Origin of the sequence: Microbacterium sp. BG28 (genome assembly GCF_034044005.1) — a bacterium.
Classification (GTDB): Bacteria; Actinomycetota; Actinomycetes; order Actinomycetales; family Microbacteriaceae; genus Microbacterium.
On the sequence record NZ_JAXCHA010000001.1, the window covers coordinates 1 to 55,095 of the forward strand.

Annotated in this window: 63 protein-coding genes and 1 tRNA gene (1 of these 64 only partly in view); 21 read left to right on the forward strand and 43 right to left on the reverse strand. The window is 69.2% G+C overall.

Going from position 1 to position 55,095, the window contains the following annotated elements; all coding sequences use genetic code 11:
• The first annotated feature begins 50 nt into the window (after positions 1–50).
• On the forward strand, positions 51–1,370 hold the full coding sequence (locus tag SK224_RS00005) for a DUF4032 domain-containing protein (RefSeq protein WP_137417669.1): 1,320 nt from the start codon (positions 51–53) through the stop codon (positions 1,368–1,370).
• Between the two features lie 37 nt (positions 1,371–1,407).
• Here SK224_RS00005 and SK224_RS00010 read toward each other — a convergent pair whose 3' ends face one another.
• From SK224_RS00010 to cysS, 3 genes are read right to left on the reverse strand one after another with little or no spacing between them, the layout of a single operon-like run.
• Positions 1,408–2,049, reverse strand: coding sequence for an NAD(P)-dependent oxidoreductase (locus tag SK224_RS00010; RefSeq protein ID WP_320432816.1), 642 nt, complete (start codon positions 2,047–2,049; stop codon positions 1,408–1,410).
• Between the two features lie 23 nt (positions 2,050–2,072).
• Positions 2,073–3,056 (reverse strand): 23S rRNA (guanosine(2251)-2'-O)-methyltransferase RlmB, encoded by a 984-nt coding sequence (gene rlmB / locus SK224_RS00015; RefSeq protein ID WP_137417671.1) that lies wholly within the window; start codon positions 3,054–3,056, stop codon positions 2,073–2,075.
• A complete protein-coding gene (gene cysS, locus SK224_RS00020) occupies positions 3,049–4,452 on the reverse strand; it encodes a cysteine--tRNA ligase (protein WP_320432817.1) in 1,404 nt (467 codons plus the stop codon). The genes rlmB and cysS overlap by 8 nt, the downstream gene beginning before the upstream one ends.
• A gap of 63 nt (positions 4,453–4,515) precedes the next feature.
• On the opposite strand from cysS, the gene SK224_RS00025 reads away from it, so the two are divergent.
• A complete protein-coding gene (locus SK224_RS00025; RefSeq protein ID WP_320432818.1) occupies positions 4,516–5,433 on the forward strand; it encodes a DMT family transporter in 918 nt (305 codons plus the stop codon).
• Positions 5,430–5,894, forward strand: a complete 465-nt coding sequence (locus SK224_RS00030; protein WP_320432819.1) for a GNAT family N-acetyltransferase — start codon at positions 5,430–5,432, stop codon at positions 5,892–5,894. The genes SK224_RS00025 and SK224_RS00030 overlap by 4 nt, the downstream gene beginning before the upstream one ends.
• Positions 5,895–5,898: 4 nt before the next feature.
• Here the strand turns inward: SK224_RS00030 and ispD are convergent, their stop codons facing one another.
• Positions 5,899–7,098, reverse strand: a complete 1,200-nt coding sequence (ispD, locus tag SK224_RS00035; protein WP_320432820.1) for a 2-C-methyl-D-erythritol 4-phosphate cytidylyltransferase — start codon at positions 7,096–7,098, stop codon at positions 5,899–5,901.
• A 14-nt stretch (positions 7,099–7,112) separates the two neighbouring features.
• The gene (locus tag SK224_RS00040; protein WP_320432821.1) at positions 7,113–7,595 is read right to left on the reverse strand and encodes a CarD family transcriptional regulator; all 483 of its coding nucleotides are present in this window, start codon (positions 7,593–7,595) and stop codon (positions 7,113–7,115) included.
• Between the two features lie 295 nt (positions 7,596–7,890).
• Between SK224_RS00040 and SK224_RS00045 the strand changes: the two genes are divergently transcribed.
• Positions 7,891–8,361, forward strand: a complete 471-nt coding sequence (locus SK224_RS00045) for a DNA modification methylase (RefSeq protein WP_320432822.1) — start codon at positions 7,891–7,893, stop codon at positions 8,359–8,361.
• Between the two features lie 57 nt (positions 8,362–8,418).
• Here SK224_RS00045 and SK224_RS00050 read toward each other — a convergent pair whose 3' ends face one another.
• Positions 8,419–9,102 (reverse strand): response regulator transcription factor, encoded by a 684-nt coding sequence (locus tag SK224_RS00050; RefSeq protein WP_320432823.1) that lies wholly within the window; start codon positions 9,100–9,102, stop codon positions 8,419–8,421.
• Entirely contained in the window at positions 9,099–10,328 is a 1,230-nt protein-coding gene (locus SK224_RS00055) for a sensor histidine kinase (protein ID WP_320432824.1), read from the reverse strand. The genes SK224_RS00050 and SK224_RS00055 overlap by 4 nt, the downstream gene beginning before the upstream one ends.
• A 168-nt stretch (positions 10,329–10,496) precedes the next feature.
• Here SK224_RS00055 and phoU point away from each other — a divergent pair, with 168 nt between their 5' ends.
• Positions 10,497–11,165 carry a phosphate signaling complex protein PhoU gene (gene phoU, locus SK224_RS00060; RefSeq protein WP_320432825.1) on the forward strand — a complete coding sequence of 223 codons (669 nt, stop codon included), beginning with the start codon at positions 10,497–10,499 and terminating at the stop codon, positions 11,163–11,165.
• A 61-nt stretch (positions 11,166–11,226) separates the two neighbouring features.
• Here phoU and SK224_RS00065 read toward each other — a convergent pair whose 3' ends face one another.
• Positions 11,227–11,973 (reverse strand): phosphoglyceromutase, encoded by a 747-nt coding sequence (locus SK224_RS00065; RefSeq protein WP_274285940.1) that lies wholly within the window; start codon positions 11,971–11,973, stop codon positions 11,227–11,229.
• Positions 11,974–12,013: 40 nt separating this feature from the next.
• Here SK224_RS00065 and SK224_RS00070 point away from each other — a divergent pair, with 40 nt between their 5' ends.
• Entirely contained in the window at positions 12,014–12,829 is an 816-nt protein-coding gene (locus SK224_RS00070; RefSeq protein ID WP_320432826.1) for a class I SAM-dependent methyltransferase, read from the forward strand.
• A gap of 11 nt (positions 12,830–12,840) precedes the next feature.
• Here SK224_RS00070 and SK224_RS00075 read toward each other — a convergent pair whose 3' ends face one another.
• The 4 genes from SK224_RS00075 to SK224_RS00090 form a co-directional block, all read right to left on the reverse strand.
• Entirely contained in the window at positions 12,841–13,959 is a 1,119-nt protein-coding gene (locus SK224_RS00075) for an FUSC family protein (RefSeq protein ID WP_320432827.1), read from the reverse strand.
• On the reverse strand, positions 13,956–15,044 hold the full coding sequence (locus SK224_RS00080; RefSeq protein WP_320432828.1) for a YgfZ/GcvT domain-containing protein: 1,089 nt from the start codon (positions 15,042–15,044) through the stop codon (positions 13,956–13,958). Before SK224_RS00080 ends, SK224_RS00075 begins: the two co-directional genes overlap by 4 nt.
• On the reverse strand, positions 15,044–15,643 hold the full coding sequence (locus SK224_RS00085; RefSeq protein ID WP_320432829.1) for an FABP family protein: 600 nt from the start codon (positions 15,641–15,643) through the stop codon (positions 15,044–15,046). The genes SK224_RS00080 and SK224_RS00085 overlap by 1 nt, the downstream gene beginning before the upstream one ends.
• 160 nt (positions 15,644–15,803) lie before the next feature.
• Positions 15,804–16,100: a hypothetical protein gene (locus SK224_RS00090; RefSeq protein ID WP_320432830.1), complete on the reverse strand. Its 297-nt coding sequence runs from the start codon at positions 16,098–16,100 to the stop codon at positions 15,804–15,806.
• A 116-nt stretch (positions 16,101–16,216) separates the two neighbouring features.
• On the opposite strand from SK224_RS00090, the gene SK224_RS00095 reads away from it, so the two are divergent.
• Genes SK224_RS00095 through SK224_RS00110 form a run of 4 tightly spaced genes read left to right on the forward strand, consistent with a single transcriptional unit; the run spans position 16,217 to position 20,570 of the window.
• Positions 16,217–16,912 (forward strand): response regulator transcription factor, encoded by a 696-nt coding sequence (locus SK224_RS00095; protein ID WP_320432831.1) that lies wholly within the window; start codon positions 16,217–16,219, stop codon positions 16,910–16,912.
• A 49-nt stretch (positions 16,913–16,961) separates the two neighbouring features.
• A complete protein-coding gene (locus SK224_RS00100) occupies positions 16,962–19,127 on the forward strand; it encodes an RNA degradosome polyphosphate kinase (RefSeq protein ID WP_320432832.1) in 2,166 nt (721 codons plus the stop codon).
• Entirely contained in the window at positions 19,124–20,062 is a 939-nt protein-coding gene (locus SK224_RS00105; RefSeq protein ID WP_320432833.1) for an NUDIX hydrolase, read from the forward strand. The genes SK224_RS00100 and SK224_RS00105 overlap by 4 nt, the downstream gene beginning before the upstream one ends.
• A gap of 1 nt (position 20,063) precedes the next feature.
• Complete coding sequence (locus SK224_RS00110; RefSeq protein WP_320432834.1) at positions 20,064–20,570, forward strand: hypothetical protein; 507 nt, start codon at positions 20,064–20,066, stop codon at positions 20,568–20,570.
• Here the strand turns inward: SK224_RS00110 and SK224_RS00115 are convergent.
• The gene (locus SK224_RS00115; protein ID WP_320432835.1) at positions 20,521–21,798 is read right to left on the reverse strand and encodes a M1 family metallopeptidase; all 1,278 of its coding nucleotides are present in this window, start codon (positions 21,796–21,798) and stop codon (positions 20,521–20,523) included. The two genes, SK224_RS00110 and SK224_RS00115, sit on opposite strands and share 50 nt — an antisense overlap.
• Positions 21,795–25,727, reverse strand: coding sequence for a Pls/PosA family non-ribosomal peptide synthetase (locus SK224_RS00120; RefSeq protein ID WP_320432836.1), 3,933 nt, complete (start codon positions 25,725–25,727; stop codon positions 21,795–21,797). The genes SK224_RS00115 and SK224_RS00120 overlap by 4 nt, the downstream gene beginning before the upstream one ends.
• A 181-nt stretch (positions 25,728–25,908) precedes the next feature.
• Between SK224_RS00120 and pstS the strand changes: the two genes are divergently transcribed.
• The 4 genes from pstS to pstB all read left to right on the forward strand — a co-directional run bounded on the left by pstS (position 25,909) and on the right by pstB (position 29,942).
• Positions 25,909–27,021, forward strand: a complete 1,113-nt coding sequence (pstS, locus tag SK224_RS00125) for a phosphate ABC transporter substrate-binding protein PstS (protein WP_309736712.1) — start codon at positions 25,909–25,911, stop codon at positions 27,019–27,021.
• A gap of 76 nt (positions 27,022–27,097) precedes the next feature.
• Entirely contained in the window at positions 27,098–28,045 is a 948-nt protein-coding gene (gene pstC / locus SK224_RS00130; RefSeq protein ID WP_137417693.1) for a phosphate ABC transporter permease subunit PstC, read from the forward strand.
• Position 28,046: 1 nt separating this feature from the next.
• Positions 28,047–29,138 (forward strand): phosphate ABC transporter permease PstA, encoded by a 1,092-nt coding sequence (pstA, locus tag SK224_RS00135; protein ID WP_320432837.1) that lies wholly within the window; start codon positions 28,047–28,049, stop codon positions 29,136–29,138.
• Between the two features lie 24 nt (positions 29,139–29,162).
• Positions 29,163–29,942 (forward strand): phosphate ABC transporter ATP-binding protein PstB, encoded by a 780-nt coding sequence (gene pstB / locus SK224_RS00140; protein WP_137417695.1) that lies wholly within the window; start codon positions 29,163–29,165, stop codon positions 29,940–29,942.
• 59 nt (positions 29,943–30,001) lie between these two features.
• Here pstB and SK224_RS00145 read toward each other — a convergent pair whose 3' ends face one another.
• Positions 30,002–30,886 (reverse strand): aminodeoxychorismate lyase, encoded by an 885-nt coding sequence (locus SK224_RS00145; protein ID WP_320432838.1) that lies wholly within the window; start codon positions 30,884–30,886, stop codon positions 30,002–30,004.
• 198 nt (positions 30,887–31,084) lie between these two features.
• On the opposite strand from SK224_RS00145, the gene SK224_RS00150 reads away from it, so the two are divergent.
• Positions 31,085–31,480, forward strand: a complete 396-nt coding sequence (locus tag SK224_RS00150) for a hypothetical protein (RefSeq protein WP_320432839.1) — start codon at positions 31,085–31,087, stop codon at positions 31,478–31,480.
• A 72-nt stretch (positions 31,481–31,552) separates the two neighbouring features.
• Here the strand turns inward: SK224_RS00150 and SK224_RS00155 are convergent, their stop codons facing one another.
• The 3 genes from SK224_RS00155 to SK224_RS00165 all read right to left on the reverse strand — a co-directional run bounded on the left by SK224_RS00155 (position 31,553) and on the right by SK224_RS00165 (position 33,766).
• The gene (locus SK224_RS00155; protein WP_320432840.1) at positions 31,553–31,969 is read right to left on the reverse strand and encodes a GntR family transcriptional regulator; all 417 of its coding nucleotides are present in this window, start codon (positions 31,967–31,969) and stop codon (positions 31,553–31,555) included.
• The gene (locus SK224_RS00160; protein ID WP_320432841.1) at positions 31,966–33,015 is read right to left on the reverse strand and encodes a hypothetical protein; all 1,050 of its coding nucleotides are present in this window, start codon (positions 33,013–33,015) and stop codon (positions 31,966–31,968) included. The genes SK224_RS00155 and SK224_RS00160 overlap by 4 nt, the downstream gene beginning before the upstream one ends.
• A gap of 145 nt (positions 33,016–33,160) precedes the next feature.
• Positions 33,161–33,766, reverse strand: a complete 606-nt coding sequence (locus SK224_RS00165; protein ID WP_320432842.1) for a GNAT family N-acetyltransferase — start codon at positions 33,764–33,766, stop codon at positions 33,161–33,163.
• 220 nt (positions 33,767–33,986) lie between these two features.
• Between SK224_RS00165 and SK224_RS00170 the strand changes: the two genes are divergently transcribed.
• Positions 33,987–34,181, forward strand: coding sequence for a hypothetical protein (locus SK224_RS00170; protein WP_320432843.1), 195 nt, complete (start codon positions 33,987–33,989; stop codon positions 34,179–34,181).
• Positions 34,182–34,277: 96 nt separating this feature from the next.
• The gene (locus SK224_RS00175; protein WP_320432844.1) at positions 34,278–35,147 is read left to right on the forward strand and encodes a tyrosine-type recombinase/integrase; all 870 of its coding nucleotides are present in this window, start codon (positions 34,278–34,280) and stop codon (positions 35,145–35,147) included.
• Between the two features lie 3 nt (positions 35,148–35,150).
• On the opposite strand, the gene SK224_RS00180 is transcribed toward SK224_RS00175, so the two are convergent.
• The 22 genes from SK224_RS00180 to SK224_RS00285 all read right to left on the reverse strand — a co-directional run bounded on the left by SK224_RS00180 (position 35,151) and on the right by SK224_RS00285 (position 50,332).
• Positions 35,151–35,351, reverse strand: a complete 201-nt coding sequence (locus tag SK224_RS00180; protein ID WP_320432845.1) for a hypothetical protein — start codon at positions 35,349–35,351, stop codon at positions 35,151–35,153.
• Positions 35,352–35,399: 48 nt separating this feature from the next.
• Positions 35,400–35,747 carry a hypothetical protein gene (locus SK224_RS00185; RefSeq protein WP_320432846.1) on the reverse strand — a complete coding sequence of 116 codons (348 nt, stop codon included), beginning with the start codon at positions 35,745–35,747 and terminating at the stop codon, positions 35,400–35,402.
• Between the two features lie 41 nt (positions 35,748–35,788).
• On the reverse strand, positions 35,789–36,451 hold the full coding sequence (locus SK224_RS00190; protein ID WP_320432847.1) for a M23 family metallopeptidase: 663 nt from the start codon (positions 36,449–36,451) through the stop codon (positions 35,789–35,791).
• Positions 36,448–37,296 (reverse strand): tail fiber domain-containing protein, encoded by an 849-nt coding sequence (locus SK224_RS00195; protein WP_320432848.1) that lies wholly within the window; start codon positions 37,294–37,296, stop codon positions 36,448–36,450. The genes SK224_RS00190 and SK224_RS00195 overlap by 4 nt, the downstream gene beginning before the upstream one ends.
• A gap of 17 nt (positions 37,297–37,313) precedes the next feature.
• Entirely contained in the window at positions 37,314–38,963 is a 1,650-nt protein-coding gene (locus SK224_RS00200) for a hypothetical protein (protein WP_320432849.1), read from the reverse strand.
• Entirely contained in the window at positions 38,960–39,316 is a 357-nt protein-coding gene (locus SK224_RS00205; RefSeq protein WP_320432850.1) for a hypothetical protein, read from the reverse strand. The genes SK224_RS00200 and SK224_RS00205 overlap by 4 nt, the downstream gene beginning before the upstream one ends.
• Complete coding sequence (locus SK224_RS00210) at positions 39,307–40,521, reverse strand: hypothetical protein (RefSeq protein WP_320432851.1); 1,215 nt, start codon at positions 40,519–40,521, stop codon at positions 39,307–39,309. The genes SK224_RS00205 and SK224_RS00210 overlap by 10 nt, the downstream gene beginning before the upstream one ends.
• 1 nt (position 40,522) lies before the next feature.
• On the reverse strand, positions 40,523–41,008 hold the full coding sequence (locus SK224_RS00215; RefSeq protein WP_320432852.1) for a hypothetical protein: 486 nt from the start codon (positions 41,006–41,008) through the stop codon (positions 40,523–40,525).
• A gap of 5 nt (positions 41,009–41,013) precedes the next feature.
• Positions 41,014–41,409 (reverse strand): hypothetical protein, encoded by a 396-nt coding sequence (locus SK224_RS00220; protein ID WP_320432853.1) that lies wholly within the window; start codon positions 41,407–41,409, stop codon positions 41,014–41,016.
• A 5-nt stretch (positions 41,410–41,414) separates the two neighbouring features.
• On the reverse strand, positions 41,415–41,795 hold the full coding sequence (locus SK224_RS00225; RefSeq protein ID WP_320432854.1) for a hypothetical protein: 381 nt from the start codon (positions 41,793–41,795) through the stop codon (positions 41,415–41,417).
• Positions 41,785–42,129: a hypothetical protein gene (locus SK224_RS00230; RefSeq protein WP_320432855.1), complete on the reverse strand. Its 345-nt coding sequence runs from the start codon at positions 42,127–42,129 to the stop codon at positions 41,785–41,787. Before SK224_RS00230 ends, SK224_RS00225 begins: the two co-directional genes overlap by 11 nt.
• 20 nt (positions 42,130–42,149) lie before the next feature.
• Positions 42,150–42,434, reverse strand: a complete 285-nt coding sequence (locus tag SK224_RS00235; RefSeq protein ID WP_320432856.1) for a hypothetical protein — start codon at positions 42,432–42,434, stop codon at positions 42,150–42,152.
• Positions 42,435–42,470: 36 nt separating this feature from the next.
• A complete protein-coding gene (locus tag SK224_RS00240) occupies positions 42,471–44,348 on the reverse strand; it encodes a hypothetical protein (protein ID WP_320432857.1) in 1,878 nt (625 codons plus the stop codon).
• Positions 44,349–44,353: 5 nt separating this feature from the next.
• On the reverse strand, positions 44,354–45,421 hold the full coding sequence (locus SK224_RS00245) for a hypothetical protein (protein WP_320432858.1): 1,068 nt from the start codon (positions 45,419–45,421) through the stop codon (positions 44,354–44,356).
• A gap of 37 nt (positions 45,422–45,458) precedes the next feature.
• Positions 45,459–45,683, reverse strand: coding sequence for a hypothetical protein (locus SK224_RS00250; protein WP_320432859.1), 225 nt, complete (start codon positions 45,681–45,683; stop codon positions 45,459–45,461).
• Positions 45,680–47,293: a hypothetical protein gene (locus SK224_RS00255; RefSeq protein WP_320432860.1), complete on the reverse strand. Its 1,614-nt coding sequence runs from the start codon at positions 47,291–47,293 to the stop codon at positions 45,680–45,682. Before SK224_RS00255 ends, SK224_RS00250 begins: the two co-directional genes overlap by 4 nt.
• Positions 47,294–47,389: 96 nt before the next feature.
• Complete coding sequence (locus tag SK224_RS00260) at positions 47,390–47,683, reverse strand: hypothetical protein (RefSeq protein WP_320432861.1); 294 nt, start codon at positions 47,681–47,683, stop codon at positions 47,390–47,392.
• Positions 47,680–47,835: a hypothetical protein gene (locus tag SK224_RS00265; RefSeq protein ID WP_320432862.1), complete on the reverse strand. Its 156-nt coding sequence runs from the start codon at positions 47,833–47,835 to the stop codon at positions 47,680–47,682. The genes SK224_RS00260 and SK224_RS00265 overlap by 4 nt, the downstream gene beginning before the upstream one ends.
• Positions 47,836–48,082: 247 nt before the next feature.
• Complete coding sequence (locus SK224_RS00270; RefSeq protein ID WP_320432863.1) at positions 48,083–49,411, reverse strand: phage/plasmid primase, P4 family; 1,329 nt, start codon at positions 49,409–49,411, stop codon at positions 48,083–48,085.
• 95 nt (positions 49,412–49,506) lie between these two features.
• Positions 49,507–49,779 carry a hypothetical protein gene (locus tag SK224_RS00275; protein ID WP_320432864.1) on the reverse strand — a complete coding sequence of 91 codons (273 nt, stop codon included), beginning with the start codon at positions 49,777–49,779 and terminating at the stop codon, positions 49,507–49,509.
• The gene (locus SK224_RS00280; protein ID WP_320432865.1) at positions 49,779–50,144 is read right to left on the reverse strand and encodes a hypothetical protein; all 366 of its coding nucleotides are present in this window, start codon (positions 50,142–50,144) and stop codon (positions 49,779–49,781) included. Before SK224_RS00280 ends, SK224_RS00275 begins: the two co-directional genes overlap by 1 nt.
• Positions 50,141–50,332, reverse strand: coding sequence for a helix-turn-helix domain-containing protein (locus SK224_RS00285; protein ID WP_320432866.1), 192 nt, complete (start codon positions 50,330–50,332; stop codon positions 50,141–50,143). Before SK224_RS00285 ends, SK224_RS00280 begins: the two co-directional genes overlap by 4 nt.
• A gap of 122 nt (positions 50,333–50,454) precedes the next feature.
• Here SK224_RS00285 and SK224_RS16750 point away from each other — a divergent pair, with 122 nt between their 5' ends.
• The gene (locus tag SK224_RS16750) at positions 50,455–50,757 is read left to right on the forward strand and encodes a helix-turn-helix domain-containing protein (protein ID WP_413816755.1); all 303 of its coding nucleotides are present in this window, start codon (positions 50,455–50,457) and stop codon (positions 50,755–50,757) included.
• Here the strand turns inward: SK224_RS16750 and SK224_RS00290 are convergent.
• A tRNA-Lys gene (locus SK224_RS00290) sits at positions 50,719–50,791 on the reverse strand. The two genes, SK224_RS16750 and SK224_RS00290, sit on opposite strands and share 39 nt — an antisense overlap.
• Before the next feature lie 89 nt (positions 50,792–50,880).
• On the opposite strand from SK224_RS00290, the gene SK224_RS00295 reads away from it, so the two are divergent.
• From SK224_RS00295 to SK224_RS00305, 3 genes are all read left to right on the forward strand, one after another.
• Positions 50,881–51,519 (forward strand): DNA-directed RNA polymerase subunit beta, encoded by a 639-nt coding sequence (locus tag SK224_RS00295; RefSeq protein WP_320432867.1) that lies wholly within the window; start codon positions 50,881–50,883, stop codon positions 51,517–51,519.
• 190 nt (positions 51,520–51,709) lie between these two features.
• Positions 51,710–52,261, forward strand: a complete 552-nt coding sequence (locus tag SK224_RS00300; protein ID WP_320432868.1) for an XRE family transcriptional regulator — start codon at positions 51,710–51,712, stop codon at positions 52,259–52,261.
• Positions 52,251–52,742 (forward strand): YbaK/EbsC family protein, encoded by a 492-nt coding sequence (locus tag SK224_RS00305; protein WP_320432869.1) that lies wholly within the window; start codon positions 52,251–52,253, stop codon positions 52,740–52,742. Before SK224_RS00300 ends, SK224_RS00305 begins: the two co-directional genes overlap by 11 nt.
• Positions 52,743–52,761: 19 nt before the next feature.
• Here SK224_RS00305 and SK224_RS00310 read toward each other — a convergent pair whose 3' ends face one another.
• Positions 52,762–54,870 (reverse strand): heavy metal translocating P-type ATPase, encoded by a 2,109-nt coding sequence (locus SK224_RS00310; RefSeq protein WP_413816744.1) that lies wholly within the window; start codon positions 54,868–54,870, stop codon positions 52,762–52,764.
• A gap of 133 nt (positions 54,871–55,003) precedes the next feature.
• Positions 55,004–55,095 carry the 3' portion of an Ig-like domain-containing protein gene (locus tag SK224_RS00315; protein ID WP_320432870.1) on the reverse strand. It continues 4,060 nt past the right edge of the window, so only the last 92 of its 4,152 coding nucleotides appear in the window; its start codon lies beyond the right edge, outside the window; it ends in the stop codon at positions 55,004–55,006.

A 55,095-nucleotide genomic window follows, 5' to 3' on the forward strand; every position in this document is an offset into this window, starting at 1 on the left:
CCCCCCCCCCCCCCCCCCCCCCCCCCCCGCGACATATGTGGAGGGAACCCATGGCGGACTCGCTGACCATCACGGCCAGTGCGATCGATCCCGCGCTGCTGACACTGCCGTGGAGCACGCCGCTCGCCGACTGGTCAAGCAACGACATCGTGCAGCTCCCCAAGGGCCTCTCACGCCACCTGGTGCGCTTCTCGACCCTCAGCGGCAAGGTCATCGCCGTCAAGGAGACCACCGGCGAGATGGCGCGACGCGAGTACGACATGCTCGGCAACCTCGCCCGCCTGGATGTTCCGTGCGTCGATCGTTTCGCCGTCATCGACGGGCGGACGGATGCGGCCGGCCACCCGCTGCCGGCGGCCCTCGTGACCGCCCACCTCAAGTTCTCCCTGCCCTACCGCGCCCTGTTCACCCAGGTGCTGCGCCCGAACACCGCCTCGCGTCTCGTCGACGCGCTCGCCGTCCTGCTCGTGCGTCTGCACAACGTGGGGTTCTTCTGGGGCGATGTCTCGCTCTCCAACACCCTCTTCCGACGGGATGCGGGCGCCTTCGCCGCATATCTCGTGGACGCCGAGACGGGCGAGCTCCACGAAGGCGGCCTGACGCGCGGTCAGCGCGAGCACGACCTGGATGTGGCGCGAACGAACATCGCGGGCGAGATCATGGACCTCGCCGCCGGAGGCCGACTGGCCGGCGACGTCGACGCGCTCGACATCGCGGATGGCATCGTCTCCTCGTACCGCTCGCTCTGGGCGGCGCTGACCGACAAAGAGAGCTTCTCGGCAGCGGAGTCATGGCGGATCACGGAGCGCGTGCAGCGGCTGAACGCGCTCGGGTTCGACATCGGAGAGATGTCGATCGACACCGCGACAGACGGCGCGCTCGTCTCCATCCAGCCCAAGGTCGTCGACGCCGGGCACCACCAGCGGCGCCTGCTGCGTCTCACCGGTCTCGACGTCGAGGAGAACCAGGCGCGGCGTCTGCTCAACGACCTCGACGAGTTCCGCGCGCGCATCTCCCGCGTGGGCTCCGACGAGGAGATGGTCGCGCACGAGTGGCTCACGCGGAAGTTCGAGCCGGTCGTCAAGGCGATCCCCTTCGATCTGCGCTCCAAGCTGGAGCCCGCGGAGGTCTACCACCAGGTGCTGGAACACAGCTGGTACATGTCGCAGGCGCGGGGCCGCTCCGTGCCGCTCGCGGAGGTGCTCACGAGCTACATCGACGACGTCCTGCGCCACCGCCGCGACGAAGCCACCGTGGTGGGTCCGCCCACCGAGGCGACCTCGATCATCCCCGTGCTGCGCGACGACTACGTGCCACGTGACGCCGACGACGATGAAGACGAGGCGATCGACTGGCGCGACCTGGTCTGATCACGGACCGCAGCTCACCGCATCCGCCCGCGTCGGCTCAGTAGCCGACCGTGAAACGCTCCCGCGAGTGACGCGGCGTCTCGATCTCGTCGAGCACGGCGACGGCGAGATCGGCGCCGGAGATGAACGAGTCGCCGTTGTCATCGACGACGAGCACGTCGCCGCCGTCACGATACGAACCCGTGCGCTCCCCCGGCGCCCACGCGCCGAATCCGCCCGCGGGATGGATGTAGAACCAGTCGCGGTCCCCCGCGCGCGTCTGCAGGTCTTCGAGGATGCCGATGGCCTCGAGCGCTTCGGGCTTGTACTCATCCGCGAAACCCTCGGTGTCGACGAGGCGCGGGCCGCCCTCGGCGACGAGACTGCCGCCCGCACCGCCGATGACGCCGATCCGCACGTCCTCGGGCAGCACCGACAGCAGCTGCTCGATCGCCGGGCGGAGTGCGCCCAGCATGTCGCCGCGCGCGGCAACGGCCGACACGACCACATCGACGCCGATCAGCTCGTTCACGAGGGTGGGGACATCCAGCAGCGTGGCTTCGACATACACCGCGCCCTCGACCCGTTCGGCGGCCACGGTGCGCGCCACCGAGAGCACGGTGTGCCCGCGCCGGACCGCCTCCGCGACGATGTGGCTACCGGCGTAGCCGGTTCCTCCGAGTACGGCGATGCGCGACATGGCTGCTCCTTCGATCGGGGTTCTCAGGCCGACCGTAGCGTGGCGACCTGGTAGAGCGCGACGGATGCGGCGATCCCCGCGTTCAGGGACTCGGTCGCCGCGGAGATCGGAATCGACACGATCTGGTCGCACGTCTCGGTCACCAGGCGCGAGAGCCCCTTGCCCTCAGAGCCGACGACGATCACGACCGGACGGTCTGCCAGCTGCAGGGCCGGAAGCGCCACATCGCCGCCACCGTCGAGGCCGAGCACGAAGACGCCCTGCTTCTTGAACTCCTTGAGCGTCGTCGTGAGGTTGGCCGCCATCGCGACGGGAAGGCGCGCTGCTGCTCCCGCGCTCGTCTTCCATGCGGCGGAGTTGACGCCGGCGCTGCGACGCTGCGGAATGATGAGGCCCTGTCCGCCAAACGCTGCCGTGGAGCGGATGATGGCACCCAGGTTGCGGGGGTCCGTCACACCGTCGAGTGCCACGATCAACGGCAGCTCGTCGCGGTCGATGATCTGCTCGAGCAGGTCCTGCGGGTGCGCGTACTCGTACGGGGGAACCTTCAGGGCAACGCCCTGGTGCACGCCGTCGAAGCCTGCCATGCGGTCCAGCTCCTGCCGCGTGACCTCCAGCACGGGGATCTCACGGTGTGTCGCGATCGAGAGCATCTCCTTGACGCGGTCGTCCATCTCGACGCGCTGCGCGATGTAGAAGGCGGTCGCGGGGATGCGAGCGCGCAGCGCCTCGAGCACGGAGTTGCGACCGGTGACCGTCTCGGTGTCATCGTTCTGCTTCGAGCGCGGCGTGCGGTTCTGACCCGCGATGCGCGGAGCGGCCTTGCCGCCGGCCGCGACGAAGCGCTCCTGCGCGGCCTTGCGCTTGCCCGCGGGGTGCCAGGCGCGGTCCTCCGCCTTGGGGGTCGGACCGCGGCCCTCGAGCGAGCGGCGGTTCTTGCCGCCGGTGCCCTTGGTAGGGCCCTTCTTCTTGCCGCGTCCGGCGGACGGGTTTCCCGGCTTAGCCACGTTTCACACTCCAATGGGTCCCGTCGGGACCGTCTTCGAGGACGATGCCGGCGGCCGCGATCGCATCGCGCACCCGGTCGGCGCTCGCCCAGTCCTTGTCTGCCCGCGCCTGGGCGCGTTGGTCGATCATGACGCGCACGAGAGCGTCGAGAGCTCCCGCTTCGGGGCCGCGTGCGCTGGTCTGCCACCGCTCGTCGAGCGGGTTGATGCCGAGGATGTCGGTCATGGCGACGACCTCGGCCGCGCGGCCGCGCGCGTTCTCCGAGTCTCCCTCATCCAGTGCCGCGTTTCCTGCACGCACCGTCTCGTGCAGCACGCCGAGAGCCTGCGGCACGCCGAGGTCGTCATCCAGCGCGACGGCGAACGCTTCGGGAACCACGGCGCTCTCCGGCGCCGCACCCACGCGTTCGACCCGGTCGAGGAAGGTGCGGATGCGATCGAGTGCCGCCTCCGCCTCGTCGAAGGCCTTGCCGGAGACATCGAGGCTCGAGCGGTAGTGGGCTGCGGCGAGCGCGTAGCGCACGACGAGCGGGTCGCGCTCGGTGAGCACATCGGCGGCCAGAGTGAAGTTGCCGAGCGACTTCGACATCTTCTGGCCGTCGACGGTGACGAGCCCGTTGTGCACCCAGTACTGGGCGAACGCATCGCCCGCCGCCGTGGATTGCGCGAGCTCGTTCTCGTGATGGGGGAAGCGCAGGTCGAGACCGCCGCCGTGGATGTCGAAGCGGGGCCCGAGGTACCGGCGCGACATCGCCGAGCATTCGATGTGCCATCCCGGGCGTCCCTCGCCCCACGGCGACGCCCACCGCGCATCCGCCGGCTCGCCGTGCTTGGCGCCCTTCCACAGCGCGAAGTCGTGCGGATCGCGCTTGCCGCGAGGGTCTGCATCCGCCGCCGCTTCCATCGCGTCGACGTCCTGGTGCGTGAGGGCGCCGTAGGCGGACCACGACCGTACGTCGAAGTACACGTCGCCGGATCCGTCGGGCGCAGAGTACGCGTGGCCGCGCTCGATGAGCAGCGCGATGAGCTCGATCATCTGCGGAATGGATGCGGTGGCTCGCGGCTCGTACGTCGGCGCAAGGATGCCGACCGCGGCATAGGCCTGGCTGAACGCGAGCTCCATCCGGTAGGCGAGCGCCCACCACGGCTCGGTGGACGTCGCGTTCGCAAGCACCTTGTCATCGATGTCGGTGACGTTGCGCACGAACGTCACCCGGCCGAACCGGTATGCGAGCCAGCGGCGCAGCAGATCGAAGCTCAGCGCCGCGCGCACATGACCGATGTGCGGGCCGGACTGCACCGTCGGACCGCAGACGTACATCGTGACGTTGCCGTCCTCCAGGGGCGCGAAGTCGCGCAGCGCCTGCGCCTGGGTGTCGTAGAGCCGGACCGTCACTCCACCAGCCTACCGGCGGGGCTGTGTCACCACCCCGACACATGACGGCGGTAGAAAGGGAGGATGCTGCCCGTGTTCGCCGTCCTCGCTGCAGCCGTGCTGTTCGGCACCACGGGCACCTCGCAGGCGCTGGGTCCCGACGGGACGACGCCCCTCGGCGTCGGCGCGGTGCGCCTGCTCATCGGCGGCTCGGCGCTGGCGGTGATCGGTTTCGCCCTCGCCCGCCGGCACCGACGCACGACGGCGGCCACTCTTCCCCCGCTGACGGCGCGCGCCCTCGTCCTCATGGCGCTGACCGGCATCTGCCTTGCGGCGTACCAGCCGCTGTTCTTCCTGGGCACGGCCCGCGGCGGCGTCGCGGTGGGCACCGTCATCGCGCTCGGATCCGCGCCGGTCATGGCGGGACTCATCGAATGGGCGATCACCCGACGCCTCCCCCGGCTCACGTGGCTCGCGGCAACGGCGCTCGCCACGATCGGGGTCGCGCTGCTGGCCTTCGCCGGCGGCGGATCCGGTTCGGCGGACCCCCTCGGCGTGCTCGGGTCGCTGGGCGCGGGCGCGGCATTCGCCGTCTTCGCCAACGCACAGCGCCGGTTGATGTCGACCGGGTGGGATCCCTTCACCGTCGCCGGCGCGATGGGTGCCGGGTCGGCGGTGAGCGCCCTCTTCATGCTCCCGTTCGCATCGTTCGGTTGGCTCACCGAACCCCGCGGCATCGCCGTCGCTCTCTGGCTGGGGATCGCGACGATCGCGGTCGCATACACGCTGTTCACCTGGGGTCTGCAGCGCCTCACCGCCGCGACGGCCGCGACGTTGACGCTCGCCGAACCCATCACCGCCACCCTGCTCGGGCTCGTCGTGCTCGGAGAGCACCTGGGCGCCGCATCCGTGATCGGCATCGCCGTGCTCACCGTCGGTCTCGTCGTGCTGGCCTGGGGCTCCCGCCGTCGAGATCCCGAACCGTTCCCCCTCGAAGGATGACCATGCTCCACTACCGCCTCGACGACCCGACCCGCGGCGCAGCGCACGACCTCGTGGCCTCACACCTCGCGGCCATGCACGCCGGCACGCCCGCCGAGAGCATGCACGCGCTGGACGCCACGGGGCTGAGCAGCACCGACGTCACCTTCTGGTCCGCGTGGTCCGACGGCGAACTCGCGGGCATCGGCGCTCTCAAACGCTGGGGCGACGACCGCGGCGAGTTGAAGTCCATGCGGGTCGCCGACGCCTTCCGCGGAACAGGCGTCGGTCGCGGCATCCTTCGCCACATCCTCGGCGAAGCGGCGACGATGGGCCTGACGAGCGTGTGGCTCGAGACCGGAAGCACACCGGAGTTCGTACCCGCGGTGCGCCTCTACGAGAGCGAGGGGTTCGTCCGATGCGGGCCGTTCGCCGAGTACCGCGACGATCCGCTGTCGCTTTACTTCACGCGCGCGGTCTGATCGGTCACTGCGCCGGAAGCAGCATCGCGACGGCGACCGCGAAGACGCCCTCGCCACGCCCCTCGAAGCCGAGGCCGTCGGTCGTCGTGGCCGAGACGGATACGGGGGCGCCCAGCGCTTCGCTCAGCGCAGCCTCCGCTTCGGGACGCCGAGGGGCGAACCGCGGACGTGTGGTCTGCACCTGCACCGACACGTTGCCGATCACCCACCCCGCCTCGCCCACCAGGGCGCGGGTGCGAGCGAGGAACGCGTCTGCGTGCGCGTTCGCGTACTCGGGGCGGTCGACGCCGAAGTGCGTCCCGATGTCGCCGAGACCCGCCGCCGCCAGCACCGCGTCGACGACGGCGTGAGCGACCGCATCCCCGTCCGAGTGTCCGGACAGCGCCGGCTCATCCGGCCACCGCAGTCCCGCGAGCCACAACTCCCCGTCTCCGGCGAACGCGTGCACATCGGTGCCGACGCCGACGCGCGGTGCAGGCCCCGGCCCCTGAAGGCGTACCGGGTGCTCGGCCGCCGGCGCCAGAAGTGCACGTGCGCGTTCGAGGTCGGCGGGATGCGTGATCTTGAAACCGAGCGCATCACCCGCGACGGCCGCGATACGGTGACCAGCCGCGGCGACGAGCGCCGCATCATCCGTGAACTCGGAGTCGGCGACGGCGTAAGCCGCACTCAGGACGTCGCGTCGGAATCCCTGCGGGGTCTGCGCCGCCCCCAACTCGGAGCGATCGACCACGCCGACGATCTCGTCACCGTCGACACGCTTGATCGTGTCGACCACGGGGAGAACGGGAACAGCCCCCCACCCGGTCCGTTCGACGGCCTCCACGATGCGGGTGAAGACCTCGGGGGGTGTCAGCGCGCGGGCCGCATCGTGTACGAGCACGATCTCGATGTCGCCCCAGAGCGCGGCGAGGCCCGCGGCGACCGACTTCTGACGGGTGTCTCCCCCGCCGACGACGCTCACCCGTTCACGGGCATCTCCGGCGGCGGCGAGCGCCTCCGTCAGAGCCTCACCCGTGCGGTCAGCGGGGGCGACGACGACCACCTGGACGTCGAGCCCGCTGCGGAAGACACCGTCGAGGGCATGACGCAGCATCGTGTGCGCATCGATTCCCACGAACGCCTTGGGGACATCTTCACCGAGACGAGTACCGGACCCGCCGGCGACGACCACGACCGCGATGCGCGGCACGGGCTGAGGCACGAAGGCGCCTTTCGTCAGCTGGCGAGGACCTCGTCGAGCAGGATGCTGGCCTTCTCTTCGTCCGTCTTCTCGGCGAGCGCGAGCTCGGACACGAGGATCTGCTTGGCCTTGGCAAGCATGCGCTTCTCACCCGCGGACAGACCACGGTCCTGATCGCGGCGCCACAGGTCGCGCACGACCTCGCTGACCTTGATCACATCACCCGAAGCGAGCTTCTCGAGGTTCGCCTTGTAACGGCGCGACCAGTTGGTCGGCTCCTCGGTGAAGGGAGCACGCAGGACCTCGAAGACGCGTTCGAGACCGTCCTTGCCGATCACGTCGCGCACACCCACGAGGTCGACGTTGTCGGCCGGAACCTCGATGACCAGATCGCCTTGGGTGACGTTGAGCTTCAAGTACTTCTTGGTCTCGCCCTTGATGACGCGTTCCTTGACCTCGATGATGGTCGCGGCACCGTGGTGCGGATAGACGACCGTTTCGCCAACCTCAAAAAGCATGGAGTTATGTCCTTTCGGCAACGACCAGGATACCACAGGGCCGAATGCGCTAGGGTTCGCGCCCTCACACCCCACCTCTGATCCCCGCGCGTACGCCACCGCGCGGTACCGCGCGCGTATACGACCGCGTGCGACCCCCGCGGTGACCTCGTCGCCCGACGTGCGCATGCCGCGGACCGGCGGGCTGTGCCGGCGAACAGGGATGGACGCACGAGAACCGAGTCGTGCGCGGAACGGGATGGGCGGGCGGGACCCCGTAGAATGCTGGAGAAGCCGTCTGCAACCGGGAGGAACCGTGAAAACGCGCCTGATCGCGTCCGTCGTCGTGGCGGCCGCTGTCGCACTGGGAACGAGCGGCTGCGCCATGCTCTCGCCGCAGAGCACGACCATTCAGTACTCCCCCGCCGACGGGCTCAATGTGCCGGCTTCGAGCGGACCGCTCGCCGTGCGCAACGCGCTGATCGTCGCCAACGACGAGGGCACCGAGGGCAACTTCGTCGCCGCGATCGTGAACGAGAGCGACTCCTCGCAGGTGCTGAACCTCGAGGTGGGCGAGAATGCCGTCAAGCTGACCGTGCGCGTCCCCGCCGGCGACACGGTGAGCCTCGGCACCGAGGACACCGACCCGCTGCTCGTCGAAGACCTCGACGCCCGCCCCGGCTCGACCGTGCCGATCTTCTTCCAGTCCGGCGACGGCGAAGGGGCCCGCGTGGAGATCCCCGTCCTCAACGGCGACCTCGACTACCTGGCGCCGCTCGTTCCCTGAGCGAAGCGCACACGGAAGGGCGGGGCACCATCTGGTGCCCCGCCCTTCGCCGTCGGTTCAGGCCTCGAACCGGTACCCGAGTCCGCGAACGGTCACGAGCATGACCGGATCGCTCGGGTTCTCCTCGATGCGCGACCGGATGCGCTTGATGTGCACGTCGAGGGTCTTCGTGTCGCCGAAGTAGTCGGTGCCCCACACGCGATCGATGAGCTGACCCCGGGTCAGCACTCGACCGGCGTTGCGCATCAGGACCTCGAGGAGCTCGAACTCCTTGAGCGGCATGTTGATCTCCTCGCCGCCCACGGTCACGGTGTGGCGGTCGATGTCGAGCGTCACCCTTCCACCCTGGAGGACGCGCTCGTCGAGGTCAGCCTCCACCTGGGCGAAGCGGCGCAGCACCGCCCGCATCCGCGCCAGGAGTTCGCGCGCCGAGTACGGCTTCGTGACGTAGTCATCGGCGCCGAGCTCCAGCCCCACGACGATGTCGACCTCGCTGTCCTTCGCGGTCAGCATGATGATCGGGACGGACGAGACGTTGCGGATCTGACGGCACACCTCGGTGCCGGGCATGCCGGGCAGCATGAGGTCGAGCAGCACGATGTCGGCTCCGCGCTCACGGAAGGCTGAGAGCGCGACGGCGCCGTCTTCGGCGATCTCGACCTCGAACCCCTCCCTGCGAAGCAGGTAGGCGAGCGGGTCGGCGAGGTCGGGCTCGTCCTCGACGATCAGGACGCGGGTCATTCGGTGACTCCGTTCGGGTTCGGTGCCGCGGCCGGAGACGCGGCGGGGGTCTTCTTGGTCTTCTTGGGGCGACGCCGGCGGGGCGTCGCTGCCTCGAGGTCGTCGGGCGGCATCGCGATCGGGAGCTGGATGGTGAAGGTCGAGCCGCGTCCGACGCGCGACCACACGCGCACCTCGCCGCCGTGGCGCTGCACCGCGTGCTTCACGATCGACAGCCCCAACCCCGTACCGCCGGTGCGGCGCGAGCGCGCCTGGTCCGAACGGAAGAAGCGCTCGAACACACGCTGCTGATCGGCCTCGGAGATACCGATGCCCCGGTCGGTGACCGCGATCTCCACGGAGTTGTGCACCTGTTTCACACCGATGCCCACGCTCGACCCACTGGGCGAGTACGCGATCGCGTTGGCCACGAGGTTGCCGAGCGCCTCTGTGAGGATCTGCGTGTCGCCGCGCACGTACAGACCCCGTGTGCCGCCGCGGACGACCGTGACCCCGGACGAGCCGGCGGCAAGCGCGTGCGCCTCGATCGCGGCGGTGACGACGGAGTCCACCGACACGTCGCCGACCTCAGCGAGTTCGTCGGCGGACTGCAGCCGGGAGAGGTTCATGACGCGAGACGTGAGCGACGCCAGTCGCTGCGCCTCGGCGCTCAGGCGGCCGGCGAAGATGCGCACTTGCGCGGGATCATCCGCCGCCGACTCGATGGCCTCCGCGAGCAGGCTCACCGCGCCCACGGGCGTCTTCAATTCGTGCGAGGTGTTCGCGACGAAATCGCGGCGCATCTGCTCGACGCGTTCACGCTCGGTGATGTCTCGGATGACGATGAGAACGAGCTTCGGCGAGATGGTCGTCGCGCGGGCCGAGACGAGACGGGGCTCCGCGGGAGAGGAAGAGCGGCGCAGCGTCAGACTCGCCGTGCTGATCCCTCCCGAGCGCACCGCGCGGGCGAGCTCACGGATGCGATCGTCGGGCACGACCTCGTCGACGTGGATGCCGAACGCCTCGGCGGATGCGGATGCGGCGCGCACGGTTCCCGAGCCGTCCACCACGAGCGCGCTGTCGTCCATCGCGGCCAGGACGTCCGGAACGCCCTCCGGAACGGCCGTCGAGTTGCGCGCCTCGACGCGGGCCCGCGCGCGCATCGCACCGATGATCAGGAGGGTGATCGACGCCCCGAGGACGACGCCCATGACCAGGGCCAGCAGCGCGAGCTGCGACGAGTTCATGGCTCCAGCGTAAATGGATGCTGAACCCGCACCCTGTCCCAGGCGGGTTCCATGGCCGTGCCGCAGGTAACATTCACTCCCGCGGCACCGTTCGTTAACCTTCGACGGCGAGAATCGCCCGGGCCCGTCCCGTGCCGCCCACGATCACCCCAGGAAGGTGCCTGTTTCATGCGCGAGGTTTTCCAGCAGTCCCTCGACGAGGTCCGTGTCCGGCTCGTCGAGATCTCCGAGCTCGTCACCGAGGCCATTGAGAAGGCGACGAGGGCGTTCGGCACGAGCGACGTCGCGCTCGCCGAAGAGGTCATCGACAACGACTCGGTGATCGACGACAAGGCGATCGAGCTCGACGAGTTGGCCATCGACATCCTGGCGCGTCAGCAGCCCGTCGCGAGCGACCTGCGCACGGTCGTCTCGGCCCTGCGCATCAGTGCATCGCTCGAGCGGATGGGCGACATCGCCGAGCACATCGCGCAGCTGACCCGCATGCGCTTCCCCGACCGTGCCATCCCGAAGGGCCTGAAGGGCACCTTCACGAAGATGGGCGAGATCGACGTCGACGTGGCACGCAAGCTCACCGAGCTGCTGCGCACGCGCGACCTGGACCTGGCCGAGCAGCTGCGCAATGAGGACGACAAGCTCGACGAGCTGCACGTCAGCGTTTTCGAGAAGGTGCTCAGCGAGTCGTGGCAGGGCGAGGCGGCCGCGACGGTCGACGCGACGCTGGCCAGCCGCTACCACGAGCGTTTCGGCGACCACGCGGTCTCGGTCGCGAAGAAGATCGTCTACCTCGCGACGGGCGACTGGGCCCCGCAGCCCGAGACCGAGCCTCAGATCTGACGCGGCGCACACACGGGAAGGGCCCGGATGCATCACGCATCCGGGCCCTTCCCGTGTCGGCTTACTTGCCCTGGTTGGCGACCGCGGCAGCGCCGGCTGCGGCTGCTTCGGGGTCGAGGTACTCGCCCTTGCCCAGCGCCTGCAGGTTCTCGTCGAGGCGGTACACCAGCGGGATACCCGTGGGGATGTTGAGCTCGGCGATGTCGTCGTCGCTGATGCCCTCGAGGTGCTTCACCAGACCGCGCAGAGAGTTGCCGTGGGCGGCCACGAGCACCGTCTTGCCTGCGGTGAGGTCGGGGACGATGGACTCGCTCCAGTAGGGCAGGAGTCGGTCGATCACGAGCTTCAGCGACTCGGTGCGCGGCACCTCGCCGTCGATCCCGGCGTAGCGCGGGTCGTTCACCTGGCTGAACTCGGATGCGTCGTCGAGCGGCGGCGGCGGAACGTCGAACGAACGACGCCAGAGCATGAACTGCTCCTGGCCGAACTCGGCGAGGGTCTCGGCCTTGTCCTTGCCCTGCAGCGCGCCGTAGTGGCGCTCGTTGAGGCGCCAGGTGCGCTTGACGGGGATCCACAGGCGGTCGGCGGCGTCGAGCGCGAGGTTCGCGGTCTGGATCGCGCGGCTCAGCAGCGAGGTGTGGACGACGTCGGGCAGCAGCCCCGCCTCGGCGAGCAGCTCGCCGCCGCGGGCGGCCTCGGCCTTGCCCTGGTCGGTCAGGCGCACGTCGACCCATCCGGTGAAGAGGTTGAGCTCGTTCCACTGGCTTTGGCCGTGGCGCAGCAGGATCAGGGTGTGAGGGGTGGTCATGAGCCCATGATATCGACCGCGACGCTGGCATCATGGGGCCATGAGTCCTACGCCTTCGGGTCGCATCACCCGGGGCACGACGGGCACGAACCGTCTCCGCCGCGTGGACAGGTGGATCGCCCGCCACCGCTCGCTCGGGACCGCGGAGCCGGAACCGCTCGTGGTGGATCTCGGCTTCGGCGCGAGCGGCGTCACCGCGCTGGAGCTCGAGGCTCGGCTGCACCGCATCCGTCCGGATGTGCGCGTGCACGGTCTCGAGATCGATCCGGCACGCGTGGCCCGTGCTCGCGCACAGCTCGAGCGCGTGCGCGAGGGGGCGACGGTCTTCCGTGCCGACGCGCGGGTCTCGTTCGCCCGCGGCGGCTTCGAGATTCCGCTGCCGGACCGGCCGCGCATCATCCGCGCGTTCAACGTGCTCCGTCAGTACGACGAGGACGAGGTTCCGGCGGCGTGGGAGCGCATGACGTCACGCTTGGATGCGGGCGGGATCCTCGTCGAGGGGACGTGCGACGAGCTCGGTCGGATCAGCACGTGGGTCGAGATCGGACCCGACGCCCTCCCGCGCACCTTGACGATCTCGTTGCGGCTGACAGGTCTGGAGCTGCCCTCCATCGCGGCCGAACGTCTGCCGAAGGCCTTGATCCACCGCAATGTGCCGGGCGAAGGCGTGCATGAACTGCTGCGCGCGCTGGATGCGGAGTGGACGCGCGCGGCACCCCTGGCGACGTTCTCCCCCGCGCAGCGGTGGCAGGCGGCGCTCGCGGCACTGGCGGCCGGCGGCTGGCCCCTCCTGCAGCGCTCGCGCTGGCGGTTGGGCGAGCTGACGGTGCCGTGGGAGCGCGTCGCGCCCCGCTGAGAGACGCTGTCTCAGATGCGGGGCATGGCGGCCCGCGCCTCGTCTTCGCTGAGACCGGTCGCCACGAGCAGATCGACCGCGAACGGGCGCAGGGCGGAGATGACGCTGTGCTCACCGGCGGACGCATCCGGCGCCAGCTGCGCCGGATCCAGATGGCGCGCGACGGCCCGCGCGGCCTCGCGCGCGGGGATCTGCTGCGCGATGTCGTCGAGCGACTCCCCCACGAGCGCGAGGGCCCTCGCCAGCGACCTCAGCAGGTCGGCGGGGATGGGGCGGGGCACGCCGTCGTCGATGAGGTAGCCGGATCGACGCGCCACGACGCGGAGGTTGCGCACCGCGAGGTCCGTGGCCATCATGACGCGGCGGTATCTGTCGAGCTCCGCGCGACGCCTGCGCAGGAACGGGGAGATCCGCGCGACCGCGACGGCCGAGTCGAGCGACTCCTGCCAGGCCCGCACGAGCGGATCGAGCGCTCGCGCCTTCTCCAGTGCACGCTCCGCCCGCGAGCGGTCCCCGTCCTCGAGCGCGCGGATGAGGGTCGCGGTCGCGTCATCGATCGCGGCGAAGAGGGCCCTCGCCTCACGCAGCACCTCCGCGCGGGGATTCCGGGGCACGAGGGCTGTCACCAGGAGCGCGGCGACGCCGCCGACCGCACCGTCCGCCAGCCGACTCCACGACGCCTCCGTCGGCGCCATCGGGAACAGCAGGACGATGAGCCCCTGGATCGCCGCGGCGATGGCGAAGCCGGGCTGCGGCGACAGCGCCCTGGCGACGAACACGACGACCGCGAGGGTGATGCCCAGCTGCCACCAGCCGGGGCCCACCAGGCGCAACAGGATCTCGGAGATGACGATGCCCAAGAGCATCCCGCCCACCGTCTCGGCCACGCGCCGTGGCCGCGCGTCGCGCACGAGGCCCAGGCTCGACACCGCCACCGTTCCGGCGAGCACGGGGGCCGAGTGCCCCAGCACGAACAGCGAGAAGACGTAGGCACCCATCGCCGCCACCGTCAGCTGGGCGATGGCGGGCAGATCCGTCACGGCACGGGACAGCGCCGGTCTCGGATCGAAGCGCTCTCGCAGCCGCGTCGACACGCTCGTGGTGTCGGCGCCGCCCGGGGGCACGGTCACCGCCGGCGCGAGAGTCGGGGCAAGCGTGGCACGCCGGCGCTGGCACCCGCATCCGGCGGCACGACAGTGGTGACGGATGCGGCGACATCGCCGTCCGCGGTGCGCACGACGACGTCGGTGTCGGTGTCGGCCGTGCGTTTGACCACGGCCAGAGCGATCGGCCCGTCCTCGTAGTGACGGCTGGCCGACGTGATGCGGCCGATCTCGACGTCGCCGACGGCGACCACATCGCCGCGCACCGGCAGGGATTCGGTGCTCCCGTCGAGGTGCAGGCTGACCAGACGGCGCGGCGGGTGACCGAGGTTGTGCACCTTCGCCACCGTCTCCTGCCCGCGGTAGCAGCCCTTGTCGAGATGCACGGCGGTGCGCAGCCAGTCGAGCTCGTGCGGGATCGTCCGCTCGTCGACCTCGTCGGCGAAGCGGGGGCGCCAGGCGGCGACGCGAAGCGCCTCGACAGCGAGCTCGCCGGCGAAGCCGATTTCGCCCGCGGCGGCCAGCTGCGCCAGCCGCGAAGCCTCGGCGGGATCCACGAGCGCCTCGTTCCAGCTGCGCTGGGCGCCGGGGTGCTCCTCGATGGGACCATACGCGGCGCCGCCGACGGCGACACCCGGCCACGGGTCGCGCCACACGAGGGGCGTCTCGGTGACGGCGAGGGGGCGGATGAGGGCGAGCCCCGCATCCGTCGCGCCTACGACCGCGACCTCGGTCGAGGCGTCACGGAGCTCGACCCGCAGGCGGAAGCGCATGCGGCCTAGCCAGGTCGCGAGCGCGGGCGCGTCATCCGCGTCCACGATGAGCCAGGTCGTCTCGCCGTCGTCCAGCACGGCCGCCGCGTGCTCGACACGTCCCTGTGGATCGAGCACCAGGAGCTCGGTCGACACACCGGGCTCCAGCTGGGCGAGTGCCTGGGTCGTGATCGAATCGAGCCAGCTCAACCGGTCGACGCCCGTCACGGCGATGACACCGCGTCCCGCGCGCGGCGCGACGGCCGTGCCGCGCACCAGCGCACGCTGTTCGCGCATCGGATCGCCGACGTGCAGCAGCACATCGCCGTCGGTGATCGCGCCCGCGGGCGAAGCGATCATCAGTCCACCTTCGCCAGGCGGGCGGATGCGTGCGAGCCGAGCTCGGATCCGAGGGCGGCGATGTCCCAGGCCCAGAGCAGATGTCCGTCGACCAGGCCGTACAGCCGGGTCGCCGCCGTGTACGCCTTGGTTCCGGGCGCAGCGATGACCGCATCCGTCGCGATGTCGATGCGCGGGCCGCGGATCTGGCCGAGGTAGAGCTCGCTGACACCGTCGGCGTGCACGATGTTCGCGGCGATCTCGAAGCCTCCCTCAGCGGTACGCAGCGCCTCGACGTCATCGGCCGTGCGCGCCGGCTCATCAGAGACCGCCGGGAGCAGTCCCGGGCCGGGATCCCCGGGCCCCTGCGGTCGCACGATGCGCCAGAAGCCGACCTCGGAAACGAGCAGACGCCGCGACTCACCCTCGCCGAGCCAGGCGGTGGCGGAGTAGTTGACGGCGTCGCCGCCGTCGTGGCTGAAGCTCACGCGGTGCGTGAACTCACCGGTGAAGTGGTGATCGCCTGCCTCGTAATCGATCACGCCGGTCCCCTCCCAGACTCCAAGGAGCCACGAGAGGGGAGCGAGGTCGGCGGGCAGATCGGTGGGGAGCTCGATCATCGCCCGCTCCGTCAGCGCTGGCCGCGGTAGAGGTTCCAGACCACGGCGCCCGAGACGAAGGCGATGGCGAGGGAGGCGAGCACGAGCAGGCCCACGAAGAACATTTCGAGCGCGACCAGGTCCATGCGCCCATGGTAGCCCGTCAGCGAGGGCGATGGGCTCAGCGCGAACCGGCGATGAGCGCGGAGAGCGCGACGGCCACGCTGATCACTCCGAGCACGAGCAGGGCACCGAGACTGCTCAGCGCTACGCGCTGGATGAAGCGCTGCACCCGCCCGTACGCCAGCTGGATGACGAAGGCGAGGATGACGGATGCGGCGAGCGCCAGCGTCATCCACGTCGCGTGCCACGGCGACGGGACGAACAGCGCGACGGCGATGCCTGCGACGGCCGCGAACGCCCAGACGGCCACGATGCCGCCGAGGGGCCGACGTGGCGCCAGTTCCGGTGTCGTCATACGATCATTCTCACGCATGGGAGCGCGCGCTGCACGTCGTGCGTCCCGGTGAGATCTGCGTGCCTCGCGGCTGCGCATAAGATGAGCACGACGCGGACCCCGCCCGGAGGGTGACTTTGGCACAGCTTCTCGTTCTGAGTTCCGCCGGTGGCGCGCCCGCGCTCCCGGCGCTGGAGCTGTTGAGCCATCGTGTCCGCCAGATCCCCGCCGAGCCTGCGCAGCTGGTGAACGCCCCCAACGCGGACGTCGTCTTCGTCGATGCGCGTCACGATCTGGTGGGCGCCAAGTCGCTGTGCAAGATCCTGACGACCACGGGACTCGACGCGCCTCTCGTGCTCATCGTCACCGAGGGCGGGCTCACGGCGGTGTCCACCGATTGGGGCGTCGACGACGTGATCCTGGTCGGGGCGGGCCCTGCGGAGGTCGATGCCCGCATCCGGCTCGCCGTCGGGCGTATGTCGAAGGAGCAGGTCTCTACCCGCATCCAGACCTCCGGCATCACGATCGACGAATCCTCGTACTCCGCCAAGGTTCACGGCAAGCCGCTGGATCTGACCTACAAGGAGTTCCAGCTGCTGCACTTCTTCGCGACGCATCCGTCTCGGGTGTTCACGCGGGAGCAGCTGCTCAGCGAGGTCTGGGGCTACGACTACTTCGGCGGCACCCGCACGGTCGACGTGCACGTGCGACGCCTGCGCGCCAAGCTCGGCGACCTCGAGCAGCTGATCGGGACAGTGCGCAACGTCGGCTACCGCTTCAACGTGTACGAAGAGGACCAGATCCCGGCTGCCGGGGAGCGCGCCGGATCCTGACCCTCGCGGAGTTCACACTCGTGTCACCTCTGGCTGCAAGGATGTGGGAATGATCTCCGACGTGATGCTCGATGCGGGCCTGGGCGATGCCGACGATGACGACTTCGACGTCACCGACGGCGGTGACACGGAACTGCCCGACGCGCGGTACCTCGATCGCGAGCTGAGCTGGCTGGCGTTCAACCAGCGCGTGCTGGAGCTCGCGGAGGACCCGACCGTGCCGACGCTCGAGCGCGCGAACTTCCTTGCCATCTTCGGCAGCAACCTCGACGAGTTCTTCATGGTGCGCGTCGCGGGACTCAAGCGCCGCATCATCACGGGCCTCGCGGTGCCGTCGAACATCGGCCGCGCGGCGCAAGACGTCCTCACCGACATCTCCGGCGAAGCTCACGCCCTCCAGCTGCGTCACGCCGAGGCCTGGCAGCAGCTCGTCCGGCCCGCACTGGCGGGTTCCGGCATCGAGGTGATCGGCTGGGGCGACCTCGACGAAGACGACCGCGCGCGTCTGTCCGACTATTTCCAGTCGCAGGTGTTCCCGGTGCTCATGCCGCTCGCGGTCGACCCCGCTCATCCCTTCCCCTACATCTCCGGCCTGTCGCTGAATCTGGCCATCCGCATCCGCAACGCCAAGACCGGCCGACAGGAGTTCGCGCGCCTGAAGGTGCCGCCGATGCTCCCGCGCTTCGTCGAGGTCTCGCGCGACGGCGAGCGCGTGCGCTACCTTGCGCTCGAAGACCTGATCGCCAACCACCTCTCCGACCTGTTCCCGGGCATGGAGATCCTCGACCACCACGCGTTCCGCCTCACGCGCAACGAAGACATGGTGATCGAAGAGGACGAGACCGAGAACCTCATCCAGGCGCTCGAGGCCGAGCTCATGCGCCGCCGTTTCGGGCCGCCGATCCGCCTCGAGATCACCGACGACATGGACGAGCTCACCCTCGACCTGCTGATCAAGGAACTCGACATCACCGAGCAGGAGGTCTACCGCCTCCCCGGGCCGCTGGATCTGCGGGGGCTCTTCGACCTCTCGCGCATCGACCGTCCCGACCTGCACTACCCCCCGCACGTTCCCACGACAGCGCTGGCGTTCCAGCCGGGCGACAACAACGAGCGCGCCGACATCTTCGCCGCCATCCGCAAGGGCGACGTGCTGGTGCACCACCCCTACGAGTCCTTCGCCACCAGCGTGCAGGCCTTCCTCGAGCAGGCGGCGAAAGACCCGCACGTACTGGCGATCAAGCAGACCCTGTATCGCACCTCGGGTGACAGCCCCATCGTGCAGGCGCTGATCGACGCCGCCGAGGCGGGCAAGCAGGTGCTGGCTCTCGTCGAGGTCAAGGCGCGCTTCGACGAGGCGAACAACATCGTCTGGGCCCGCAAGCTCGAGAAGGCCGGCGTGCACGTCGTCTACGGCCTCGTCGGGCTGAAGACGCACTGCAAGCTCGCCCTCGTGATCCGCGAGGAGAACGGCGTGCTGCGCAGCTATTGCCACGTCGGCACCGGCAACTACAACCCGAAGACCAGCCGCATCTACGAGGACTTCGGCCTGTTCACTGCGAGCGACGAGGTCGGCCGCGACCTCACCCGCCTGTTCAACGAACTGAGCGGGTACGCGATCGAGAAGAAGTTCAAGCGTCTGCTCGTCGCCCCGCTGCACCTGCGCAAGGGGCTCGTCCGTCTCATCGAACGCGAACGCAAGCACGCCCTCGACGGCAAGAGCTCCGGCATCCGCATCAAGGTCAACTCGATGGTCGACGAGCAGATCATCGATGCGCTCTATCGGGCGAGCCGGGCCGGGGTACCGGTCGAGGTCTGGGTCCGCGGCATCTGCAGCATCCGGCCCGGCGTCGAAGGGCTGAGCGAGAACATCACGGTGCGCTCGATCCTCGGCCGCTACCTCGAGCACTCGCGGATCTTCGCGTTCGACAACGACGGCGATCCCGAGACGTTCATCGGCTCCGCAGACATGATGCACCGCAACCTCGACCGCCGCGTCGAGGCGCTCGTGCGCATCACGGCGCCCGCGCAGGTCGCCGAGCTGAGCGATCTGTTCTCGCTCGCGATGAGCGACAGCACGAGCTCCTGGTGGCTCGAGGCGGACGGCACGTGGACGCGGCATTCGACCGACGCCGAGGGCAAGGCCCTGGTCGACATGCAGGACAAGACGATGTTCCAGGTGCAGCGCCGCCGTCGTTCGAGGGCGGTGCGATGACGCACACCGCCGTCTATGCCGCGGGCGGAATCGTCTGGCGCCGGGTCGAGGACAAGCTGAAGATCCTCCTCATCCACCGCACCCGGTACCGCGATGTCACCCTTCCGAAGGGAAAGGTCGACCCGGGCGAGGCGCTGGTGGAGACGGCCGTTCGTGAGATCTTCGAAGAGACCGGGATCGCCGTCTCCCTCGGGCTCCCGGTCGGGGTCTCCCGCTACACGCTGCCGAGCCGGCGCGAGAAGATCGTGCACTACTGGTCAGCCGAGGCCACCGACGCCGCCATCCGCGCGTCGGCGTTCGTGCCGAACAAGGAGATCGCCGCCATCGAGTGGGTGAGCCCGAGAAAGGCCCTCACCTACCTCAGCTACCCCGTCGACGTGGAGATCGTGGAGAACTTCCTCCGATTCGTCGACGACGGCGTGCTGGAGACGTTCCCGATCGTCGTGCTGCGCCACGCGAAAGCCACGCCGCGTGACGAGTGGTCGGGCTCCGACACGTCCCGCCCCCTCACCGCGCGCGGGCGCAAGCAGGCCGAGGCGATCGTCGGGCCGCTCAGCTCGTTCGGCATCCGTCGGATCGTGTCGTCGGATGCGGTCCGCTGCACCGAGACGGTGGCGCCCCTGGCCGCAGCCCTCGGACGGTCAGTCAAGACGAGCGAGCTCATCAGCCAGGACGCCTGGGAAGAGGGACGTTCCGACGCCCGCACCGTCGTCGGCAAGCGGGTGCGCTCGCGTAAGCCGGCCGTGGTGTGCAGCCACGGGCCCGTTCTGCCCGACATCCTGCACGAGCTGGCCCTCGCGACCGGCACGCTGCGCGGCTCGTATCTCGGCAGCGCGTCCGCGCTGGAGGTCGGCGGCTTCTCGGTGGTACACCTGTCGCGGACGAACCCGGGTTCGGGCATCGCCGCGATCGAGACGCACCTTCCGAAGGTCTGACATGCCGGGCGCGGTCCGCGTGCTCTGGACGACGCGGGACGGCGCCGATCGTCGAACGGCTGCCGCGAGACTCGTCCGCGACGCGACCGGGCGCACGCTGCGTCACGGGCCGTGCCCCAGGTGCGGCGGCGACCACGGGCGTCCTCGCCTCGAGGGAGGCGGATCCGTCTCCCTCGCCTATGCGGGCGATCTCGTGGTTACGGCGCTGGCCGAGCACGGCGACATCGGCGTCGATGTCGAGCAGGGCGCCGCGTCCGCGCCGGCGCGGCTCGACCGGCTCGCTCCCGGCTCGATGCTGCGGGACTGGACGAGGTTCGAGGCGGCGACCAAGGCGGTCGGGGCGGATCTCCGCGACGGTATCCAACTGCCCGTGGTCATCGAGGACGAGGATTGGGTGGCGGTCGTCGCCGGTCGCGTGGTGCACGGACGCGAGGTCGACGCTCCCGCCGGGTTCGTGATCAGCGTCGCGCGAGCCGGGGCAGCGGAGCCCGGTCGATCCACGAGCTGAGCACTGCCGCCGAGCCGTCGTCGAGCAGGGCGCGGAAGTCGTCGGTGACCACCAGGCCGTGCCGGTGGGCGACGGTCCACGAGCGCAGCAGCTCGAAGAACGCCGTATCGCCCAGGTGCAGCCTCAGGGCCTGCAGCGCGAGCGCGCCGCGTTTGTAGACCCGGTCATCGAACAGCAGAGCCGCCCCCGGATCAGCGATCACCAGGTCCTGCGGCTCGGCCGCGAGTTGCCGCAGATGGGCACGCGCGCAGGAGTCGGCATCCGGTCCGCCCGATGCTTCCGACCACAGCCACTCGGCGTAGCAGGCGAAGCCCTCGTTGAGCCAGATGTCCTGCCACCGCGCGATACCCACGCTGTTGCCGAACCACTGGTGGGCGAGCTCGTGCGCCACGAGTCGCTCGCTCGCCGCATCCAGATGATTCGCGCCGAACACCGCCATACCCTGTGACTCAAGCGGGATCTCGAGGTCGTCCGCGGTCACCACCACGCGGTACTGGCTCTGCGGGTACGGCCCGAACCGCTCAGCGAACGCCGCCAGCATCCGCGGGAGATCGGCGAAGGCCGCGGTGGCCGGAGCCCGCAGCGCTGCCGGAGCCCAGAGCTCCACCGGCACGGGGGCGTCGATCTCGGCACGCCCGTATCGGCCGATCTGCACCGCCGCCAGATACGTCGCGGTGGGAACGTCGCAGACGTACTCCGCGATCCGGCGGCGTCCCTGCACCTGATCTCGGATGCGGGCGCCCACCGCGACGGCGGTGTACTCGCGGTCGGTGGCGATCCTCATCCGCATCCGGGCGCGATTGTCGGGACGATCGTTGCAGGGGAACCAGGTCGACGCGCCTGTCGGCTGGTTCGCCACGAGGGCTCCGTCGGTCAGCTCCTCCCAGCCGATGGCGCCCCACGGTGAACGTCTCGGCGCGGGCGAGCCTTCGTAGCGCACCTCGATCGTGAACGTCTCCCCCGCCGCCACGTCGCGACCGAATCCGATCTGCAGATGCTGCGCGCTCTGACGCTGCACGGCCGGGGTCGCGTCGTCGATGCGCACCCGGGTGACGCGCAGCCCGATGAGATCCAGGCTCACGCCGCGCAGCTCGCTCGACGCGGTCGCCACGATCGTGGCGGTGCCGCTCAGACGGTTGGTGCGAACCCGGTAGTCGAGGTCGAGGTCGTAGGAGACGACGTCGTAGGTGATGTCGCCGCTGCGCGGGGCGTAGGCGTCGCCGCTCACGAGGTGGACTGGTACGCGCGCACCTTGACCGCACGCCAGGGGCCGATGGGATTGCCGCTCCAGCGGGTGCCGACCGGAACCGCCTCGCCGCGCATCACGAGGGATGCAGGGCCCACGGTCGCGTCGGCGCCGATGACGGCGGCGGGCAGGATCACGCTGTGCGGGCCCAGCGTCGCTCCGGGCTCGAGCTCTACGGTGTCCATGCTCATGATTCGATCATGGAACAGATGCGTCTGCACGACGCATCCCCGGTTGACCGTCGCGCCGTCGCCGAGCGTGACCAGATCCGGCTCGGGAAGCCAGTAGGAATCGCACCAGACGCCGGTACCGATGCGCGCCCCCATCGCCCGCAGCCACACCGCCAGGGCTGGTGTTCCTACGGCGGCACGTGCGAACCACATCGCCGCCACCATCTCGGTGAACGTGTCGACGACCTCCGTCCGCCAGACGAAGCTGGACCATAGGGGCTGCTCGCCGGCACGGATGGGGCCGACGATCGTCCACTTCGCGACCACGGTGGTCGCTGCCGCGGCGGCCCCCGCCGCCAGCAGCACGATCCCCGACAGGAGGAGCGCCCCCAGCCAGCCGACCCAGACCGTGAGTCCCGCAAGCGCGAACAGCACCGACAGCCCGATCGCGCAGGTCACGACCACGGGGACGAGGCGGCACAGCTCCCAGAGCGCCCGCGCGAAGCGCAAACCCCGCGTCGGGCGGTAGGTGCGCGACTCATCCGTTTCGGTGACGGCACGACGCAGGCGCACCGCGGGCGAGCCGAGCCAGGACGACCCCGGCTTCGCCTTGCGCGGCGCCGACGACAGCACCGCCACCAGACCGTCACGGGGCACGCGATGCCCCGGCGCCGCCATTCCGGAATTGCCGAGGAACGCGCGCTTGCCGATGCGGACGGTGCCTAACCGCATCCACCCTGCGTGCAGCTCGTAGGAGGCGACCATCGTGTCGTCGGCGAGAAAGGCGCCGTCTTCGATCCGGGCCAGCGACGGCAGCAGGAGCACCGTCGACGCCTCGACGTCGCGGCCGACGCGGGCACCCAGCATGCGGAGCCAGACGGGCGTGAACAAGCTCGAGTAGAGCGGGAAGAGGATGGTGCGCGACGCGTCCAGGAGGCGCTCGATGGTCCATGCCTGCCACGCCACTCGGCTGCGCACGGGGTGCGTGCCCTCGACGAGTCCGATCGAGAGCAGGCGCACCGCGGCCACGACGACGCCGGCGAGCACGAGACCGCACACGAGCACGGCCGGCACGAGCCACGACATCGCCGCACCGAAGGCGGCCGCCAACGACGGTGCGCCCTGCACGCCGAAGGCCAGGACGACCGCGCCGCAGAGGATGGCGAACACCGGGAGCATGGCGAGCGCGAGTGCCGACGCGCCGTAAGCCCACACCCAGCGGTGCGGAGTGGGCGGCCGCCCGGCGGGCCAATCCTCGGCGACCGCGCCCACGCGGACCGCCGGTGAGCCTGCCCAGGTCTGCGCCGCACGCACCCGCCCGAAGACGGCGGAGCCGGGGGCGATCTCCGCGCGCTGCCCGATGCGCGTGCCCGGGGCGAGGGTGCTGCGTGCGCCGATGGTCGCCGCGGCGCCGATGCGGATGGCGCCCACGCGCAGGAGGTCGCCGTCGATCCAGTAGCCGCGCAGGTCCACTTCGGGCTCGATCGACGCGCCGTCACCCACCTCGAGCATCCCGGTGACGGGAGGCAGCGTGTGCAGATCGACGTCTCGGCCGATCCGGGCCCCCAGCGCCCGGGCGTAGTAGGTGATCCAGGGGGCGCCGGCGAGACCGACCGCATCCACCTGGTCGGCGATCTGCTCCGCCAGCCACACACGCAGGTGCACCGCACCCCCGCGCGGGTAGTCCCCCGGACGCAGCCCCGCGAGCAGGACACGCGCGGACGCGGCGGCGAGCGCCATGCGCCCCAACGGCGTCGCGAACACAAGCCACCCGATCACGAGCAGCCATACCGGCGCCGTCGGCAAGGCGCCGAAACCCGGGAAGAGGGTGAGGACGGTCCCTGCGGTGAGGATGTAGAGCAGCCACCGCACGCCCGACAGGATGAACAACGGCGCTCCCACCAGCGTCTGCAGCCACTGCGTCGCACGCGGCGTCGGTTCGGGGCGCCGGTACTCGCCGCCTGCCGCATCGGGCAGGAACGGCCCGAGAGCCTTGGCCATGGCCGACAGGCGGGGCAGGTCGTAGATGTCGGCGACGGTGAACTCCGGCACCCGTGCACGGATGCGGGACACGAGCTGCGCAGCGGCCAGCGAGCCGCCGCCGAGGTCGAAGAAGTCCGCCTTGCGCCCGGGCACCGCGATGCCCAGCACCGCCTGCCACTGCTCCGCCAGCCACGCCTCTGCAGGGTCGAGTCCCGACGGCGGCGTCTCCACGCCCGGCAGTGGCCACGGCAGGGCACCCCGGTCGACCTTCCCCGACGTCCGGACGGGCAGCTCATCGACGACGGCGAGCAACGGCACGATCGCCGCCGGGAGGCTCTCGGCCAGACGCGCCCTCGCCTCGGCACGGTCGAGCTCAATACCCGGCTCGAGAACGAGATAACCCACCAGGACGGCGACCCCCGCCTCACTGTGCCGCACCGCCGCGGCCGCGGTGTGCACCCCCGGGAGCTCCTGCAGCGCGGACTCGACCTCGCCCAGTTCGATCCGCCGCCCACCGACCTTCACCTGGTCATCTGCCCGGCCCTGGAACACGAGCCCCGCGCTCTCGAAGCGGACGAGGTCACCCGAGCGGTAGGCGCGCTCCCATCCCAGGGACGGCATGGGTGCGTACTTCTCCGCGTCCTTCAGCGGATCGATATAGCGCGCCAGGCCGACGCCACCGATGATCAACTCGCCGATCTCCCCCTCTCCCACACGCGCACCGCCGGCATCCACCACGGCGAGCATCCAGCCGTCCAGCGGCAGGCCTATCCGCACCGGGGCCGAGCCGTCCATGAGAGAGCCGCAGGCCACCACGGTCGCCTCGGTCGGGCCGTACGTGTTCCACACCTCGCGCCCCTCGGCCTGCAGGCGCGCGGCGAGTTCGGGCGGGCACGCCTCCCCGCCGAAGATGAGCAGCCGCACATTCTCGATGGCCTCCGCCGGCCACATCGCCGCCAGCGTCGGCACCGTCGAGACGGCGGTGATCCCCTGACGGATCAGCCACGGTGCGAGATCCTCCCCCGAGCGCACGAGCGAGCGAGGAGCGGGAACGAGGCACGCGCCGTGACGCCATGCCAGCCACATCTCCTCGCATGAGGCGTCGAAGGCGACCGAGAGGCCCGCCAGCACCCGATCGCCCGGACCGAGGGGTGCATCCTGAAGGAACATGCGCGCCTCGGCATCCACGAAGGCCGCGGCGGACCGGTGGCTCACCGCCACCCCCTTCGGCACACCCGTCGAGCCGGAGGTGAAGATGATCCAGGCGTCGTCCTCCACCGTCACGACGGGAACCGCGTCGAACGCGCGCGTCGACGGATGCGGGGCGTCCCCGTCATTGAGTTCGACAGCGGGTGTCGGTCGCTCAGATGCGACGTACACACCGCCGGCACCGATGACACCGGCCACTCGCGCCTCTCCGTACACGAGGCGCGCACGCTCGTCCGGATCGTCCGCATCCACGGGCACGTACGCAGCTCCCGCGACCAGCACCCCGAGGATCGCGACATAGAGATCCTTCGAACCCGAGGGCATGCGTATGCCGACCCGGTCGCCGCGGCGCACACCCGCGGCGATCAGGCGTGCAGCGGTGCGGCTGACGTGGGCCAGCAGCTCTGCATAGCTCAGGGCGCCCGAGCCGTCGTCGATCGCCGACGCTTCGGGGTGACGCCTGGCGCTCTCACGCAGGACGTCCACCAGCGTGCGAGGCGACGGCGCCTCGGCGGATCTGTCCAGAACAGCCTGAGAATCGGAGAGCATGCGCCGAAAGTAGGGACCGTGGGTGAACGGATGGTGTCGCCACGCGCTCGCTCCACCGCATCCGCCTCCCTTCGTTCACCTTCCGTTCACCCGCACAGCGGACGCTGGTAAACGCGCCTGCTTAGCGTCTTCGGCGAGCCCTGCACCGGGCCCGTAACCCTGACACGTGAAGGATTTCACAGTGAAGATCACCCGCATCGCCCAGGTGGGCGCCATCGCCGCCATCGCGGCACTCGCGCTCGCCGGCTGCGCCGCGAACGAGGCGCCCGCCGGCAACGAGACCTCCGCCGGCTCCGAGTCATCGCTGCCCACCGGTCTCTCCGGCACCCTGAACGGCTCCGGCGCCACGTCGCAGCAGGTCGCCATCCAGTCCTGGACGCAGCTGCTGCAGACGGCCAACGCCGACCTGACCGTCAACTACGACCCGCAGGGTTCGGGCACCGGCCGCGAGTCGTTCCAGTCGGGCGCCGTGCAGTTCGCCGGCTCCGACCGCGCCTTCAAGAAGGACGAGATCACCGCCGGCCCGTTCAGCGTCTGCGCACCCGACTCGGGCCTCGTCGAGATCCCGGCCTACGTGTCGCCGATCGCGATCATCTTCAACGTCGAGGGCGTCAAGGAGCTCAACCTCGACCCCGCCACGATCGCGGGCATCTTCGCCGGCACGATCACCAACTGGAACGACCCGGCCATCGCAGCGACCAACAAGGACGCGAAGCTGCCCGACCTGGCGATCACGCCCGTGCACCGCTCCGACAAGTCGGGCACGACCGGCAACTTCACCGACTACCTCTCCAAGACCGACGCCGCGGGCTGGACCTACGGCTCCGTCGAAGAGTGGCCGATCTCGGGCGGCGAGGCCGCCCAGGGCACCTCGGGTGTCGTCAACGCCGTCAAGGGCGGCAACGGCACGATCGGCTACGCCGACTCGTCGCAGGCCGCGGGCATCTCGTCGGTCGCTGTCAAGGTGGGCGATGACTTCGTCACGCACTCCGCCGAGGGTGCGGCCACGGCCGTCGACGCGTCGCCGTTCGAGGACGGCCGCGGCGACAACGACCTCGCCATCACGATCGACCGCACCACGACCGAGGCCGGCGCCTACCCCGTCGTTCTCATCAGCTACCTGATCGGTTGCGAGAAGTACACCGACGCCGCTGCGGCGAAGCTCGTCCAGGGCTTCTTCACGACGGCGATCAGCGAGGAGGGCCAGCAGGCCGCCGCCAAGAACGCCGGCAGCGCGCCCATCTCCGACACGCTGCGCGAGCGCGCTCAGAAGGCCATCGACGCCATCTCCTGACACGCACAGAGCGGCCCCGGGTTCTCCCGGGGCCGCTCTGGCCCGTCCTGACCCGAACACGACGAGAAAGCGATAGATGACAGCCACCGCCGCGGGACCCACCCGCCCCGCTGCCAAACGGCGCCCCGGAGACATATGGTTCTCCGGCTCCGCTCTGGCCGCCGGCAGCATGATCCTGGTGACGCTCGCCGCCGTGGCGATCTTCCTCATCATCCAGTCGATCCCGGCTCTCGGAGCAGACGCCTCCCAGGCATCTCTCCTCTCCTCCAACTTCTGGGCGTATGTCGCGCCGCTGCTGTTCGGCACGGTCTGGGCCGCCTTCCTCGCCCTGCTGATGGCCGTTCCGCTGTCGCTGGGCGTCGCCCTCTTCATCACTCACTACGCACCGCGCCGTCTCGCGCAGGGTCTCGGCTACATCGTCGACCTGCTGGCTGCGGTGCCTTCCGTCGTCTTCGGCCTCTGGGGCATTCTGGTGCTCGCCCCCGCCGTACAGCCGGTCTACTCGTGGCTGAACGAGAACGCCGGATGGTTCCCGCTCTTCTCCGGTGACGTCTCGGCGACGGGACGCACGATCTTCACCGCCGGTATCGTGCTCGCCGTCATGGTGGTCCCGATCATCACGGCGATCTGCCGCGAAGTGTTCCTGCAGACGCCGAAGCTGCACGAGGAAGCCGCGCTCGCCCTCGGCGCGACCCGCTGGGAGATGATCCGGATGGCCGTGCTGCCCTTCGGACGCTCCGGGATCGTGTCCGGCGCCATGCTGGGCCTCGGCCGTGCTCTCGGTGAGACCATGGCGGTCGCTATGGTGCTCTCGACCACGGGCGCCGTCACCTGGCAGCTGTTCACCTCTCAGAACCCCTCGACGATCGCCGCGAACATCGCACTGACCTTCCCCGAGGCCTACGGCACGAACATCAACGTGCTCATCGCGACCGGCCTCATCCTGTTCATCGTGACCTTCGTGGTCAACGCCATCGCGCGCTGGATCGTCAGCCGCCGCAAGGAATTCTCGGGGGCGAACTGACATGACGATCACCGAATCCGCTGCACCCGCGCGTACCGCATCCGGCGCACAGCTGCGCGCCGGCCGCCTGGCCGGATGGTTCCCCTGGGTGCTGCTGGGCGCATCGCTCGCCGCGATGTTCGCCGTCTTCGCCATCCTCGGCACCGCGACCGGTGAAGGCGTGAACGTCGCGGGCTGGCTCGTCTCGGCGGCGCTGGTCTACCTCGCGCTCATCACGGTCATCTCCACGATCGTCGAGGGCAGCCGCAAGGCCGTCGACCGCCTCGTCACCGGCATCGTCACCAGCGCGTTCCTCATCGCGATGGTGCCGCTCGTATCGGTGGCCTGGACCGTGATCGCCAATGGCGTCGCCCGCTTCGACGCGACGTTCTTCTCCTCCTCGATGCGCAACGTTGTCGGCGAAGGCGGCGGCGTCGTGCACGCGGTCTGGGGAACGGTGCTGATCACGCTCGCCGCGGCGATCATCTCCATCCCGATCGGACTGCTCACCTCGGTCTACCTCGTCGAGTACGGCCGCGGCCGACTCGCCCAGGCGATCACCTTCCTCGTGGACGTCATGACCGGCATCCCCTCGATCGTCGCCGGCCTGTTCGCCTATGCGCTGTTCGCACTGTTCTTCGGACCCGGCATCCGCATGGGCATCATGGGCGCTGTCGCCCTCGCCGTGCTGATGATCCCGGTCGTCGTGCGCTCGAGCGAGGAGATGCTGCGACTCGTGCCGAACGAGCTGCGCGAGGCGTCGTACGCCCTCGGTGTGCCGAAGTGGCTGACCATCGTGAAGGTCGTGCTGCCGACGGCGATCGCGGGTATCACCACGGGTGTCATGCTCTCGATCTCCCGCGTCATCGGTGAGACCGCGCCGCTGCTGATCACGGCCGGCTTCACCGACTCGCTCAACTACAACCTGTTCGACGGCCGCATGCAGACGCTGCCGGTCTTCGTGTACACGCAGTACGCGAACCAGGGCATCCCGCCCGAGGCGTACTGGGATCGGGCCTGGGCAGCCGCCCTCACCCTGATCCTCATCGTCATGCTCCTCAACCTCGTCGCCCGGATCGTCGCGAAGGTCTTCGCGCCGAAGACCGGCCGCTGATCTCCCGAGAGAAAGAACCCCTTCGTGTCAAAGAGCATCGAAGTCAACGACCTCAACGTCTACTACGGCGACTTCCTCGCCGTCGAGGGCGTCGGGCTCCACATCCAGCCGCGCAGCGTCACGGCCTTCATCGGCCCGTCCGGATGCGGCAAGTCCACGTTCCTTCGCACGCTCAACCGCATGCACGAGGTCATCCCCGGCGCGCGCGTCGAGGGTGAGGTGCTGCTGGACGGCGAGAACCTCTACGGGCAGGGCGTCGACCCCGTGCTGGTGCGTCGCCAGATCGGGATGGTCTTCCAGCGCCCCAACCCGTTCCCCACGATGTCGATCCGCGAGAACGTGTTGGCCGGCGTGAAGCTGAACAACAAGCGCATTTCCAAGTCGGACGCGGACGCGCTCGTCGAGAAGTCGCTGCAGGGCGCCAACCTCTGGAACGAGGTCAAGGACCGCCTCGACAAGCCGGGCTCCGGCCTCTCCGGCGGTCAGCAGCAGCGTCTGTGCATCGCGCGTGCGATCGCCGTCTCCCCCGACGTGCTGCTGATGGACGAGCCCTGCTCGGCCCTCGACCCGATCTCGACCTACGCGATCGAGGAGCTGATCGACGAGCTCAAGAGCGAGTACACGATCGTGATCGTGACGCACAACATGCAGCAGGCGTCGCGTGTGAGCGACAAGACCGCGTTCTTCAACATCGCCGGCACCGGTAAGCCCGGAAAGCTCATCGAGTACGACGACACCTCCACGATCTTCACGACGCCGAGCGTGCAGGCCACCGAGGACTACGTATCGGGCCGCTTCGGTTGATCCGACGGCACCCGTGAGGGGCGGTCGCGCTTCGGCGTGACCGCCCTTCCGCGTTCGGGTCAGTCGCGCGGCGACAGCAGGTAGGTGTTGAGCTCGGCGGTGAAGGCCGCGTCGTACGGCAGCGGCGCGCCGTCGACCGAGGTGATGCCGGCGGCGAGGCGCACGCTGGAGACGAGCCATGCCGCATCCGCGTCTCGCAGCACGTCGACGCCGAGCGTGGCGTAGTCCGTCTGGAAGCCGCGCTCGGCGAGGTGGGCGAACAGGCTGAGCTGCGTCGTGCCGTGCAGGATGCCGGCGCCCGGGGCGGGCGTGACGAACCGGTCGCCTCGACGAAGCACGAGGGAGGATGTGGGGCCCTCGAGCAGCACGCCATCGCTCGTGACGAAGACGGCATCATCCGCATCGCGACGGTGGGCCTCGCGGATCGCGGCCATGTTGGTCGCGTACGACAGGGTCTTCGCGCCGAGCAGAAGCCACGGCGCACGCTCGGGGGCGCCGCTGTCGTATCCGCGGTCGAGCAGGACGACACGGATGCCGTCGCGACGCACACGGGTGTTGTCGGGCGCCTCGGCGACCGTCACCCAGGCCGTCGGCGTGGGGCCGTGCTCGACCCCGCGGCTCAGGATGAGCTTGATGACGCACTCCCCCGCCGGGCACTCGGATGCGGTCGCCGCGACCGCCTGCTCCCACTGCACGAGGTTCGGCACGGGAAGATCGCAGAGCCGCGCCGAGTGCGCGAGTCGCTCGAGATGCGCGGAGACTTCCTGCGCGTGGCCGTCGACGACCCCGATCGACTCGAAGATGCCGTCACCGCGCTGCGTGCTGAGCTCCCCCACGCTGAGTGCCGGTGCCGACGGGTCGATCGGCGTGAACGTGCCGGAGAAGTCGGTGCGCGCGTCCTCGGATGCGGCGGGTGCGAGCAGAAGTGCGTATCGCCAGGCCATCCCCCGAGCCTACGCGGGCGGAATACCTCGCTGCGAGGCTCCGTTACACTGGAACAGCCGGGCCGCAGTAACCCCGGGCTCCAACTTCTGCCGCTGCGAGCGGCCTTGCGCCGAGAGGCGTTTCTGCGGCCTGGCACTTACTTTTTCGGGTGCGCTCCTGCCAGCTCAGCGAGGCGACGGGATCGCTAGCCTGTTCCCGTGCTGACGATCAAGGTCGACCGCGACTCCGTCGCGATGGGAGACGATGTCCAGAGCCACGCCGAGACCTGGCAGATGCCAGACGATGCAACACTCGGCGAAGTGATCGTCCGTGCCGTCGAGGAGTCTTATCTCGCGTCTGTCGCGGGCCGCGTCGCCTGGACGTGGGAAGACAGCACGGGGCGACTGCTCGCCGTGATAGAGATCGACGGAGTGTCGTGGCCGCCTCGAGCGACCGTGCAGTCGCTCTGGTGGGCGGGACTACAGCGACAGATCAGCGACGACGGCAGAGCGGACGACGCCGGGGAGTACGCGTTCTTCTTCCGTTACCACTCCGGCGGTCGCAGTCTCGCCTGGGATGAGTTCCGTACGTGGGTCGTCCCGCACCGCAGCTAGCTCTGCCGTCACATGCGGTGTTCTTCACGCTGTAGGCGCCAGGACCTGAACTGATGCCGGCCTAGCGACGGGTCATACGTTCTGGTCCAGCTTCGCGGGCTCGCCCTGACGCTCTGCTACCTCGGAACGGGTCTGCAAGCTCACCCGGAGTACGTCGATGACGTCGTGGGGATCCGTGTTCGTCGCGGCAGCTTCGTCAACGAGCTCGCGGAGCTTCTTGATCACCGATCGTGGCAGTACCGCCGCAGAATCTGCCACGCGGGTCCCGGCCGCGGTCCGGCTGACGACGAGACCGTCCTGTTCGAGCATCTTGTATGCCTTCGCGGCGGTTCCTTGCGCGACCTTGAGGTCTGCAGCGGTTTGACGAACGGTGGGAAGCCGCTCGTTCGCGCCCAACTGGCCGGAGACGATGAGTCCACGAAGCTGTCGGTAGATCTCGATCGCCGAGCTGTTCTCGTCCGTCGCCGTCCCTGCCGAGCGAGCAGTCATCGTGCTGCCTCCACTGTCGCGGGCGGCATGGCTGCTTCGTGTAGGTCACGGATCACCCGCCGACGGCGCAGGCCGGCGCCTGCGACCAGGAGCAACAGCGCGAAACCTACGATCTCCAGGAGCGACGCGCCCCAGCCTGCGGCGATCGCGAATTCGGCGTATCGCCAGGTGGCATCGTAGGGGTTGCCGCCGTTCTGGCCCGTGACGATGAGCTGAGAGCCAGATCCTGCCTTCGCGACGAATCGCCAGGCTCCCGCGAGAGTGAGGAGCATCGCCGCCGCCGTCACGCGTGTGACGTGGCGCGCGGTCTCGCGGCGCGCCGACCGTTCGGCGACGACGGTTTCCGCACGCAGGTAGGGACGTGCCGCATTGCGATCAAGCGCAAACCATGCGACGGCGAGGAGGGCACCCAAGCTGATGAGCACCGGGATCCCGTAGGTCCACCCGTAGAACGGCAGACGGATCGGGTCGATCGCGCCTTCGTTGGGAATGGGGATGACCAGCCAGGTGTATTGCCCGCGCCCGTTGGGCGACGAGGCGATACCGGCCAAGACGGTCGTCGCGGTGAGGCCGAGGCCGATGACTCCCAGGCCGATGAGCGCGAACCGAGAGCTGTAACTCCGCCAACTGCGACGCTCAGCGGAGACGACGGCAGCCTCCGCCGGCGTCGTCCCCCGAGTAACGATGAAGGCAACGACGACGCCGATGCCGATGGCGGCGCTCGCGATTGGGGTGGCGAACCGCCACCAATGAAGGCGATCGGCGCCGGTGAGGATGTAGCCGCGAAGCACGTAATCCGCGAAGAACAACGCCATCACCATGACCGCGACGACCCCGACTGCGCGTTGCTCGGACACGTATCTCGCACGAATCGATCGCGATTCGGCCGCCGGCAGCCGGCCCACTCCACGGAGACGGTCCCCTGCGAGGAGGCCGATGCCGCCCGCGAGCACCAGCGCCAAGACGAAGGAGACCGGGGATTGAGAGAGGGCGGCGCCGATCAACTGAGTCGGGTCGAACATGTTCGCGCTGGTCGGTGGCATCACGCATCCAATCTCTCTTGTGCCACCTGTCTAACACACTTTGTGTCATCAAAGAAGCACAATATTGTCGCGATCCGCCGGAACACCCGGAGTCACCGATCAGGTCGAGCGACTCCCCGCGGCCGGCCCGATCCTCACGCAGTGAAGGCTATGGCAGGCGCCAGATGCGCTCGCCCTCATCTGTCGACTCTCCTGAAGGCTGCAGCCCCAACCGCACCGCGACGGATGCGGAAGCCGCGTGTTGCGGGTGGATCGACGCGGTGAACCGATCGACACCACGATCGCGCAGCCATGTCTGCATCATGAGGGCACTCCGCGTCGCCAACCCTTGGCCCTGCCACTTGGCCCCGATCACCCACGCCAGCTCCGCGACGGCCCGCCCCCGTCTCGGCGCAACTGTCGCTTGGACATACCCCACGGGTTCATCAGACAGCCGGACAATCCAGTTCAACCACAGCTGCGAGCCATCCGGCGAGACACCACCGACTTGCCGGGCGTAGCGCGCACGCAACGCATCGATCGTCGGCGGCTCACCGCCGGTGAAGGAGTACAGTTCCCGGTCCTGCAACACGACGAACATCGCGTCCGCATCCACCGCCTGCAACGGGGTCAGAATGAGATCCCCCGACGCGATCGACTCCGCAACCATCACGAGCTGTTCATCCGGGGAAGCGCACACGCCACCAAGTAAAGCCCACCCCGCGGACAACTGGGCTCGGACCGCCGAGGCGAAGGAAGTGGGGAGAAGCAGCATGGCCGGCGACTGGCGAGGAGCGCCGCCTGTCGCGCTTGCCGATGCTGAAGAGCTGAATGATGGACACAGCTGACGCTCTCGAAGACGCAGCAAGCCGACGTCATCTCACGCCGCTCGTGCAAGCAAGGCGGATGTGGTGGGCCCCGTGGGGCTCGAACCCACGACCCGCGGATTATCGGGGCGCCGGTTCACGGCGCCTGAGCACGCTCGGACTCGTCGCGTGAACGTCGCCGAGTGGAAGGCATGGCGCGCCGCCGGCGGTCACCGGATCACGTACGTCGGCCTCGGCGGCAACGGCCGCGCGCATGGCGTGCTCCTCTCGGTCGCGCAGTCGGGCTTGCGTGTCCGCTTCGGCGGTCCCGGATCGCACGACGAACGGGTGCACCCTGCCGACGTCCGACCGGGTTGGCTGTGAACGACTCGCACGAGACTCGCAGGTGATTCTCTGGCGGGTCGGTCGACGATCCGCGCACACCGTGATCCATAGCGTCTTGAGAGTGAGGGGGTCACGATGAACTGGACGACGGCGATCGCGCTGTTCACGATCGAGATGCGGGGCGCTCGGAGATCCGAGCGGACGATCGATAACCGGGTGCAACTGCTGCGCCGCCTCGAGCGCGCCACGGGCACCATATCGCCGCTCGAGGTGACGGACCAGGCCCTGCTCGAGTACGTCGCGCGCGGCGTCGCAGCCTCGTCGATGCAGCGCGAGCGGTCAGATTTCCGGGCGTTCTTCGGATGGATGCTCGAGCGCGGCCACCGAACCGACGACCCTTCCTTGCGACTGCCGAAGGTCAAGGTCCCGCGGCGCCGGCCACGGCCGTTCACGCTCGAGCAGATCGAGCGGATGCTGTCGACCGGCGCCTACCGCCGCACGCGCGTCATGATCCTGCTCGGCTACGGCGCCGGCATGCGTGCGCACGAGATCGCGAAGATGCACGGCCGCGACGTCGACCGCGACACCATGACGATCCGCGTCGACGGGAAAGGCGACGTCGTGCGGCACGTGCCGATCCCGGAGCTTCTCGTGCCCGAGCTGGACCGGATGCCACGCGCCGGCTATTGGTTCCCCGCGCGAGGCACGAACCCGGCGCCGCACGTGCACTGGCGGTCCGTGTCGGACCTGTTGCGCCAGGCGCGCGATCGCGCCGGCATCCGCGGCGATCGCCTCACCGGCCACTCGCTGCGGCACTCCTACGCGACGCAGCTGCTGCGCAACGGCGCCGATATCCGCTCAGTGCAGGAGCTGCTCGGGCACGCCACGATCCAGTCGACGCAGATCTACACGCTCGTCGACGAGGAGCAGCTCGCGGCGGCCGCGGCAAAGCTACCGAGCATCGACGTGCCGCGCTCGAGCGGACGCCGCAAGCTCGCGGCGTGAGAGCTACTCCCCCGCGACGTCGGGCGTCGGATCGGCGATGCGCAGCGGAACCGAGGACGTGATGCTGACGGCCGTCGTGCTCGACATGACGTGATCGCGCAGCGCGTGGAGTACGGCGAAGCGGATGGTCAGATAGAGCGCGGTGACGCCCACGAGAGCCCCCAAAGCCCAGAGCGTCACGGCGAGTATGGTTTCCCCAGTCATAGGCACGACAGTAGCCCCCGGCGACGACCGGGGGCCACTGGACGCGCATCAGTCGCCGGTGGGCACCTGTCTCGCGAGCTCAACCTTGTCGGCCTGGTGCTTCGCGATCTCGGCGTCTTTCTCGGCGAGCTGAGCACGCAGCTCGGAGAGCGTTCCGTTCGTCTGCTTCTGCACGACCTCGACGCGCTCCTGCACCTTGCCGAGCCCATAGAGGAGCGTGATCGTGGTCGTGAGGATGCCGGCGAAGGTGGCGATCGTCTGGATGAACGTCGCCGACGCATCCGGCCGGAACAGGTGCAGCAGCACCACGCCGATGACGCCGAGCACGACGATGATCGCGACGGCCGCGAAGGCGAGGTTCTTGGACAGACCGGGGCTGTCGTTGTTGTTGGACATGGGTTCCTCTCGTGCGGCGCGGAGTGCGCGGCGTGTGGTGGTCATACGTACGTGTAGCCCTTCGTGATCTCGGCCCAGTCGGGCAGCTTCTCGGCGTTGCCGAGGTCGCCGACGCGCGTGTAGGGCTGCTGGGAGTAGTGGTCGCGCACGGGGTCGGTGGCGGAGTCGCCGAGATCCCGGATGCGCTTGTTCATGTGGTCGACCAGCAGCAGGTGGTTGGTCGGGGTGTAGAGATACAGGCAGATGTTCATGTCGTCGTCCTCCGGTTTGGTGATGGTCATGGGGCGTGCGATAGCTGCGCGGATGTGCGGGTAGGGGTCTTGGCGGCGTCCCTGCGGGTCGAGGTATTCGACGTGCACGCACGGGCCGGAAGTCCATCCGGTTTCGCCCTCGGTGCCGACAACGGTCCCCGTGTCGAGGTCCTGGCCGAGAGCGACGCTGACGCGGGCGAGGTGGCCGTAGGTGAACCGGGAGCCGTCGGGGTGGGTGACGGTCACCTGGTTGCCGTAGCCGTTCGTCAGGCCCGCCCGCTCGCGCTGAATGGCGGTCACGCGGCCCGCGAGGATCGCGGGCACGGGCACGGTGTCTGGCTTGGTGGAGTGCGAGAAGTCGTCGCCCGTGTGGGTGCGCTTGCCGTCGTCGCGGGGCGCGCCGTAGGCCTGCGAGCCGGTGGGCTCGGTGCGGTAGAAGTCGGCGGCGTTCATCGGTTCTCCAGTGCGGTCAGGCGCTCGGCGATGCCGTCGAGCTGGTGGGCGAGGTCTTGGAGGGCGCCGATCGCGACGAGCGCGAGGCGCTCGTAGTGGACGCTGAGTGGTTGGCCTTCGGTGTCGAACACGACGAACTCGGGCAGGCCCGCCTCGATCAGCTCCTCCGCGATCACGCCCACGTCAACCGGGCTGTCGGCTCGGTTCGGGTCGTCGGCGTCGAAGAGCGCCGCTCGGAGCTGATAGGACACGACGCGGATGCGCAGCAGGTCGTCCAGCGTGTACGCGCGATCGCGGATGTTCTTCTTGAACCGAGCAGCCGAGGGGCTGATACCGACCCTGCCGTCGCTGTTGCGGTACAGCGCGGCGTAGCCGCTCGAGACAGGGTCGGCGGAGAGGAGCTTGAGCGGCCCGCTCATCGAGTCGCCGCCCTTGAACACGCGCTCACCGATCCACCCGTCACGGATCGCGAGCGCGGCGTTAACGGTCGCGAGCAGGGCATTGACGTCGGAGACGTTGGCGGTCGTGGCGTCCATGAGGGCGCTTCCGTCGCCGTTCTCGACGCGGATGCGGACGTGGCCGTCACCGACGTAGCCGATCTTGAGGATGCCGATGCCGTCGTTGCGGGGTGCTCCGATGTTGGCGGGCGTGATGCCGAGCGCGTCGCGGGCGGTTGCCGCGGTGGTGGCGCCGGTCCCGCCCTTCGCGATCGGCTGCACGGCGCTCGTGCGCTGGGCGATGTAGTCGCGGGTTCGGTTGATCTCGTCATCGATCTCGCGTGCGGGCGTGGTGGCGCCGTTCACGAGCTGCATTCCGGCTGCTACGGCGTCGTCTCCGATTGCCATGTGGAGGGCTCCTGTTCTCAGAGGGCGTCGATTATGCCGACGAGTTGGTCGATGGTTCCGGGGAGAAGGTCGATCGCGCCGATGACGGTGTCGGTCGTGCGGCTGGTCACGGTCATCTCGTCCGTGGAGAGGTCGAAGTCGATGCGGCTGGTCTTGCCGAGCTGCACGGGCGCACCGAGCAGCGTGTACTCGGTGGGCTGTTCCGCGCGCGCGTTCCAGTCCGCGACGGCCTGCACGGTGACCAGGCGCCCGCGGCCTTGCGCGCGCCGCACGGCGTACTCCGCGAAGCCGGGGCCGGGATAGGGCGTGTCCTTCTCGATGGTGCGGACCTGTGTGGGCGGCGTGACGAGCGCGAACGAATCGACGCGCTCGCGCTGGGTGCCGGTCGAGTCTCGCCACCGGTAGCGGACAACGGCGGCGTCGAAGAACTCGGAGTCGTCGCGGGTGAGCGCATCATCGGCGTCGATGAGGTTGACGCCGTGACGGATCGTGAGCGAACCGGGCGCCGTGTACGTCGCATCGCGAAGGGTGAACACGCGAGCCTCGTCGCACACGAGCCGCAGCCCGAGCGCCTGCAGGATCGGCGCGAGGAACGCGAGAGCGTTCACGCCTGCCCGCCAGGTGAGCAAGTCGGCCGCGCGATCGATCAGCGCCGTGCGGGTGCTCGTGGTTCCGTTGGCGGCGTAGAAGTACTCCGTCGTCGTCGGGGTCGTGTCGTCGAAGAACCCCGTATCGGTCGGGTCGTCCGTGACCTCCGAGAGCCGCCAGGCGCTCGTGTTGAGCGACCGCCCTGCCGCCACCGAGCCAACCGTGAAGGAACGCGCCCAGAGCTGCTTGACGCCCGCGGGCGCGACGAACTCGATCGAGCGACGGAACCACCCTGCGGGGGCAACCTGCGGCACCTCCGGGAGGTCCGCGACGATCTGACCGGATGCGTTGAACATGACGGCATCGATCGCGGTCGTCGTGCCCGCGTCCACGTTCTGAGCCACGCTCAGCCGGTAACGCTTCCCCTCGTCCAGCTTCACGTTGTCCTCCGCATACGCAACGAGCAGCTGACCGGCAGACGACGACTGCGCGGCCACGTAGGTCGGCGCTCCTGCCGGGCCGCCCGTGGCGAGGCGCGACAGCGACGCCCCACCACCGGCAGACCACCCGGTGAGCGCGAACCGCGCCCGCGGGTTACTCAGCAGATTGGCCGACGAGATGAGCGCGCGAATCGGCGCATCGGGAGCACCGGTCGCGAGAGTCACACCGGGGAGCGCCTTCCCGAGCACATAGTTCGTAAGGGCGCGGATGCTGTTCTGGTGCTGGTACGGCGTCGAGTCATCGGCCAGCGGAGCGTAATCCTCAAGAATTGCTTCGTCAGACGCGAGCACCAGCGTGACCACCGCATCCGCGTGACGCACGCGCCGGTCTCGGAGACCCAGGTCGAAGCTGCGCGCCTGGGTGCCGAACGCGAACACGGCGGTCGCATCGATCCGCACGCGCCGCCGAATGCGTGGGTCGAGCAGACCGAGCACTGCCGCGTCGGGTATCGGCACGTCGACGGTCGCCGTGACGTGTGGTGCGGCGCTGTCGTTCAGGGTGATGCGGCCGCCCTTGCAGCCCAGAGCGCGGTCGGGAGCACCGAGCAGAGTTGCCGCGTAAGTGTGTGACGAGATCACGCGAGCACCTGCTGGAATGGGACGGTGACGATCCACACCGAGCGAACGGAGCCGTCCTGACGTCTGCCAATGTCGCCGTCGCCGACGACGTAGCTCATCGAGATCCCGTCCACGTCGTGCGCCAGGGCGAGAACCTCGCCGCGCGAGTGCAGCTCTTCGGCGGCGATCGCCGATGCAGCATCGAGATAGACGAGTTCGAGGGTGCCGCGGCGGAGCTGGGCGGGCCGCATGGTCACGTCCGGGTCCTCGCGGCCGAGGATCTTGTGCACGATGTTGCCCGAGGGTCGCGCGGACTCGTAGCGCTGGAGAGCATGCGGCGTGCTCGAGCCCGACGCGCTCGTGATCAGAACCACGGGATGCCCCCACCGCTCCCGGGGCGGATCGCCGTCTTGACGCCGCCGACCTTGTCGCCGGGCTTCCAGTTGTCCCAGCTCGAGGTGTCGACGACGGCACGGACGGCAACTTCCTTGTCCGCGAGGCGCTTGCTGTCTAGAGCGTTGAGATCCTCGTACGCTCTCTGCGTCTCGGCGTCGACGACGACCTCTTTGCCGTCCGGGAGCTTCCAGATCGTGTTGCCGAGCAGATCGGTTTTCTCGGTCGCCGTGCCGACGCGGGTCGTGTAGTTGTACCAGGCGGATGCGGCGTCGTCGGCTTGCGTCTTGGCCAGCTCGAGCGCCTGCGTGAGCGCGTCCATCCGCTCCGTCCCAGACTTCACGCTGTCCGCGAGGTCGTAGGCTGCACCCGCGTTCTGGTCGACCTGGGTCTCTTGCTCGGCGAGCTGCTTCGTGGCCGCGGCCGAGCGATCGGCGAGGCCCTGCTGGGCGATCGCCAGTGCGTTCGCGTCGCCCGCCATAGCGCCCATAGCCACCGAGACGTCCACGCCCCATTCCACGGCCGCGTCCTTCGCCGCCTGGTAACGCTCGGGGTCGGTGGCGATGGCGTTGATCTCACCGAACACGCTCGCCGCCGACAGCGCGCCGTTGATGCCCTCGATGTACCCCTGGGCGAACTGCGCCGCGGCCTCGTTGACGGCCTCCTGCTTCTCTTTCGCCTCTTCCATCCCGGCGGTGAGCGCGCCGAGACCCACGGCGCCGGCGGCGAGGGCGAACGCGCCGACGAGGCCGGCGGGTCCCATGCTCGAAACGGTGGCGGCGAGCCCGCCGAGCGTGTCCTGTCCGACCTGGCCGAGATCCGAGAAGTCGCCGCGGATCGACGACACTGCCTCGCCGAGGTTCTGACCGACCTCTTGCGTGACTTCCTGCGTCGCGGCCTTCACACCGCCGAGCCCGTCGCCGGCCGCCTGCTTCGCTTCGCGGTAGGCGTCCTTGTAGTTCTCCTCGATCGCGCGGGCGGTCTGGCGTGTCTCGTCCTTGAGCTTCTCGGTCTGCCGCTGGGCGTCCTTCAGGTCGCGCTCGAGCTGCTCGGGACCGCGGGAGCGCCCCAGCTCCTCGAGCGCCTTCTCGGCGTTCTCGAGCGGCGCGATGATCCCGGATTCAACGCCCTTGCGGAATGGGCCCGAGTCAATCCCCACAGGGATCTCGATCGGATTGCGAGCCACGTCAGACCTTCTCAATCTCTTCGTGCGTCGTGCGGTAGGCGGTCTGGATCCACAGCGACGCGATGCGACGGATGACCTCGCGAGCGGCGGGATAGGCGACGTTGCCCTGGCGTCGGGTTGGGCCGAACGTCGGGCCGATGCGGCGCTTGTAGCGGGTGCCCTTGCGGGAGCGGGTGTCGATGAGCTTCTCGGCGTTCACGCCGAACTCGGTGGCCTTCGCGATCGCCGATACAGGTGTGCCGCTCGAGAGCTTGCCGACCAGGCCGGCCCGTAGGAACACGTTCTGTTGTGTGACGCCGACGCGGCCCGAGTCTGCGAGGCGCGACTGTCGTCGTGTGGCCGCGCGACCGCGTAGCTCCTCGAGCCACACCGGCTCCGCGACGCCCTTGGTGCGACTGGCGATCTCGCGGCGCACGGCGCTGTCGAGCCCCCGCATCGCGTGCATGAGCACGCTCAGCGGGGAGTCGATCAGCAGCGAGATCCGCACGGGCGTCAGGCGATGACGGGTTGGCCGTCGCAGGGCAGCGTGATCGTGGACTTCGCGACCTGGCCGCCCGCGCCGCCGATCGCAGCGGCGAGGATCAGCGCCGTGATGGTGAAGCCCTTGCCGCCCGTCGCCGGGGTGTACACGATCGCTTTCTTGGTGCCCGCGTTGGCGATCAGGTACTGCGAGAGCGAGTTGGTGGTCTTGAGGTCCTGCACCAGGCCCAGGGCGAGGCCCCACACCGGATCGTCGGCGACAGCCGTGATGCCGCCGCCGACGTCGCGGATGACGGTCGTGGCCGTTGTGGGGGTAAGTACGGCGGATTCGATCGCGGCCTTGTAGCCGTCTGTGCCGATCGTGATCGTCCCCTTGGGGAAGAACGCGGCGTTCGCGATTTCGGCCATGGTGGTTACTCCTCAGTGCTCGGGGTGAGTAGCTGGACGATGACCGTCCAGCCGAGATAATCGGCGTCGCCGAACGCGCGCTTCGTCGCGGTCGACCACGCGATGTCGTTGGAGACGTCGAGATTGCGGACGAACGCGCGCACGGCGTCGTCGAGGGCGTCCTCGGCCTTCGCGTAGTCCTTGAGGTGCGAGATCAGCGCGACCTCGAATCCGTCGACGAGCTGCCCCGGAGGCATGCCCTCGTGACTGATCGAGGTGTAGTCGATGAACACGCGGGGCCCGGAGAGCGTGCCGAGGTTCTTGACCGTGAACTTCTCGACCTTTCGCCACGCCTCGGGCAGCAGGGGCGTGATGATCCCGGAGAGGCGATCGCGGCTAGAGGACACTGGGTCTCCCGTCCCGCGGGCGGATGATGCCGCGCACGGTCTTGTCCATTGGTCGGGGGGTGAACGAGTATCCGCCGTCGCCGATGTTGCCGTCGCTGGACACGGTTCCGGCAGCCCACAGGTTCTTGGCCTGCTCGAGCTGCCCGAGCACGTAGCGAGCGGGGAGAGGCTCTCCCTCGGCGAGGGCGGGAGCGTAGGCGATGACCTGTTCCTTGGCGACCTCGAGCAGCATGCCGAGCAGCTCGAGCTGCTCGAACGGCGCGTCCTCCCATGCGTTCAGCAGGCGGTCGTACTCGTCGCCGCTTTCGGCGGCGATGTACCAGGTGGTGATCATCGTCTACGCTCCCGTTCAGGTCAGACGCGGGGCGGGTAGCGCCACTGGCCGGCGTCGTCGCCCTCAGCGCGCGACGTCACCCAGAGGCGCCCGTTGCCGTCGAGCAGCGCCTGGCCGTTGACGAGGCGTCCGTCCCAGACCCGGACGACGATGAGGGGGACCAGGTCGCCCGCGTGCGGCACGTTGCCGTAGGCGGTGCGGGGGTCCTCGTCGTTCTGGATGCGGGCGATGTCCTGCTCGCTGAGTGTGTAGTGGACGATGCGGCCGACGGTGGGGTCGGGCGTCTCGGTCTTGGTGTCTGCCATTTCGGTTCCTTTGTTCGATGCCGTGAGGGGCGGGGGTCAGGCGATGCGTCGCCAGTTGACGGTGCCGTCCGTGACGGTGCCGCCGACAGCGCCGGGCAGGGTCGGGGCCGCGGAGCCCGTGGTGCCGACGAACGCGGCACCCGCGATCTGCGTGGTCGGGAGGATCGCCTGCACCACACCCGCGCCGAGCGACACGATCGAGCCGACGGGCTCGGGGGTTGTCGCGGTCCAGGCATCCTTCGCGCCGACATGCACGACGGCTTCGGGGCGCTTGGAGAACACCTGGAGGTATCCGTGCGTGGCCTTGTCGATGCCACCCTTGGCGAGGTCGACCGCGTCGATGATGAGCGGCCCGCCCGCGAGCTCGTCGAAGTCGATCGCGTTGCCGGTGCCGACGATCACGGACGGCGAGCCGGACGTGCCGGTGTCGCCGTTGACGATCTGGACCGTGCCGTCGACCGTGCCTTCACGGTTGGTCGACATGGCGATGCTGACGAATGCAGGCAGGTTCTGCTCGCCGCCCGCGGCGTACGCGAGCTGCTCGAACGCGCGGTCGTTCGCGATCGCGAACGTGGGGACGTCGGAGCGCTGGTCACCCTTGCGCTTCTTGACGGCGAGGATGCCCTGGATGAGCTGGCCGAGCGCGGGCGGGTAGTTCGTCGGGTACGCGGCGGTGTTCGGGTTGACCGGGTTGCCAGCCGCCGACACCCACGCCTCACGGGCGATCCGGTCGGACCAGAACAGGTGGTCCTCGATGATGAGGCGCAGGAACGCCTCGACGACCTCGACGCCACCGGGCAGGTCAAACAGCGACCGGTCGATGTCGTTGCCGACCGCGAACCGGTAGAGCAGCGAACCGATGGTGTCGGAACCGCCTGGGTAGCCGTTGATCGCGGTCTTGTTACCCGCCCACGATCCGTCCTGCGGGCCGAGCGGCGATGCGGCGGTCCCGCGGAACACGCGGAACCCGCGCTTGCCGGCGGCGCTGATGTCGGTGCCGGTGTTGCCGAGCGGCAGGAACTGACGCACGTACTCGATGCCCTGGTAGAGCTGACCGAGCCAGTTCTCGCGCAGCACGTTCGTTCCGGGCAGCGCACCCGTGCCGCTCATCTTGACGTCGGCGATCGCGGCGAGCACCTGGTGCGCGGCGCCGTCGAGCGGGTTCGTCTTAAGCGCGTGCACGGCGGCGAGCACCTGGTGCGTGAGGTTGACCGCGGCGGTGCGCGCAGCAGGCGCGCCGGATGCGGTGGGGGTAGCGGGGCGCACCTGCGCCTCGACGGTGGCTGTGGTGTCGCCCATGGGTTCTTCCTGTTCTTCCTGCTGGGTGCTTTCCTCCGTGACGGTCGTCACGGTGGTGGTCTCGGTGCCGTTCTCGGTCTCGGTCGTGGTCGTCTCGCTCGTCTCCTTGCGGACCCACGTCACGCCGTCCTCGTCGGTGAACTCGCTCGAGTACCTGCTGCTGCGATCAGCGGCGAGCACCATCGCGGAAGGGAACGCGCCCATCCCGACGAGCGCCGCACCCCACAGGCGCCCCGTGCCGGGGACCGCCTTGCCCGCCTTGATCGCGGTGTGGAATTCCGCCGACAGGCGCTTGCGCTTTCCGGTCGGGCTGATCGCGTCGGCGAGAGCCGCGTCCCCTTCGGGGGTACGGGCGATCGCGAACGTCGCCATGATCCCTGTGGTGGGCTCCTCCCAGACGCGGGTCGCGCGACCGACTGGCTGCGAGCGTTCGTGGTCGGTGTTGATGCCGATGACGGCAGGATCGGCGGGCAGTTCGGGGAAGGTGCCGGCCTCGACCATGAAGCGGCCGGCGTTGGTCTGGCCCAGCTCGTTGTACGGCAGCAGCAGGCCGGTGATGGTGCGGTCCTCGAGGTTGGCGAGGATCTCGCCACCTTCGTATTCGATCAGGTCCATGTGGATCAGTCCTCGCTCGTGGGGTTGGTCGGTGGGGTCGGGGTGGCGACTGCGAACGAGCGATCGCCGCGGATCGAGAGGCCGGGCGGGCTCACGTCGTCGAGGGACATGCGCGCCTCGAACGCGAGCATCCAGCGCTTGGCGAGGCCGAAGTCCCACAGGTCGCTACGGGTGGCGCCGTTCTCGACGCCGTTGTAGTTCATCTCGGTGCCGCTGCCGCCCTGCTTCGATCCCTCGAGCAGCGCGGCCGGTGTGCTCGTGTGGTTCGCGATGTCGAGCCGCACCGCGTTTCGGCCCGTCTCGTACAGGTCGACGGGGGCGGCGCCGGGCATTTCCACCGGCCACTCGGACACCTTCGTGGCGACGGCGCCGTTCTTCGATTGGCGCCCGTCGATCCACTGCTGCCGGTATGACTTGCGTTCGTCGACCGTCCAGGACTCCCAGACGTCGCGGGGGATGCCGAGCACGGTCAGCGGGACGGGATTCGCGAGGCGGTCCATGTAGGCCTCCTCGATCGACCGTGCCTCGCGCAGGGTGTCGGCGCCGTCGTTGAGCAGCCCGTTCTCGCCCGCGCCGGCCTGGAATGACACGACGCGGGCACGGTACGCGGCGGGGATGAACCGCTCGTCGGCGACGGCGACGCCCTCATCGTTGAGCGACCACATGCCGAACGGGATCCGCATGCAGTCCGACATGTCGGCGGTGAACCCGAGGCATCCCCACCCGTTGAAGAACAGGTCCGAACCGAGACCGAACATCCGCTGGTAGGGCGCCTCGCTGGTGTCGCTCGTCGTCAGCCACCGTGGCTGGTGCGCGGTTCGGGCGGCGTTGTCCATCTGGAAGAAAGGGATCTCGGCGAACTGCGTCACGTGCACGCCGTGCGCGCGCTTCACACCCGGTACCCGCAGCGCGATGTCGCGGGTCATGAGCGCCGTGTCTTTCAGCAGCCCGCCCAGCTCATCGTTGATCGCGAACGTGACGAGCTGATCCTGCGGCGAGTAGGGCGACGAGATCGCGATCGGCGCCGACGACGGGCCGTAAGCCTTGGCTATGTTGCGTCCGAAGATCCCCACGTCGACGACCTTCTCGGGGGTCGTCCACAGCCGAAAATCATTCGGGAGGAGTCGGCGTGTCCCGGTGTCGTTTCAGGGCCATGTGAAGGGCTTTCTGCGCCGCGCGTTCGTCGGGGTGGACGCGCGCCTCGTGCGCCGCGGCGACTGCCCACCCCTCGAGCTTTGACCACGCGAACGCTCGCCAGTGCCCGCAGTCCCGGCACCCGACGACGACGCTGATCGTCGTCGCGTCCAGGAACAGCAGCGCGTCTTTCTTGCTCACTCGGTACCCCAATCGGTGACGTCGCTCGGCGAGATAGCGCGAGGCAGATCGTCGAGGAATCGCAGCGCGCCGGCCACGGCCTCGACCGGTGTCGTATCGTGGTCGGGCTTCGTCTTGGGCGCCCCGAAACGCCACGTCCCGAACTGGCCGAACGCCTGCTTCACCACGAGATCGACGGACGCCGTGAGGATCGGCTGGTTGAACTGCACGACGGTGCCCTGCTCGAGTGCCTGCATGAGTTCGACCGCGGCGCGCGGGACGTCGGCGGGGCGAGTGCGGATGATCTTCGGCTTAGGGATCGTCTTCTCGAGCTTGTCGGCGATCGCCGCGGTGTGGCCATGGTTGTCGACGACGAGCGGGATGCGGCGGCGGCGGATGCGTTGCAGCACCTCCCGCTCGAGCCCGCGCGTCCCCTCCTGGTGGTGCCACAGCGCGATCGCGCGACGCGTCGGCGGCTCCTCGCCGTCGAGCGCGAACGCGTCGGTGACGAGATCCGTCGCGCCCGAGTACTCGAACGCGACGCCGAGCGACGCGTATGTGCCGTCGTGGTGGACCTTGAGGAACGCGCAGAACCGCGGCGGCGGCTCGGGCAGGTCATCGTGCACGCCCGCGCGCTCCCACCACGCGGCCGGGACGGCGCGATCGGTCGCGCCCTCGAGCCCGAACTGTAGGCCGTACTCGCGCAGGAACTCCTCGAGCGACTGCTTGTTGAACGAGCGCCGCACAGACTCGAGCGGCGTCGTGTAGCCGACGCCGGGGTGCGTGAGCTCGATCAGCTCGCGCATCCGCCCGCCGGGGTTTTCCTCGGTCGGCTCCCACGTCGACACCTGCTCGGGCGGAGTCGTCTCCGGGATGCCATGCCACGCCACTGCGGCCTCAGGGTCGGTGAGCGTGGAGTGCAGCAGGTTCCCGGTGCGGTACTTCCCGCCCGTCCCGGCGACGATGAACTGCGCGCCGATCTTGGTGTCCATCGTGGGGATCACTGCCGAGTTGATGTCGGCCACCAGCTCGGGGTCGCCCTCCGCCCCTTCGTCGACGAACGCCACATCGAACCCGCCAGATCGGAACCCGGCGCCGTTCGGCGTGTAGACGTTGAGGAACGAGCCGTTGCGGAAGTCGATGTGCTCGGTGCCCTTGCCAACGTTGATCAGGAACGGGCGCGTACGCGGGTCGGGGTAGATCCGAACCACCGGGTTCACGATGTCCTTGCGGAACCGCTCGCCCGCCTTCGCGCCGGTCGTGAGCATCGTCCAGCCCACCTGGTAGTCCTCGCGCAGTCGGCACCGCCCAACGAGCACGCACTGCACGCTCGTCGTCTTGGTCGTGCGGCGCGGTTCCCCGATCCCCACGAACAGCTTGCCGTCCTGCCCCGCGGCCTCGAGCAGGTCCGCGATCACGAGCTGGATCGGCGTCGGACCGTGCCCGCCGTCGCCGGCACGGGTGAGCTTGTCCAGGCGCAGCAGCCGCGCCCCCTCGAGGAACTCGGCCCGCGACTGCTCGGTCGTCGCGAGCCGGTCAAGACGGATGAAAGGCCGATCCCCCAACACCCCCTCGCGCCACTCGAGCCACGTGGCCTCGTCTTGCAGGTCGGTCAGAGTCGGGTCAGTCATGGCCGTGGGCCTCTCGGTTCAGGGGGAGGGGTCGCTGTTGGAGCCGAAGGCGGGGGTACGACAGCGCCACCAAAAGAAGCCGCTCCCCCTCGCGGATCACCAACGCAGCAGCCGATCGGAACGGCGCGCGCCGCGGCCCGCGTTCGTGATCGCGGCGCCGAGCCGGCCACCGTGTCGGCGGTTGCAGCCGATGTGCTCGGCGCGCAGGTTGTCGATGCCGTGCCCGCCGTGCTCGTCGACGTGGCCGACGTCGTAGCGCTCGCCCGGTTCGATCGGGCGAGGACAGCGACCACACGCGACGTCCTCGCCGCGGCGGTGCGCGATCGCTACCTGCTGCCGGACGAGGCGCGCGTTCTTCCGGTACTCGGGATCGGAGTGCTTCGTGCTCATGACTCCGCGCCCTGTTCGACTGTGAGGAGGAAGGCGCAGCCGGCAGGCGTCACACTCCTCACCCGGTCGAGCAGCGTCGGCAGGAACCAGACACGCGCGCGGCCCTCGATCACGATCCGGAAGGGCACAGGGTCCAGGTGGTCCAGGCTCATCGCTATCTCTTCTCTCTTCTCTCTCTTGTGCGTAAAGGTTGAGAGAGTGGGTGGACCTCCTGGACCTTCCCTTCTCTCGACTGGGATCGAGGCTGGACCACAGGGTGGACCTTGCCTGGACCCGCGCCTGGACCACCCCGCCAGGGACCGCCCCGGAGGGTCGTTCTTCCGGGGGTGCGGGGGTGCGGGCTGGGCGATCGCCGCCGGCGCCGTGGCCACCTGGCCCGCTGCCTGGACCACCTGGACCTCACGCATCGCTGAGCCCGAGCTGCACGTCGATGCCGACGTAGCACCAGGTGCGGGAGGCGCCCTGACGGGTGCGGGTGCGGGTGACGCCGATCTGCTTGAGGCGCTGCCCGAACGGGCCGGATGCGAGCGCGCTGTAGCCGTTGCGGCGGCACCAGTTGGCGTACTTGTGGTAGACGTCCGCGCACGCGGCCATGGCCTGCGGGTCGTCGCGGAATACGCCCTCGTCGTCGTCGAGCCACAGCATGAACGGGTCGGCGGCGTCGTGCAGGCGGTTCGTGGCCTCGACGGCCTCACCGGGCGGCGCGAACTTGCCGCGCGTCATGAGCCGGCGTAGGCCGTCCATCGCGAGGTTGAAGATCCCCGGGATGTCATCGAACAGCAAGCGCTCATCGAACCCACCGAGAGTGTCGACGCGACGGGTGAATTCGATGACCTCCCAGCGGCGCCGCCAGCCGATCGAGTTGTCGGAGGTGCGGAAGTACTCGTTGCTCGCGAAGATCGGGACCGCGTAGGGCACGAACTCGAATGAGTGGCCGAACTTGCGGGATGCGGCGATCGAGTCGCCACCCGTGATCTCCTTGAGGATCTGCGGGTCGGACAGGAACTTGCTTGAGAGATCTCCCGAGATGTTCGCGACCTTGCCGTAGAGGCCCGACGTCGCGAATCGGTCGTCGACGAGCTGGTGCATGCTCATGCTCGAGTAGTTCTCGCGGCCGAGCATGGTGCGGATGAGGCGTAGCAGCGTGCCCTTGCCGTTACCGCCTTCACCGAACAGCAGGAAGATCTTCTGTAGCGGGTTGCCGGTCATGAGCAGGTAGCCGAGCAGCTCCCACACGTGCCGGTGCATGTCCTCGTCGTCGCCGAGCACCTGGTGCAGCCACTCGTTGAAGGCGTGCGGGATCGCGATCGGGTCGTAGACGATCGGGAGCTTGGTGGTGGCGCCGAGTGCGGCCGAGTGATTGTCGAGCTGGTCGACGGCCCACCAGTAGATGCCGTTCTCGAGCACGATGTAGTCGAGGTAGCCGTGCGGGAGATCCGGCAGCCCGACCACGGGCATGTCGACGTTGAGCATGTGGGCCGTGACCTGGCCGTTGACGCTCGAGGACCAGCGCTTGCCGAGCGCGAACGCGGTGCGCCTGGTGATCACGTCGCTGTCGCGGACGAAGATCCCGTCGCGGTACTCGTACATCTCGCCGTCAGCGCCGCGGCCGAGCTGGGTGGGCTCGTGCGCAACGTAGTCGGCGAGCAGTGTCGCGTCGAGGCGCGGAGGATCGCCGCCGTCGAGGAACTGCGAGAGCTTCGGCGGCTTCGGCTTGCCCTTAGCCACGTCGGCGATCGCGGAGGATCAGATACCCCCAGTAGGCGAAGAGCGCCAGCGCGAACGGGATGCCGATCGCGGGGTCGATGTAGTCGGGGTTCAAGTCAGGACGCATGTCCGTGCCTCTCGATGAACGCGGCCTCGGCCGCGGATGTCGGGCCGGTGAGCGTGCGCTTGAGTAGCTCGGCATAGCCGGCGGCGTCGGGCTCGTCTGAGCACAGCAGCGCGATCGCGCCGAGGTGGGCGCGCACGTCGTCCAGCAGCAGGTTCGCCGCCGCGACGTCGCCTTGTCGGAGCTGCTCGGGTACGCGGTTGAGCGTGTCGAGCGCGCCGGTCAGCTCGCGGTAGACGGCCGCGCGGATCTCGGGATCAGTCATCATGCCCCCAGGTGGGTGTCGAGGACCGCGCGGAACGCGGCCCGATCGGTCAGTCGGAGCCACGCCAGCCGGCGATACTCCATCGGGTCGGTCCGCTCGAGGCGGTCGAGTACTCGACGCTCGACGTCGCTGCGCGCTTGAGCGCGCGCGTCGTCCATCTGCGCGAGGATGCCGGCGATCTGCGCCTGGTGCTCAGCGCGTGCCTGCTCGGGGTTGTTCGCGACGTAGAACCACCAGTCGGCATCCGCTTGCGCCCGTGCGAGCTTCGGCGACAGGAAGTCCCACGCGGCCGAGAACCCGATCGACGACGCCTCGCGGAACCTCTCGAGGCCGATCGGCGTCGCGAGCGCCCACGGCGGCATCACTGCGCCGGCTCCCAGGGCTCACCCGCGAGCAGAGCTTCTATCTGCGAGGCGGCGAATCGGCGCTGATTGCCAGGGGTTCGGATTGCGCGGAGCTTGCCGGCGCTCTCCCAGTTGCGCACAGTGGGGACGGTGACACCGAACGCGGCAGCGACTTCGCCGATCGCGAGGTAAGTATCCGTACTCTCCATGAGGCTTGACGGTACGCATAGGTATCTAAACCTGTCAACTCAGCGTGCAGGTATTAATAGCCGTTGACAGGTATTGATGCGTGCAGATAGTGTCTGGTGCCATGTCGACCAACGTCATCCACATGGCTCGCCGCATCCCGCAGTGGACCTTTGGCGAGCGCCTCCGCAAGGTCCGTCGTGAGCTTGGCCTCACGCAGGGCGACATGGCTGCGCAGCTCGGCGTCGGCTCGCCGGCGTACGCCGCGTGGGAGAGCGGCCGGAACCAGCCGGCGGATCTGCCGGCCGTCGCCGTCAAGCTCGAGCACATGTCCGGCGTCCCGCGGACATGGTTTCTCGGGTGGGCAGACGAAAGCCCCCGTCCGGATGGTCCCGGCGGGGGCATGGAGTGGGCCCCGAGGGGCTCGAACCCTCGACCCGCGGATTAAAAGTCCGATGCTCTACCGACTGAGCTAGAGGCCCGTGACCTCCAGCCTACTGTTTCGAACGGCCTCTGTTCGCCGCATCCGCTGCCCGCCGGTCGCGCACGGAGCGCGGGTACCCTTGTGGGGATGACTGACGAGCAGCGGCCTTTCCACAAGCCCATTCGGCGTCCTGCCGAACTGTTCGACCGCCTGTTCTCGGGCGACGATCCCGCCGAAGTGTCGCGCATCGCGCACTCGACGGCCGCCGCTCTCCTTGCGCGCGTTCGCGCGGATCCGGATGCGGAGGTCGTCGATCGGCTGGTGTCCTTCGCGACCGAGCACGGTATCGACGACGTCGCCGAGTTGTGGTCGCGTGCGCCTGCGCGCTCGCTGCCTGGTGCGCTCTGGCGCCTCTACCTGCTGCAGGCGATGATCCACGACGACCCGCGCACCGCGGCGCTCCTGTACGAGCGGGGCCGTACGGCGCTCGCCTCGATCGACGACCTGGTCGCGGGCGCGCCGGCACCGGCCGGGCCCGAAGAGCTGGTGGCGCTGATCGACATGATCCTGCGCGGACTCTTCGAGGGCGACTTCGCCGTCGCACTCGAGCGCGCCGCGGCGTTCTGCCGCGTGACGGCCGCAGGTGCGGTGCAGCTCGCCGACGATCACGAGACGAGCGAGCCGGAGCGGGCCTCCTCCTTCACCACGCGGGCCCTTCGTCTGACCACCTATGCGGAGGACCTCACCGCATCCGCCTCGCTCTGGCGCCGCGACAATCTCACCTGAGCCGGTCGTTCACCGCGAGACTGCATTTCGAGCATGAGATCACGGGTAAACACCGTGATCTCGTGCCGGAAGTGCAGTCTCGTTGCCGGGCCTGGCCGCGAGCACCCCACCCCGCGGTCAGGCCCGAGCCTCGGGCTTGCGCGCGCAGCCCCACATCCGTATCGTTCTGTTTTCAGAACGGTGGTGATAGATGGACGACTCGGTGGGCACGCGCCTGCGACGGCTCCGCGAGGGATGCGGAATGTCGCTCTCCGAGCTCGCTCGCGCGAGCGGGGTCGGCAAGGGCACGATCTCCGAGCTGGAGAATGATCGCCGAGGGGCACGCCTGGACACCCTGTTCGCCCTGACGACCGCACTCGGCGCCCCCCTGGGCGCCCTCGTCTCCGGCAGCGGGGTCGCCACTCAGCCCGTGACCGGCGCCTCCGTGTCCGCGACACTGCTCGACAGGTGGACGGTGGGCGCGACACTGGTCGAGACGTACCGGGCGACTCTCACGACCGATCGCCAGGAGTCCCCCGCGCACGCCCGTGGGATCGAGGAGACAGTCACCGTCATCCGGGGGCGCATTCGCGTCGGGCCGACAGGCAGCGAGCAGGAGCTGGGCGCCGGCGAGAGCCTCCGCTACTCGGGCGATGTGCCGCATCGGTTCGAAGCGCTCGACGACACCTCCGACGTGATCCTGCTCATGCACTATCCACCACGCACCGGCTCCGAGGAAGGACCTCTCGCCCATGACCGATGACCAGCAGCACCTGCCCGAACGGAGCCGGATCGTCCAGCAGCACTTGACGGATGCGGGGATCGCCTCGCAGGTGCGCGAGCTCCCCGACTCGACCCGCACCGCCGCCGACGCCGCCGCAGCACTCGGATGCGAGGCCGGGGCGATCGCGAGCAGCCTTCTGTTCCTGGCCGACGACGAACCGGTACTGGTGATGACCAGCGGTCGCCATCGCGTCGACACCGACATCCTGGCGGCTCAGCTGGGGGCCGCGACGATCGTCATGGCCTCGGCGAAGCAGGTGCGCGCGATCACCGGGCAAGCCATCGGCGGCGTGGCACCGGTGGGGCACCCCTCACCGATTCGGACCGTGATCGACACCGCCCTGTCCGACTACGCCACGATCTGGGCCGCGGGCGGCACACCGCACACCGTCATGCCGCTGACGTTCGAGCACCTCGCAGCGCTCACCGGCGGCTCGCCCGTGCGGGTCGCGGCGGACTGATCGGCGAGCACCCCCGGGGCTACACCCGACGGGCCTCGCCGAGTATCTCACGCACGCTCGTCTCCGGCCGCAGGTCCAGACGACGAAGGAGCTGCGCGTTGACCGCCACCACCACGGTCGACGCCGACATCAGGATTGCTCCGACCGACATCGGAAGCACGAATCCCAGGGGCGCCAGCACCCCGGCCGCCAACGGCACCGACAGCAGGTTGTACCCCGCCGCCCACCAGAGGTTCTGCGTCATCTTCCGGTAGGACGCACGAGAGAGCTGGATGACGGACAGTACCGAACGCGGGTCCGAACCGGCCAGGATCACGCCCGCCGAGGCGATCGCCACGTCGGTCCCGGCACCGATGGCGATGCCGACGTCGGCCTGCGCGAGAGCCGGCGCATCGTTGACGCCATCGCCGACCATCGCGACGACCCGCCCCTCGGACTGGAGCTCTCTTACCCTGTCACCCTTGTCCTCAGGGCGGACGCCCGCGAAGACGCGATCGATGCCGAGCTCCCGGGCCACGGAGCTCGCCACGGCCTCCGCGTCGCCCGTGATCATCACGACCTCGCGCCGCAGCGCGTGCAGCGCGTCGACCGCCTGACGAGATTCCTCACGCACGGCGTCAGCGAGGCGCAACGCGCCGATCACCTCCCCGTCGGCGAGCACGTGAAGGATGATGGCCCCCTCGTCTCGCCAGACATCGGCGACAGGCAGCTCCCGCGCGTTCTCTTCCGCCAGCAGATTCGGTCCGCCGACCCTGATCGTCCTCCCGCCGACCGTCGCCGAGACGCCGACGGCCGGAGAGGAGCTGACATCCGAAGCGCTCGGGATGCGTGCGCCACGTTCGCGGGCTGAAGCCACGATGGCACGGGCGATCGGATGCTCGGATTCGGACTCCGCAGCAGCCGCGAGGGCGAGCACGTCGTCCGGCGCCAGCTGACCGGCGGGCTCGATGCCGGTGACAGTGGGCTCACCCTTCGTCAGCGTGCCGGTCTTGTCGAACAGGACGGTGTCGACGTTGCGCATCCGCTCGAGCGCCAGTCGGTCCTTGATCAGGACACCACCGCGGGCCGCACGCTCCGTGGCGATCGAGACGACGAGCGGGATGGCGAGTCCGAGCGCATGCGGGCAGGCGATGACGAGAACGGTGATCGTACGCACCACCGCCTCATCGGGCAGCCCGACCAGGCTCCAGACGAGAGCCGTCACGACCGCAGCGCCGAGCGCGAACCAGAACAACCAGGCCGCGGCCCGATCCGCGATCCGCTGAGCCCGCGACGATGAGTTCTGCGCTTGGGTGACGAGACGCTGGATGCCGGCGAGAGCCGTGCCGTCACCGACCGCCGTGATCTCGACCCGGATCGACGAGTCGGTCGCGATGGTTCCGGCCACCACCGCCGCGCCTTCGGCGCGGGGCACCGCGCGAGACTCCCCCGTGATCATCGACTCGTCCATGCTGGCCGAACCGGCCACGACGCGGCCGTCGGCCGGGACGCGTCCGCCGGGGCGCACCACGACGACGTCGCCGACCACGAGGTCGGAGGGGGTGACCGTTCGCGTGCCGTCACCGTGGACGATCTCGGCCTCGTCCGGAAGCAAAGCCGCCAGGGAGTCGAGCGCCGATGTCGTCTGCGCGAGGGAACGCATCTCGATCCAGTGGCCGAGCAGCATGATGACGATCAGGAGCGCCAGCTCCCACCAGAAATCGAGTTCGTGGTCGAGGAGCCCGAGGCTCGCGCCGAGTGATGCGACGAACGCGACGGTGATGGCGAGTGCGATCAGCAGCATCATCCCTGGTCGGAGCGCTCGTACCTCCGACACCGCGCCGGTAAGGAACGGCCATCCTCCCCAGAAGTACATGACCGCACCCAGCAGTGGCGAGACCCATCCGACCCAGGAGCCACCGGGAAGCGCGTAGCCCAGCAGCATCGAGAACATGCTCGAGAAAGCGACCACCGGCACCGCGATCGCGAGCATGATCCAGAAGAGCCGACGGAACTGAGCGACGTGATCGCCGTGACCTGCGTGCGCACCATGTGCGTGGCCGCCGTGCGTCATACCGGCGTGCTGATCCGGTATGTCGGTTCCGTGATCCGCTGCCTCGGCGTGATGCGCCATGTGCTCGTGTGACATCTTGCCCTCCCTCCGCGGACGGCGCCGCGGGTTCAGAGTACCCCCTAGGGGTATTGCTGGAGGCAACTGACGAAAGAAGGCGGGGCGAGGGCCGCTGCCCTCGCCCCGCCCCGCCCCGCCCCGCTTCAGATCGTCAGCTCATGCGAATCCGGCGACGCACGACCAGCAGCATCATCGCGATACCGACGATCAGCAGCAGCGCACCCAGCACGATGCCGGCGGTCC

Bases quoted from the DNA above. Each gene is read 5' to 3' on its own strand.
- SK224_RS00005 (WP_137417669.1), top strand. From the start codon at position 51: ATGGCGGACTCGCTGACCATCACGGCCAGTGCGATCGATCCCGCGCTG.
- SK224_RS00010 (WP_320432816.1), bottom strand. From the start codon at position 2,049: ATGTCGCGCATCGCCGTACTCGGAGGAACCGGCTACGCCGGTAGCCAC.
- SK224_RS00025 (WP_320432818.1), top strand. From the start codon at position 4,516: ATGCTGCCCGTGTTCGCCGTCCTCGCTGCAGCCGTGCTGTTCGGCACC.
- SK224_RS00030 (WP_320432819.1), top strand. From the start codon at position 5,430: ATGACCATGCTCCACTACCGCCTCGACGACCCGACCCGCGGCGCAGCG.
- SK224_RS00040 (WP_320432821.1), bottom strand. From the start codon at position 7,595: ATGCTTTTTGAGGTTGGCGAAACGGTCGTCTATCCGCACCACGGTGCC.
- SK224_RS00050 (WP_320432823.1), bottom strand. From the start codon at position 9,102: ATGACCCGCGTCCTGATCGTCGAGGACGAGCCCGACCTCGCCGACCCG.
- SK224_RS00055 (WP_320432824.1), bottom strand. From the start codon at position 10,328: ATGAACTCGTCGCAGCTCGCGCTGCTGGCCCTGGTCATGGGCGTCGTC.
- phoU (WP_320432825.1), top strand. From the start codon at position 10,497: ATGCGCGAGGTTTTCCAGCAGTCCCTCGACGAGGTCCGTGTCCGGCTC.
- SK224_RS00065 (WP_274285940.1), bottom strand. From the start codon at position 11,973: ATGACCACCCCTCACACCCTGATCCTGCTGCGCCACGGCCAAAGCCAG.
- SK224_RS00070 (WP_320432826.1), top strand. From the start codon at position 12,014: ATGAGTCCTACGCCTTCGGGTCGCATCACCCGGGGCACGACGGGCACG.
- SK224_RS00080 (WP_320432828.1), bottom strand. From the start codon at position 15,044: ATGATCGCTTCGCCCGCGGGCGCGATCACCGACGGCGATGTGCTGCTG.
- SK224_RS00085 (WP_320432829.1), bottom strand. From the start codon at position 15,643: ATGATCGAGCTCCCCACCGATCTGCCCGCCGACCTCGCTCCCCTCTCG.
- SK224_RS00090 (WP_320432830.1), bottom strand. From the start codon at position 16,100: ATGACGACACCGGAACTGGCGCCACGTCGGCCCCTCGGCGGCATCGTG.
- SK224_RS00100 (WP_320432832.1), top strand. From the start codon at position 16,962: ATGATCTCCGACGTGATGCTCGATGCGGGCCTGGGCGATGCCGACGAT.
- SK224_RS00105 (WP_320432833.1), top strand. From the start codon at position 19,124: ATGACGCACACCGCCGTCTATGCCGCGGGCGGAATCGTCTGGCGCCGG.
- SK224_RS00110 (WP_320432834.1), top strand. From the start codon at position 20,064: ATGCCGGGCGCGGTCCGCGTGCTCTGGACGACGCGGGACGGCGCCGAT.
- SK224_RS00120 (WP_320432836.1), bottom strand. From the start codon at position 25,727: ATGCTCTCCGATTCTCAGGCTGTTCTGGACAGATCCGCCGAGGCGCCG.
- pstC (WP_137417693.1), top strand. From the start codon at position 27,098: ATGACAGCCACCGCCGCGGGACCCACCCGCCCCGCTGCCAAACGGCGC.
- pstA (WP_320432837.1), top strand. From the start codon at position 28,047: ATGACGATCACCGAATCCGCTGCACCCGCGCGTACCGCATCCGGCGCA.
- SK224_RS00145 (WP_320432838.1), bottom strand. From the start codon at position 30,886: ATGGCCTGGCGATACGCACTTCTGCTCGCACCCGCCGCATCCGAGGAC.
- SK224_RS00155 (WP_320432840.1), bottom strand. From the start codon at position 31,969: ATGACTGCTCGCTCGGCAGGGACGGCGACGGACGAGAACAGCTCGGCG.
- SK224_RS00165 (WP_320432842.1), bottom strand. From the start codon at position 33,766: ATGCTGCTTCTCCCCACTTCCTTCGCCTCGGCGGTCCGAGCCCAGTTG.
- SK224_RS00175 (WP_320432844.1), top strand. From the start codon at position 34,278: ATGAACTGGACGACGGCGATCGCGCTGTTCACGATCGAGATGCGGGGC.
- SK224_RS00180 (WP_320432845.1), bottom strand. From the start codon at position 35,351: ATGACTGGGGAAACCATACTCGCCGTGACGCTCTGGGCTTTGGGGGCT.
- SK224_RS00185 (WP_320432846.1), bottom strand. From the start codon at position 35,747: ATGTCCAACAACAACGACAGCCCCGGTCTGTCCAAGAACCTCGCCTTC.
- SK224_RS00190 (WP_320432847.1), bottom strand. From the start codon at position 36,451: ATGAACGCCGCCGACTTCTACCGCACCGAGCCCACCGGCTCGCAGGCC.
- SK224_RS00195 (WP_320432848.1), bottom strand. From the start codon at position 37,296: ATGGCAATCGGAGACGACGCCGTAGCAGCCGGAATGCAGCTCGTGAAC.
- SK224_RS00220 (WP_320432853.1), bottom strand. From the start codon at position 41,409: ATGGCCGAAATCGCGAACGCCGCGTTCTTCCCCAAGGGGACGATCACG.
- SK224_RS00230 (WP_320432855.1), bottom strand. From the start codon at position 42,129: ATGATCACCACCTGGTACATCGCCGCCGAAAGCGGCGACGAGTACGAC.
- SK224_RS00235 (WP_320432856.1), bottom strand. From the start codon at position 42,434: ATGGCAGACACCAAGACCGAGACGCCCGACCCCACCGTCGGCCGCATC.
- SK224_RS00240 (WP_320432857.1), bottom strand. From the start codon at position 44,348: ATGGACCTGATCGAATACGAAGGTGGCGAGATCCTCGCCAACCTCGAG.
- SK224_RS00255 (WP_320432860.1), bottom strand. From the start codon at position 47,293: ATGACTGACCCGACTCTGACCGACCTGCAAGACGAGGCCACGTGGCTC.
- SK224_RS00260 (WP_320432861.1), bottom strand. From the start codon at position 47,683: ATGAGCACGAAGCACTCCGATCCCGAGTACCGGAAGAACGCGCGCCTC.
- SK224_RS00265 (WP_320432862.1), bottom strand. From the start codon at position 47,835: ATGAGCCTGGACCACCTGGACCCTGTGCCCTTCCGGATCGTGATCGAG.
- SK224_RS00275 (WP_320432864.1), bottom strand. From the start codon at position 49,779: ATGACTGATCCCGAGATCCGCGCGGCCGTCTACCGCGAGCTGACCGGC.
- SK224_RS00285 (WP_320432866.1), bottom strand. From the start codon at position 50,332: ATGGAGAGTACGGATACTTACCTCGCGATCGGCGAAGTCGCTGCCGCG.
- SK224_RS16750 (WP_413816755.1), top strand. From the start codon at position 50,455: ATGGCTCGCCGCATCCCGCAGTGGACCTTTGGCGAGCGCCTCCGCAAG.
- SK224_RS00295 (WP_320432867.1), top strand. From the start codon at position 50,881: ATGACTGACGAGCAGCGGCCTTTCCACAAGCCCATTCGGCGTCCTGCC.
- SK224_RS00300 (WP_320432868.1), top strand. From the start codon at position 51,710: ATGGACGACTCGGTGGGCACGCGCCTGCGACGGCTCCGCGAGGGATGC.
- SK224_RS00305 (WP_320432869.1), top strand. From the start codon at position 52,251: ATGACCGATGACCAGCAGCACCTGCCCGAACGGAGCCGGATCGTCCAG.
- SK224_RS00310 (WP_413816744.1), bottom strand. From the start codon at position 54,870: ATGTCACACGAGCACATGGCGCATCACGCCGAGGCAGCGGATCACGGA.